The organism is Rhodococcus sp. NPDC058505 (assembly GCF_042720095.1).
Lineage (GTDB): Bacteria > Actinomycetota > Actinomycetes > Mycobacteriales > Mycobacteriaceae > Rhodococcus_G.
In genome coordinates this window covers 225818-273537 of the sequence record NZ_JBHXNB010000003.1, presented here as the reverse complement: position 1 = coordinate 273537, position 47720 = coordinate 225818, and the positions used below count along the sequence as shown (strand labels likewise).

The window sequence follows — 47720 nt, the reverse complement described above, 5'->3', positions numbered from 1 at the left end:
GAGGCCGTCGAAATCAGCTAGCATTCAGCATGACTCGTTGATCACTACGCGATCTCGCGCCTGATCCGAAGTCCACCACTTCACGGGGCTCTGTCACATACCTCACCAAGGAAGCTGGAACGACAGTGAGAGCGAGACGTTCTCGGTTCCACCGGCTCGCGCCCTCTGTGAGGTCACCGGTCACAAGCTGTGACCGGCCTGAGCTTCACCGAAAACCGCCCGATCTTCTCGAACTGGACATACGTGTCATGGTCACGTTCCGGTTGCGGTTTGTACCTCTCAGTAAGGAACCCGGTGGTCGGCGTCGACTGCATACAAGGCCTCGGCGGCGGGTGACGCCATTTGGTAGTGGTGGACGGCGGCGGTCCCGCGGATCAACCAACGGTGAAATCCCGCCGGTAACCGAACCTGCACCCTCAGCCATGTTTCACAGGCCCGGGATGCCGAGCCACAGGTTGATCGCCGCGATACAGATCGTGGCGGTGTAACGGACGGCGAGCTTGTCGTATCTCGTTGCCACACCACGGTTCTGCTTGAGCAGATTGATACCGCACTCGACCGCATGACGCTGCTTGTAGTGCTCGGTGTCGAACACCGGGGGCCGGCCACCAGCCGAACCCTTGCGCTTTCGGTTCGCGGCCTGATCCGACTTGACCGGGATCGTCGCCCGGATACCCCGCTTGCGGAGATACTCGCGATTGGCGACACTGCTGTACGCCTTGTCCGCCAACACCGACCGCGGGCGGCACCGCGGCCTGCCCGGCCCGATCCGCGGCACCCGAATCCCCTCGAGCACGGTGACGAACTGCGGACTGTCACCGCACTGGCCTGCGGTAACGACGATCGACAGCGGTTTACGGCCCTGCTCGCACGCCAGATGGGTCTTCGTGGTCCAGCCACCGCGGGAGCGCCCCAACACGTGGTCGACGGGTTCAGTCTCTACGCCGCCGGGCGGCTCGACCTGCCCGCCGCCGTCCTTGCGGGCACCGGCCGCGTGCTGGTGCGCTCGGGCGATGGTCGAGTCGACGCTGACATCCCACACGATCTGGCCGGCGGCGTCGGCGAGGGCCTGCAACCGGGTGAGGATCGACGCCCACACCCCGGCGCGTTGCCAGCGGCGGAACAGTCCGTAGATCGTCTGCCACGGCCCGTACTGGGCCGGGACGTCCCGCCACGGGGCACCGGTGCGGATCCGCCACCGGATCCCGTCGATGAGCTGGCGTTTCGTCCACTTCGGCGGTCGGCCCGCCTTCTTCCCTCGAGGCAGCATCGGACCCAGCAACGCCCACTGTGCGTCGGTCAGGTCCGCTCGCCCCGGCACCGCTACGCTGGGCACGAGGTCTCCGGTATTCAGGTTCTTCTTGGTCGAACAACCCTCTACCGGAGACCTCGCTCATTCAGTTGCCACGACACGCCTGCCTGAGTGTGATTCCCGCCGGTGCACCCACTTTCGAAACACTGCCTAGGGCGGCCGGACGCACCCCGCGGACAACGCGAGGCCCGGCGGAACACTGGGTTCCGCCGGGCCCCGGCAGGTTTCGGGTGTGCCCGAACGATTACGGTCCGACGGCAAGCAGGTTCGCCAGGTCGGTCGCGGGCTTCTCACCGACGTAGGGCACGAGCGCATCGAAAATAAGGGTCGACATGTCGGGACTCCGTTCGTTTGGTGCAGACGCCGGTTCCGTCCGGCACCGGTCACAGTAGCGGGCCGGCGACGAGTTCGCCACGACTCACCCCCGATCAGGGCGTATCCCGGTCCCGACCCGCGCCGAGGCGGCGCACCGCGTACCTGAGCAGATCGACGTACCCGTCGAGGTCGGGCAGTACCGCGGGTGAGGTGACGACCGAGATCGTGACCCGACCCCCCATCCCGTGCACGCCGTGCGTGAGGCCCATGAACTGCGACAGCGCAGGGAATCCCGCGGTGAACCGCACCCGGCCGCCGCCGAGGGTGAGGTCGTCGGGGCCGCGGTCCACGCTGGAGACCACGGTGTTGCCGGTGACCTCGTCCGGCACCGCGGTGAAGTCGAAATGCTCGACGCCGTGGCGCAGCAGCGGCGCGGGCACGGCGGCCAGCACCCGGTCCTCCGCCGCACCGGACGGGTGGTCGGCGCGCAGCCGCCTGCGCCGGAGCGACTCGGCGATCGCGGCCGCCCGCTCCGCCGGATCCTCGATCCGTGGGTGCAGGTCCACCGCCACGTTGCGGAAGTGGTTGCGGGACACCGGCCGCCCCGGCTTCGCGACGGTGACCTCGGCGGCGAGGCAGGCGGCCGGGTCGGCGCCCCGCCCGCGCAGGTACCGGGTCAGTGCCATCGAGATCGCGGTCATCGCGCCGACCGTGACGGTGCTCCCCGCGCCGCGCAGGGTGTCCGCATCGACGACCACCGTCGCGATGGCGCGGCGGCCGTCCGGCGCGGCGTTCGTGAGCAGCTTCGGCAGGCTCGGCGGGGCCGCGGGGATCACCCCCGCCGCGGTGTCCCGGACCAGCCGCTGATGCCCGAGATAGGCGGGGCGGGCCCGCACCAGCATCTGCCCGACCTGGATCGGGAGCCGGACCGCGGCGGCGGCGACGGCCTGCGCGGGTCGCCAGGGCGCGGCGGCGGCGGGTGGGGCGGGCGGGACGGGCGCGAACAGGTCGCGGGCGATCGCCGAGGCCCGGCGCCCGTCCCCGAGTGCGTGCGCGACCTGCAGCACCGCGACCACCGCGTCCCCGGAGCCGCATTCCGGCGCCCCCGCCACGGGGCCGAAAAGGTGGAGCCGCCAAGGCGATTGGGTCGCGTCGAGCCGGTCGGTGAGCAGCGCCGCGACGGCCTCCCGGCAGCCGCCCCACGACATCGGTCCGGCGTGCAGCCGGATCGGGGCGGCGGCGGGGTCCATCGGCACCCAGTGCGGCAGGTCCATCCCGCCCGGCACCTCCCGCACCCGGATCCGCAGGTCCGCGACCGCGCACGCGCGGACCCGCAGCTGCTCGCCGATCACCGCGAGCGGGTGCGGGGTCGCGGCGAAGCAGTAGAGCAGGAACTGATCGGTGGGTATCCGCCGGGAAATCCAATACGACTGCGCATCCTGGGCGCTCATCCGCGGCACCGGCCGACGATAGCAGCGGCGGCCGGCCCGAATCGGACCGACCGCCGCGGCGCGGAAACCGGCGTCAGACCGTGGCGGCCAACCGGTTCGCGAGCAGGGTGGTGAACCGGGCCGGGTCGGCGAGTTCGCCGCCCTCGGCCAGCAGCGCCATGCCGTAGAGCAGTTCCGCGGTCTCCGCTGCCGCGGAATCTTCGGGCCGCTCGGCGCGGGCGGTCCGCAGCGCCTGCACCAGCGGATGATCCGGGTTGAGCTCGAGGATCCGCTTGGTCGCCGGGACGGGCTGGCCGGACGCCCGGTACATCCGCTCCAGCGCTGGGGACATGGAGAAGTCGTCGCCGACGATGCAGGCCGGGGAGGTGGTCAGGCGAGTCGACAACCGCACCGACTTGACGTGGTCGCCGAGGGTGTCGGTGAGCCAGGTCAGCAGGTCCGCGAAGTCCTTCTCGCGCTCCTCCCGCGCGGAGTCGTCCGCACCATCAGCCTCGGCGTCGAGATCGACCTCGCCCTTGGCGACGGACTGGAAGGTCAGGCCCTCGAACTCCGGCACCTGCGAGGCCCACACCTCGTCCACCGGATCGGTGAGCAGCAGCACCTCGAGGCCCTTCGCCTTGAAGGCCTCCAGGTGCGGCGAGTTCTCCAGCAGCTGACGCGACTCGCCTGCCGCGAAGTAGATCTGCTTCTGCCCGTCCTTCATCCGCCCGACGTACTCCGCGAGCGTGGTCTGCGCGTCCTCGCACGCGGTCGACGCGAACGACGAGATCTGCAGCAGCACATCACGATTGTCCGCGTCGGCGACCAGGCCCTCCTTCAGCGCCCTGCCGAACTCCGACCACAGGGTGCGGTAGTCGTCGGGCCGGGTTGCCTGGATCTCCCGGATCGTGGTGAGTACCTTCTTGGTGAGGCGCCGTCGGATCGCCCGAATCTGCCTGTCCTGCTGCAGGATCTCCCGCGAGACGTTGAGCGAGAGATCCTGCGCGTCGACGACACCCTTGACGAATCGCAGATACTCGGGAAGCAGTTCGTCGGCGTCGTCCATGATGAACACCCGCTTGACGTACAGCTGCACGCCGGTCTTGCCGTCCCGCATGAACAGGTCGAACGGCGCGTGCTTCGGGATGAACAGCAGCGCCTGGTACTCGAAGGTGCCCTCCGCCTTCATCGGAATCGTCTCGAGCGGGTCGTCCCAGGCGTGCGCGATGTGCCGGTAGAACTCGGTGTACTCCTCGTCGGACACCTCGTCCTTCGACTTCGCCCACAGCGCCTTCTGCGAGTTCAGCGTCTGGGTCTCGATCTCGACCCGCTCCGGCTCACCACCCTCGGCGGGGGTGCGGCGTTCGACGTCCATCCGGATCGGCCAGGCGATGAAGTCGGAGTACCGCTTGACCAGTTCCTTGATCTTCCACTCCGCGGTGTAGTCGTGGAGCTGATCCTCGGTATCGGCGGGCTTGAGGTGCAGGATCACCGAGGTTCCCTGCTGCGCGTCGTCGACGGCCTCGATCGTGTAGGTCGCCTCGCCGCTCGACTCCCAGCGGGTGCCCGTCGCCTCGCCCGCCTTGCGGGTCAGCAGGGCCACCCGGTCGGCGACCATGAACGTCGAGTAGAAGCCGATGCCGAACTGGCCGATCAGCTCTTCGCTGGCGGCCGCGTCCTTCGCCTCCTTCAGCTTCCGCCGCAGCTCGGCGGTGCCGGAGCGGGCGAGGGTGCCGATCAGGTCGACCACCTCGTCGCGGGACATGCCGATGCCGTTGTCCCGGATCGTCAGGATGCGCGCATCCGTGTCGACGGCGATCTCGATGTGCAGGTCGGCGGTGTCGGCGTCCAGGTCCTTGTCCTGGAACGCCGCCAGCCGCAGCTTGTCCAACGCATCCGACGCGTTGGACACGAGCTCCCGCAGGAAGGAGTCCTTGTTCGAGTAGATGGAGTGGACCATCAGGTCCAGCAGCTGGCGGGTCTCCGCCTGAAACTCCAGTTGTTCACGTTCCCCGGTGTGCGCGTTCAATCCGATTCCCTTCGACAGCGGACGGGCACAAGTCGACCGAATTTTACGCCTGCGACCAGCGCGGCAGACCTACCGGCCGGTAGTGCAATCGGCGCGGCGGGGCCATTGCCTCGCGCCGGGCCACGGAGGAAGGTGAAGAACGGAGACACGAGCAGTCCCGGGGGGGTGGGGAATCAGGGGAGCCGGTGGCGCCGCCGGGGTGCCGCCTCGACCGGAAGGGGTAGGCCGTGTACGCACGTTCCACCACGATTCAGGCGCACCCGTCGTTCATCGACGCGGGCATCAAACACATGAGTGACACGGTCATGCCCGCTCTCGCGGACTACGAGGGGTGCGCGGGCCTGTCCCTGCTCGTCGACCGCGAGTCCGGCCGGTGCATCGCGACCAGCTCCTGGATGGACGAGGACGCCCTCCGCGGCAGTGAAGGTCCGGTCCGGGAGCTGCGGGACCGCGCGACCGAGATGTTCCACGGCACCGCGACCGTCGAGCGCTGGGACATCGCGGCACTGCACCGCGACCACCACTCGGACCGCGGATCCTGCGTCCGCGTGACCTGGCTCAAGCTGGAGCCGGGGCACATGTCGCGGGCCGTCGACGTGTTCCGGCTGACCGCCCTGCCGCGCATGGAGGAACTCGACGGGTTCTGCAGCGCCAGCATGATGGTCGACCACGCCGCAGGCCGCGCGGTGGTGTCGGTGACCTGGGACAGCCGCGCAACGTTCGAGCGCAATCAGGAGACCGCGGACGAGATGCGCGCCGCCGTGACCCGGGAGATGGGTGCCACGGTGCTCGACACGTGCATGTTCGACCTCGCGATCGCGCACCTGCATGTTCCCGAGATGGTCTGATCAGAGCGCCCGCCGCATCAGGTCGGCGGTGTCCCGGTCATAGGCGACGAGGACGATCCGTTCGACCGCCGTCCCGGCGGCGGTGACCGCGGCGATCGCCTGGCGGACGGCGTCCTCGCGCGGCCACCCGTACGCGCCAGCGGAGATCAGCGGAAACGCGACGCTGCGTGCGCCGAGGCCGTCCGCGACGGCGAGGCTCCGGGTGTAGGCGGATCGCAGCACCGCCGAGCGGTCCTCACTCCCGGAGTACACGGGCCCGACCGTGTGGATCACGTGCTCGGCGGGCAGGTCGCCCGCCGTCGTCGCGACGGCCGCGCCTGCGGCCAACCCGTCGGGCAGCGTGGTCGCCCGCAGGTGCCGGCAGGCGTCCAGGATCCGCGGGCCCCCGGCCCGGTGGATCGCGCCGTCCACGCCGCCCCCACCGAGCAGCGACGAGTTCGCGGCGTTGACGATCGCGTCCACCCGGACCGCGGTGATGTCGCCCTGCCGCACCTCAATCACCGGCCGCCGATCGCCGCCGGAGCGGCCGCTGGCGGTCGCGCCCGCGGCCATCCGGACCAGGTCGGCCGCGGTGTGACCGGGCCAGCCGTGCAGGATCCGGCGCCACCGGTCCGGGATCGCCGACGCACCCCAGCGCGCCCCGAGCAGGCCGCCCGCGATCGCGGCGGTGGTGTCGGTGTCACCGCCGGCCCGCACCGCCGCCTCCAGTGCGCGCGGCAGGTGACCGGGGTCGGAGGCGTCGGTGCTGCGGATCGCCCACCAGGCGGTCTGCAGCGCGTGCACCACCCAGCCGTTGTTGGAAAAGTCTGCGGGCGAACCGGTTTCGGCCTCGTCGAGCAGCGGCGTCCAATACCCGGCGACCTCGGCGTCGGCGGTGGCGAGGTAGCCGCGGACACCGTCGAAGCTGCCGTGCAGGACGGCGTGCCGGATCGCGTGCGTCCACATCCGGCACGCCGCGGTCGCCTGCGGGTCGTCGTGGGTGAGCGCCCCGACCGCCGCCGCCGCGTCGGCGCAGGCGCGCTCGTCGTCGAGGTAGCCGAGCGCCACCGGTGCGGTGCGCATCAGCGAACCGTTGCCCGCCTTACGGCCGGGAATGGCGCCTGCCCTGGCGAGCATCGCCGCAGCGGTGGCGGGGCGGGCGGAGAGCACCGCGCGGGTCTGGTTGCCGATGTCCGGCGGGGAGGAGTCGTACCATCCGACGAACCGCGCGGCCACCGCGTCGAGTCCCGCGCCCGCACGCACGTCCGCGCCGGTCGCGACGACCTCGGCGATCGCCACCGCCATCGAGGTGTCGTCCGTCCACTCCCCCGGCGCCCAGTCGAAGGTGCCGCCACCGATCATGTCGATCGGCACGTCGGCGCCCGGATGCGTGAACTCGTATCCGGCGCCGAGCGCGTCACCCGCGGCCGTTCCGAGCAGGACCCCGGCCGCCCGGTCCGCCTGCGCTGTGCTCAGTTCCACCTTCACTCCCGTCGTCGACGCCGACTGCGGTCCCCACTGTCGCACCCCGCACCGACACCCGACGGCACCACCCACCGATCGCCGGTGGTCAGTGCTCAAGGGCGAGCCCGCGGCGTTCCGGCAGCGTCAGTGCCGCGGCGGCCGCAAGCACGAATGCCGCAGCGAAGACCGCGAAGACCAGCCCGTTGCCGCCGCCGTCCAGCAACACCGGCACCATCAACGGGGACGCGATCGACGCGATCCGGCCGAACGCGGCGGCGGCGCCGGTCCCCGACCCGCGCACCACCGTCGGATACAGCTCCGGCCCGATCGCGTACAGGGCACCCCAGGCGCCGAGGTTGAAGAACGACAACGCCATCCCCGCGGCGATGATCTGCGCCGGGGTGTCCGCGAGTCCGAACAGGCCAGCGGACACCGCGGACCCGGCGAGGAACGTCGCCAGGGTGCTGCGCCTGCCCCACACCTCAATCGACCATGCGGCGACGGCATACCCGGGCAGCTGCGCGAGCGTGATGACGAGCGTGTACTGAAACGAGGTGACCAGGTCGAATCCCTGGCGGACGAGCAGGCTCGGCAACCAGATGAACGCGCCGTAGTAGGACAGGTTGACGCAGAACCAGACCACCCACAGGGCGCCGGTGCGGCGCCGCAGCCGGGTCGACCAGATCGATTCCCGCACCGGTGTTTCCGCTGCCGGCCGGACCCGTTCCCGGCCACCGCCCCACGCCGGTGGTGCGACCCCGGCTGCCGCCTCGAACTGCCGGACCGCGACCTCCGCCTCGGCGTCCCTGCCGCGGCTCTCGAGGAACCGGACCGATTCGGGCAGACCGAAGCGGATCACCGCCGCGTACACCGTCGGCACCAGCCCGACGGCCAGCGCCCACCGCCAGCCGTCGTCGCCGAGCGGCACCACGAGGTAGCCGATCAGCGCGGCCAGCACCCAGCCGACCGCCCAGAACGCCTCGAGGGCGACCACCATGCGGCCCCGCAGGGTTCGCGGCGCGTACTCGCTGACCAGGGTGGACGCGACGGGGAGTTCGGCGCCGAGACCGAGGCCGACGACGAACCGCAACAGCATCAGCACCGCAACCGAACCGGCCAGCGCGGCCGCGCCGGTGGCCAGGCCGTAGACGAGCAGGGTCGCCGCGAACACCTGCCGCCGTCCGAGGCGGTCGGCGAGGAGTCCGCCGATGCTCGCCCCGATCGCCATGCCGACGAAACCGATCGAGCCGATCCACGACAGCTGCGTGGTGGTCAGGCCCCACTGCACGGCGAGGGCCGCCATCACGAAGGAGATCAGGCCGACGTCCATCGCGTCGAGCGCCCACCCGATCCCGGACCCGACCAGCAGCCGGCCGTGACGACGAGTGAATGGCAGCTCGTCGAGCCGTTCGCTGCGGGTCATCGGGCGTTCGACCATGCCCGTCAGCGTACGATCGCGGGCTACCCGCGGCGGTCCGGGTCCGTTCCGAACACCGAGAAGGTCGTGTAGTACCGGTCGGGGTCCGCCTCCGGTTTCGCGGGCGGCGCCGCGGCGATCCGGCCGAGCGCGCGGGCGACGCGCGGGTCGGTGAGTAGCCCGGCCCGCAGCGGGTCGGCGCTGGCCTCGGCGTCCTCCCGCGCGGCGGCGTGCAGATCGGTGATCGTCCTTGCCAGCCGGTCCGCGCCGAGCCGCAGCGCGTCGGGGTGCAGGTCCAGCACCGTCATCCGGCCGTCCACCCCGACCTCGATCCGGACCCGGCCGTCCGGGGTCTGTGCGCGGCCGCGCACCCGGTCCAGGTCCAGCTGCAGCCTGCGCGCGGTGACGGCCAGCTCGGCGAGGTCCTGCTCAGCCGGACACTCCTCGGCGGACTCGGCCGAATGCCCGTCCGCGGCCGACGATGTCGGCATCACGAAATCCCCCACGATCCCCCCGGCTCGTTCGCGGCGGCTGGTTCGCTGCCGCGCCCGCAGGGTAGCAACTCGCCGGGCGGGCCGCCCGACAATCTGCGCCGGAGTGGACCCGGCGCGGTATGCGGGAGAGGATGGGATGACGCCCGGCCGGTTCGCCCCGCCACCGAGGAGGTCATCGTGATGAATCCCGTTCGCGGACTGGCCATGTGCGCGGCCGTTGCCGCCGCATTCCTGACCACGACGGGGGTGGCATCGGCCGCGGCTGCCGTTCCCTTCCAGGTCGCACCCGCGCCGTTCGGCAACCCGAACGGCAGCTTCGATGTCCCGGCGATCCGCTGCGCGACGGTGGTCGGCGAGCGGCCCGGCGACCTGACGATCACCGGTTCGATGCCCGGCCGGTGGGGCTGCCTGATCAACGCCGAGGCGCGCTGGCTGAACCTGTCGACCGGGGCGTCCGGCACGGCCCGACTCTCGGACGGGCTGCACGGGTATCCGCCGGAGGCGACCGTGCACACCGGCGCCGGGCAGGTCGCCGTCGTCCTGATCCCGCTCCCCGGCTCGGTCACTCCGGGCGTCGCCGCGGTCGCCGTGCCGTGAACCGTGGGCGCCGCCACCGAACGGGCGGTTACCGGGCCGCGCACTCGGCGGATGGTCCGGTAACCACCCGTTCGACGAGGTTCCGCCGATGAGAGGATGGCGGGCGTGCCGATGCCCCCACCGCTGCCCGTCCGGAACGGGGTCGGGCCGACCCGACTGCGGGTCCCGGCGGCCGGGCCGTGGGCGACGATCGCCGAGTACATCGTCACCCGATTCGACCACCTCGACGCGGACGACCTGTACCGACGCGTCGACGCCGGCGAGATTGTCGGGGCCTGCGGCGACCCGATCGGACGCGGCACGGAGCTGGGTGCGCACCGCTTCGTCTGGTACTACCGCGACCTGCCCGCCGAGGATCCGATTCCGTTCCGCGAGGAGATCCTGCACCACGACGACGATCTCGTGGTGATCGACAAACCCCATTTCCTGCCGACCACGCCGGGTGGGCGCTATCTGCGGGAGTCGGCGCTGGTCCGGCTGCGGACCCGACTCGACAATCCGGACCTGACGCCGATCCATCGTCTGGACCGCGCGACCGCGGGACTGGTGATGTTCTCGGCCCGGCCCGCGACCCGCGGCGCCTACCAGTCGCTGTTCGAGCAGCGGCAGGTCGGGAAGGTGTACGAGGCGGTGTCGCGGCAACCGGCCGGCTGGGACCCTGCCGCTCCTACCCTGGCGGGGCGCCCGCTTCCGGTCGTCTACCGGAATCACCTGACCGTGCGCCGCGGCGAGTTGCGGGTCGTCGTCGACGACGACCGCGAGCCCAACGCCGAGACGGTGGTGGAGGTGCGCGGCCGCGGTGTGAGCCGGTCCGGGCTGGACGTGCTGCACACGGTGCTGCGCCCGCGCACCGGGCGGATGCACCAGCTGCGGGCGCATCTCGCGGCGCTCGGCGTCCCGATCCTGGGTGACAGGTGGTATCCCGACCTGCTGCCGGAGGCGCCGGACGATCACCGCCTGCCGCTGCAACTGCTCGCGCGGGAGTTGATGTTCACCGATCCGCTGTCGGGGGCGCCGCGGCGGTTCGTCACCCGCCGGACGCTGGCCGAGGCGCCGGTGACGGACGGCTGACCACCTCGACGAACGCCCGCGCGGCCCGCGACGGGTTGAAGTCGCTCCACGCCAGGTATTCGACGCGACGCGGCCCGTCCCGCACGGTGACCGCGCGCAGGTCATCGCCCTCGGGCATCACCCCCGGCGGCAGCAGTGCGACGGCGAGACCGTTGCGGACCAGCCCGAGCATCAGGCCGGTGCTCATCACCTCGAAGGCGATGTCGCGACCGAGCCCCGCCTCACGGAAGGCGAGATCGCTCTGCGCCCGCCCGCCCGACCCCTCGGGAAAGTCCACGAAAACCTCGTCCGCAAGGTCCGCGAGCCGCACGCTGCGGCGGTCGGCGAGCGGATGCCCGACCGGAACGACCGCCACGTGCCGGGCACTCGCGAGCACCCTCGCGCCGACACCCGTCCGTGCCAGCGCACCGGGCAGGCCGAGCACCGCCACGTCCATCGAGCCGTCCGCGATCGCCTCGACGAACACGTCGCTGGCCCCTTCCCGCACGGTGACCCGCACCCCCGGATGTGCGCGGCGAAACTCGCCGAGCGCGGCCGGGATGTCGACGGCGGTGACGGTGGGGATGAGGCCGATGGTCAGCGTGCCCCGGAGCTGCCCGGCGGCCGCGGCGGCGTCGGCGGCCGCGCGCTCCGCGGATCGCAGGCACGCACGGGCCGCGGCAAGGAACGCCTCGCCCGCGTCGGTCGTCTCGACCCGGCGGCTGTTCCTGGCGAACAGCGCGACGCCGAGCTCGCGCTCGAGGGCCTTGATCTGGTGACTGAGCGCGGACTGCACGACGTGACAGCGGGCGGCGGCGCGGGTGAAGCTGCGCTCCTCCGCGACCGCGAGGACGTACCGCATCTGCTGAAGCTCCACCGCAACATGATGACCGTTCATTGTTCCTATGACAACAATGTGTTGGATTCATGGTTCGGACGGGCAGACGATGACTCCATGACCACGACGATCACAGCACCCGCCCCGCGGACCACCGCACCGTTCCCGGTGTCCCTGACCCTGCTGACCGCCCTCGCGCCGGTCCTGTGGGGCACGACCTACATCGTCACCACGCACCTGCTGCCCGCCGGCCACCCGCTGTTCGCGGCGTTGATGCGCTCGCTGCCCGCGGGGGTGATCGCGCTGCTGATTGCCCGCCGCCTGCCGCACGGATCGTGGTGGTGGAAGAGCCTGGTGCTGGGCACCCTGAACATGGGCGCGTTCTTCCCGCTGCTCTTCCTCGCCGCGCAGCGCCTCCCCGGCGGCGTCGCCGCGACCCTGGCCGCCGCGCAGCCGATCGTCGTCGCCCTGCTCGCCGTTGCGGTCCTGCACGAACGGCTGTCCGGGTGGCGGGTGGCCTGGGGCGTGATGGGCATGGTCGGCGTCGCCCTCGTGGTCCTCGGCCCCGCGGCGGGCCTCGACCTGATCGGCATCCTCGCCGGTCTCGGCGGCGCCGTCTCCATGGGCACCGGTGTCGTGCTCACCAAGAAGTGGGGCCGCCCCGACGGCGTCTCCGCGGTCGGGCTCGCCGGCTGGCAGTTGACCGCGGCAGGCCTGGTCCTGCTCGTTCCGGCCCTGGCGATCGACGGCATCCCCGAGGGCATCGACGGTCCGGCCGTCGCGGGCTACCTGTGGCTCGGGCTGGTCGGCGCGCTCGCCGCCTACAGCCTGTGGTTCGCGGGCATCCGCCGACTTCCCGTCACCGCGACCGCGCTGCTCGGGTTGCTCTCGCCGCTCGTCGCGGCGCTCCTCGGCGCCGTCGTCGCGGACGAGTCACTCCGCCCCGTGCAGCTGCTCGGCTTCGCCGTCGCGTTGACCGCGATGCTCGCCGGCCAGGTGTCCCGCGCCACCCGGTCCGGAAAACAGGTAGTCGCGTAGGTAGTTCGACGCATGACACCGGCGTCGCCGGACCCGAGGATGTGACGGACCGCACATCCGGATCGTGCGGACCCTCCCCGAACGGCCTCGAGAAAGGCGCCGCACCCCGATGAACCCCCACCTGCGCACGTGCAACGACTACCTGGCCGCGACCCTCTCCCACGACTTCGTCGCGGACGGCGTCGACGCGGACGCCGTCGAACGAATCCACCGCGGCGAGGTCGGTGACTGGGTACACGCGTTGGCCCGGTCGGGCCTGTTCGCCAACCTGGTCGTCGCGAACGCCGCGCACGCGTGGCGGTACGACCCGCGCTCGCTCCTCGACGCCCTCATTGCCGAGGCCGACGAGGTGACCGCCAAGCGCTACGACTCGGCGTGGCGGGCGATGGATGCCCGCCGAACGGGCGGTTACCGGGACACCCACTCGGCGTTCGCCCCGGCAACCGCCCGGTCGGAGACGAGCTGAGCTGTGTCGTTACCAGCCAGGCTCATCGCCTGGTGATGCAATGCCCACATGAGCGAGCACACCACCGCTGCGTCAGCCGCGGGCCGATCGGCGATACCCGAGCCGTTCCCACCGTTCGAGGGCACCGTCGGCACGACCTACAAGGAGTCGACAGCCGCGTGGCCGCAAATCCCGACACCGGCGGAGGGCGCACCGAACATCGTCGTGATCATGCTCGACGACGTCGGGTTCGGTCAGACTTCCACGTTCGGCGGGCTGATCCCGACACCGAACCTCGACAAACTCGCCTCCGAGGGGCTGCGGTACAACCGCTTCCACACGACCGCGGTGTGCGGGCCGTCGCGCGCTGCCCTATTGACCGGACGCAACCACCATGACGCGGGCAACGGCTACCTCATGGAGTGGTCGACCGGATTCCCGAGCTACACCACGATGATCCCGCGCACCACGGCCACGGTCGCGGAGGTGCTGCGCGGCAACGGCTACTCCACCTGGTGGTACGGCAAGAACCACAACACCCCCGACTGGGAGACCAGCGTCGCAGGACCGTTCGACCGGTGGCCGACCGGGATGGGGTTTGACTACTTCTACGGTTTCAACGCCGGTGAGACGCACCAGTTCTACCCGGTCCTGTTCGAGAACACGACCCCGGTCGAACCGGACAAGGGTCCCGAGGACGGCTACCACCTGATGACGGACATGACCGACCGGGCAATCACGCGGATGCGGTACGCCAAGTCGGTCGCACCGGACAAGCCGTTCTTCATGTACTTCGCTCCCGGCGCGATGCACGCCCCGCACCACGTCACCAAGGAATGGCGCGACCGATTCGCGGGCGCCTTCGACATGGGCTGGGAGAAGTACCGGGAGATCGTGTTCGAGAACCAGAAGAAGATGGGCATCATCCCGCCGGACACCGAACTGACCCCGCGCCCGGAGTGGGTGCAGGAATGGGACACGCTCAGCGATCAGCAGAAGCAGGTGTACTGCGCTCTGTTCGAGAACTACGCCGGATATTTCGCGTTCACCGACCACGAGGTCGGCCGCCTGCTCGATGCGATCAAGGATCTCCCTGACGCCGAGAACACCCTGGTCCTGTACATCGTCGGTGATAACGGCGCTTCCTCCGAGGGCGGCCCCGACGGCACCCTCGACGAGATCAAGAACCTCGGCGGGATCATGCCCACGATCGAGGAGATCATTGCCGACCTCGACAAGCTGGGTGGCCCGGAGACCGAACCGCACTACCCGCTGGGCTGGGCGTGGGCCGGCAACACCCCGTTCCAGTGGGTCAAGGCCGTGGCCTCGCACCTCGGCGGGTCCCGCAACCCGATGGTGGTCAGCTGGCCCGGGAGGATCACGCACGACGACGCCCCCCGCGATCCGTTCCTGCACCTCGTCGACATCGCCCCGACGATCTACGCGGCCGCGGGAGTGACGATGCCCGACACCGTCAACGGGATCGAGCAGCTGCCGCTGGCCGGGAAGTCGTTCCTGGACAGCTTCACCGACCCGACGTTCCAGGGCCGAACAGAGCAGTACTTCGAGATCATCAGCAACCGCTCAATCTACGAGGACGGCTGGAAGGCGAACGCGCAGCACACCCTGCCGTGGCGGCAGGACCTCGCCCCCGGCGACTGGGAGAACGACAGGTGGGAGCTCTACCACCTCGACGATGACTTCTCCGAGGCCCGCGACTTGGCCGACACAATGCCCGACAAGCTCGAACAGATGAAGGCCGCGTTCGATGAGGCCGCCGAGAAGTACCACGTGTACCCGCTCGACGACCGCGGCGTCGCGCGGGCGATCCTGCCGAAGCCGACGCCGCCCGGCTCGGACCCGAAGGCGACCTCGTTCACGTTCTACGAGGGTGCGACCCGGCTCCCGGAGAGCGCGGCGCCGTCGATGAAGAACCGCAGCTGGACACTCGCTGCACACATCCGCACCGATGGCGCGGCGACGAACGGCGTCGTCATCGCCATCGGTGGTGTCGCCGGCGGCATGTCGCTGTACCTGAAGGACGGGGTGCCGACCTTCGACTACAACTACTATGGCGACCACTGCACGGTCCGGGCCGCAGGAACGCTGACCGCGGGCGATGCCGTGATCGGTATCGAGTTCGACTACGACGGTGGCGGTATCGGCAAGGGCGCGAATCTCATCCTGACCGTCGACGGCACCCGGGTCTGCGACGGCCGACTGGAGGCCACCGTGTTCGCCCGCTTCGGTGTCGACACCTTCGGTATCGGCGAGGACACCGGCCAGCCCGTCACCGCCGACTACCGTCCACCGTTCCGGTTCACCGGCAGCATCGACCGGGTCCGGATCGACCTGGGCCCGCTGGACCTGAGCCCAGAGGATCAGCACCGGGTGCACCACACCGAGATCAAGGCCGCACAGCGCAGGGAGTGACAGCGCACCGTCCGGGCACCGTCGAACGGGCGGTTACCGGGACACCCACTTGGCGTTCGTCCCGGCAACCGCCCGTTCGGTGGGTGCTACACGTTGAAGCGGAACTCGACGACGTCGCCGTCCTGCATGACGTAGTCCTTGCCCTCCATCCGCACCTTGCCCGCGGCCTTGGCCGCGTTCATCGAACCCGCCGCGGCGAGGTCCTCGAAGGAGACGATCTCGGCCTTGATGAAGCCGCGCTCGAAGTCGGTGTGGATGACGCCGGCGGCCTGCGGGGCGGTGTCGCCCTTGCGAATCGTCCAGGCGCGCGACTCCTTCGGCCCCGCCGTCAGGTAGGTCTGCAGGCCGAGGGTATGGAAGCCGGTGCGGGCGAGGGCGTGCAGGCCGGGCTCGGTCTGGCCGATGGACTCGAGCATCTCCTGCCGGTCCTCCTCGTCCAGTTCGAGAAGTTCCTGCTCGACCTTCGCGTCGAGGAACACCGCGTCGGCGGGCGCGACGGAGGCGCGCAGCTCGGCGACCTTCGCGTCGTCGGTGAGGATCGCCTCGTCGGCGTTGAAGACGTACAGGAACGGCTTGGTGGTGAGCAGGTGCAGCTCGCGCAGCAGGCCGAAGTCGAGGGTGTCCTTGACGGAGAATAGGGTCTTGCCCTCCTCGAGGACGGCCTGCGCCTTGACGGCCTCCTCGTGCTGCGGCTTGAGCTCCTTGTTCTTCTTCGCTTCCTTCTCGAGGCGCGGCACCGCCTTCTCGAGGGTCTGCATGTCGGCGAGGACGAGTTCGGTCTCGATGATCTCGATGTCCGACGCCGGGTCGACGCGGCCGTCGACGTGCACGACGTCGTCGTCGGCGAACACCCGGACCACCTGGCAGATGGCGTCGGCCTCGCGGATATTGGCGAGGAACTTGTTGCCGAGGCCCGCGCCCTCGGAGGCGCCCTTGACGATGCCCGCGATGTCCACGAACGACACCGTCGCCGGGAGGATGCGCTCGGAGCCGAAGATCTCGGCGAGCGTCACCAGCCGCTCATCGGGCAGCTCGACCAGGCCGACGTTCGGCTCGATCGTCGCGAACGGGTAGTTCGCCGCGAGCACGTCGTTCTTGGTCAGGGCGTTGAAAAGGGTCGACTTGCCGACGTTCGGGAGGCCGACGATTCCGAGGGTAAGGCTCACGGATTCCACAGTCTACGGTGGTCGCCCCCGGTTCCGACACCCACCGCCCACAACTCGGCCGCCCCTCGACAGGCGCTGGCCGCTGCGCTCACCATGGGAGGGCACGATCCGAGCGCGCCGACCGGACGCTCCCCGCGGTGCGTCACCACCCTTCGGGCAGGAGGAACCCCATGTCCAGGACCTCGCTCCGCGCGGCGGTCGCCGCCGCGGCCGCAGGCGCGGCGATCGTCGTCGCCCCCGCCGCCGCGGCGGCTACCCCGGTGCCCGTCGTCTACAACCCGCAGCAGGGCCCGCTCACGGCCGCGGTCACCTGCGCGCCGAACCTGCTCATCCCGTTCTTCGGCGGCATCGCGTTCGACATCTGCTGGGCCTGAGCTAGGGCCTGCGCGCCACCGTCACCGCCCAGCCGGCGTCCGGGTGCCACGGACGCAGATCCCAGGTCGAGAAGCGGTGCTCGCGGGCCAGGCCTGCCGCGGCCAGGTCGGCGTCGAAGGCGTCCACCGTGTACCGGTGGTCGGTGGCGAACCCGGCGACCAGCAGCCCGCCCGGCGTCAGGTGCGCGGCGAGCCTGCGGCATACCTGCGCCTCACTGCCCGGCGCAAGGAAGATCATCACGTTGCCCGCGACGACGACCGCGTCGAACGGCTCCCCCGGCAGGTCCAGCTCCGCCAGATCGGCCTGCACCACCTCGAGCAGGCCGGTGCCGCGGGCAGCGGCGAGCAGCACCGGGTCGAGGTCGACCGCGGTGACGGCGTGGCCGCGGCGCGCGAGTTCGGCGCCGACCCGTCCGGTCCCGCAGCCCGCGTCGAGGATCCGCGACCCGCGGCCGACCATCGCGTCCACGGCCCGCGCCTCGCCGTGCAGGTCGGCGCCCGATTCGGCCAGCTCCTCGAAGCGGCGCACGTAGTCGCGGGAGCCGTCCGGGCCTCGTTCGTCCTGCCATCTGGTCATGCGCACACCCTAGGACGGTTCTCCCGACACCCGCGGCGTGGCGTCGACGCCCGGACCGGCCGGACGGTGCCACCATCGGTGTCACCAATGACGTGCACGCGTGGGAGGAACGTGGATGACGAGGAGCCTGATCGTCGCCGGACTGTGGGTGGCCGGGATCGCGCTGGCGGCGGCCGCCGTCGCCGCCGGGTGGGGGTGGTGGATCCCGGCGGCCGTCCTGCTTGCCCTCGCGCTGGTCGGGACGTGGGACCTGCTGCAACCGCGGCACAGCATTCTGCGGAACTATCCGGTGCTTGGGCATGCCCGCTTCCTGATGGAGAAGATCCGCCCGGAGATCCAGCAGTACTTCATCGAATCCGCCACGGACGGCAAGCCGTTCGACCGGGAGACCAGGGACCTGGTGTACGAGCGGGCGAAGGGAACCAAGGACGACGAACCGTTCGGCACCGAACGGGACGTGCACGCACCGGGCTACGAGTTCATGACCCATTCGCTGCGCGCCCGGCACGCCACCGAACTCGCGCCGACGGTCCGGATCGGCGGGCCGCACTGCACCCGGCCCTACGACATTGCGCTGCTGAATGTTTCGGCGATGAGCTTTGGGTCGCTGTCCGGGAACGCGGTCGAGGCGATGAATGCGGGCGCGGCCCGCGGCGGCTTCGCGCACGACACCGGGGAGGGCGGGATCAGCACCCACCACCGCAAGCACGGCGGCGACCTGATCTGGGAGATCGGGTCCGGCTACTTCGGCTGCCGCACCCCCGACGGCGACTTCGACCCGGAGGCGTTCGCCGCGAAGGCGGTCGACCCGCAGGTCAAGGCGATCTCGATCAAGTTGTCGCAGGGCGCGAAACCCGGCCTCGGCGGCGTCCTTCCCGGCGCGAAGGTGTCCGCGGAGATCGCGGAGGCCCGCGGTGTCCCGATCGGCCGCACGGTCGTCTCGCCGCCCGCGCACACCGCGTTCGGCACCCCGACCGAACTGGTCGACTTCATCACCACCCTGCGCACCCTGTCCGGCGGCAAACCGGTCGGGTTCAAGCTGTGCGTCGGGGCCCGCACCGAGTTCCTGTCGATCTGCAAGGCGATGCTCGACCGCGACATCGCCCCGGACTTCATCATCGTGGACGGGTCGGAGGGCGGAACGGGCGCGGCGCCGGTCGAATTCGAGGACCACATGGGCATGCCGCTGACCGAGGGCCTGATGCTGGTGCACAACGCGCTGGTCGGCACCGGGCTGCGGGACCGCATCCGGATCGGCGCGTCCGGGAAGGTCGCCAGCGGCAGCGACATCGTCAAGCGGATCATCCAGGGCGCCGACTTCACGATGGCGGCCCGCGCGATGATGTTCGCGGTCGGCTGCATCCAGGCACAGGCCTGCCACACCAACCACTGCCCGGTCGGTGTCACCACGCAGGATCCGGCGCGGGTCCGGGCGTTGGTGGTGGCGGACAAGGCGACCCGGGTGCGCAACTTCCAGCGGTCGACGGTGGCCAGCGCGGCGCAGATGGTGGCGTCGATGGGCCTGGACGGGTTCCACGAGCTGCGGCCGTCGATGCTGAACCGGCGGGTCGACGCGCACACCACGAAGACGTACGCCGAACTGTACGAATGGCTGCAGGACGGGGAGCTGCTCGACGATCCCCCGCAGAGCTGGCGCACCGACTGGATCGACGCGGGCCCCGACCGATTCTGAGGTCCCGCGGTCGGTTTCTCCACCGGGCGGCGGCGGCACCCGACCCCTAATGTGAGGCGGGACACATCCGCTCCCGGAGGGAGGCCCGCCATGACGACGGCAACGAGTCCCGGCACCCCGAGCGCCGACCCGAACGTCGAGTACCTGTACACCGACCCGGCGCTTCCGCCGGTCGGCGTCGTCGACCGGACCCCGATCACCCCGGCGAAGAAGCTGATCTTCGCCGCGATCGGCGTGCTCGGCGCGGTCGCCTGGTCGATGATCGCGATCGTCCGCGGCGAGTCGGTGAACTCGGTGTGGTTCGTGATCGCCGCGGTGTGCACGTACCTGATCGCGTACCGGTTCTATGCCCGGCTGATCGAGAACCGGATCGTCAAGCCCCGCGACGACCGCGCGACGACGGCGGAGGTGCTCGAGAACGGCAAGGACTACATGCCGACGGACCGTCGGGTGCTGTTCGGCCACCACTTCGCCGCGATCGCCGGGGCGGGTCCGCTCGTCGGTCCGGTGCTTGCCGCGCAGATGGGGTACCTGCCCGGCACCATGTGGATCATCATCGGTGTCGTTTTCGCTGGCGCGGTGCAGGACTTCCTCGTGCTGTGGATCTCGTCGCGCCGCCGCGGCCGCAGCCTCGGTCAGATGGCCCGCGAGGAACTCGGCGTGGTCGGCGGCGTCGCCGCCCTGATCGGCGTCTTCGTCATCATGATCATCATCATCGCGGTGCTGGCACTGGTGGTGGTCAATGCGCTCGCCGAGAGCCCGTGGGGCGTGTTCTCGATCGCGATGACCATCCCGATCGCCCTGTTCATGGGCGTCTACCTCCGCTACCTGCGCCCGGGGAAGGTGTCCGAGGTGTCGCTGATCGGGGTGGTCCTGCTGCTGCTGGCCATCATCGGCGGCGGCTGGGTCGCCGACACCGAGTGGGGAACGGACTGGTTCACCCTGTCCAAGGTCACCATCGCCTGGTTGATGATCGCCTACGGCTTCGCCGCCTCGGTGCTGCCCGTGTGGCTGCTGCTCGCCCCCCGCGACTACCTGTCGACGTTCATGAAGATCGGCACCATCGCGCTGCTCGCCGCCGGAATCCTGGTGGCGCAGCCCGCGATCCAGATGCCGGCGATGACCGAGTTCGCGAAGAACGGCGAGGGGCCTGCGTTCGCGGGATCGCTGTTCCCGTTCCTGTTCATCACGATCGCCTGCGGCGCACTGTCCGGGTTCCATGCCCTGATCTCGTCCGGCACCACCCCGAAGCTGCTGGAGAAGGAGCGGCAGACCCGGATGATCGGGTACGGCGGCATGCTCACCGAGTCGTTCGTTGCGATCATGGCGCTGGTCACCGCCTGCATCCTCGACCAGCACCTGTACTTCGCGCTGAACGCCCCCGCCGCCCTCACCGGCGGCACCGCCGAGTCCGCACCCGACTACCTCAACGGCCTCGGGCTCCCCGGCAACGACATCACCGCGGCGCAGCTGAACGCGGCAGCCGAGGCCGTCGGCGAGGAGTCGATCGTTTCCCGCACCGGCGGCGCCCCCACCCTCGCGTTCGGCATGTCCGAGGTGATGCACCAGGTGATCGGCGGCGAATCGTTGAAGTCGTTCTGGTACCACTTCGCGATCATGTTCGAGGCGCTGTTCATCCTCACCACCGTCGACGCGGGCACCCGCGTCGCCCGGTTCATGCTCTCCGACTCGCTCGGTAACTTCGGCGGCGCGGCGCGGCGGTTCAAGGACCCGTCCTGGCGTCCCGGCGCCTGGCTGTGCTCGGCGATCGTCGTCGGCCTGTGGGGCGGGGTGCTGCTGATGGGCGTGACCGACCCGCTCGGCGGCATCAACACCCTGTTCCCGCTCTTCGGCATCGCGAACCAGTTGCTCGCCGCGATCGCGTTGACCGTCGTCCTTGTCGTGGTGATGAAGAAGGGCCTGTTCCGGTGGGCGTGGATCCCGGCGATACCGCTGGTGTGGGACCTGGTGGTCACGATGACCGCGTCCTGGCAGAAGATCTTCTCCGACGTCCCCGCGATCGGGTACTGGGCGCAGTACAACGCGTTCCGGGAGGCACGGGACGCGGGCCAGACCTCCTTCGGTACCGCGAAGTCCCCGGAGGCGATCGACGCCGTCATCCGCAACACCTTCATCCAGGGCACGCTGTCGATCGTGTTCGCGGTGCTGGTGCTGATCGTCGCGGTCGTCGGACTGCTCGTGTGCATCAGGGCGTATCGGGCGGGCGGACTGCCCGACACCGAGGCGCCCGCGGTGCCGTCGACGATCTTCGGTCCTGCCGGCTTCGTCCCGACCAGGGCCGAGCGGCAGATCCAGCAGGAGTGGGACACGCTCATCGCGGAGGGCAAGGTCCGAGCCCCCGGCGCGGCGCACACGACGGGACACCACTGATGCGCGGGCTGGGGCGCGGCGTGCTGTGGTGGATCACGTCGCTGATGGGCGACCACGACTACCAGCGGTTCGTCGCGCACCGGCGGCGCGCGCATCCGGGCGCACCGGTCCCCACCGAGCGCGAGTACTGGCGCGAGCGGCACGCCGCCGCCGACCGGAACCCGGGCGCCCGCTGCTGCTGACGCCAGCCGTGACGGCCGATTTCCGCTAGCGCGGGGGCGGGTCGGACTGCCACGCTGGAGCCATGAACCTCGACTTCGACCGGTGCTACCGGGCCGTCTCGTCGCGGGACCCGCGCTTCGACGGACAGTTCTACACCGCCGTCCGCACCACCGGGATCTACTGCAGGCCGTCCTGCCCGGCGATCACCCCGAAGCGGGCGAACGTCACCTTCCTGCCCACCGCCGCAGCCGCCCAGCAGGCCGGGTACCGCGCGTGCCGCCGCTGCAGGCCCGACGCCGCCCCCGGCTCACCGCAGTGGAACGTCCGCTCCGACCTCGCCGCCCGCGCGATGCGACTGATCGGCGACGGCGCCGTCGAACGGGACGGCGTCACCGGACTGTCCGCCGCCCTCGGGTACTCGTCCCGCCAGCTCACCCGGACCCTGACCGCCGAACTCGGCGCGGGCCCGCTCGCGCTGGCGCGGGCCCACCGCGCCCACACCGCGCGCCTGCTGATCGAGACCACCGCGATCCCGATGTCCGACATCGCGTTTGCGGCGGGCTTCGCCAGCATCCGGCAGTTCAACGACACCATCCGGGAGGTATTCGCCGCGACCCCGACCAGGATGCGGGCGGACGCCGCCCGCCGCGGATCGGCACCGGCACCGGCGGGCAGCGTGTCGCTGCGGTTGCCGTACCGCCCGCCGCTCGACCGACACTGGATGGCCTGGTTCCTGTCCGGGCACGCGGCGGCGGGCCTGGAGTCGTGGTCCGGCGGCAAGTACCGACGGGTGCTGCGACTGCCGCACGACGTGGGGGTGGCCGCGGTGCGGTTCCGCGACGGCCACGTCCGCGCCGACCTGACGCTGCGCGACATGCGCGACCTCGCCCCCGCCGTCGCCCGGCTCCGGCACCTGCTCGACCTGGACGCGGACCCGCGGGCCGTCGACGACGCCCTCGGCGGCGACCCCGGGCTCGCCGGGGCGGTCGCCGCCGCACCGGGGATCCGGGTGCCCGGCTGCATCGACCCGGGAGAACTGCTGCTGCGCACCATGATCGGGCAGCAGATCTCGGTCGCGGCCGCGGCGACCCACACCGCAAGGCTGGTGACCGAACTCGGCGAGCCGATCACCGACCCGCACCTGACGCACGCCTGGCCCACCGCGGCCGCGGTCGCCGAACGGGGACGCGAGATACTCACCGGGCCCGCCTCCCGGGTCGACGCGATCGTCGCGGTGGCTGGCGCGCTCGCGGACGGATCACTGTCATTGCACGGCGGTCGCACCGCGGCCGACCTGCGCGCGGACCTGCTCTCCCACCGGGGCATCGGGCCGTGGACCGCCGACTACGTCACCATGCGCACCCTCGCCGACCCCGACGTGCTGCTCGACACCGACCTCGTCGTCCGCCGCGGCGCTGCGGCCCTCGGCATTCCGCTCACCGTGCCGGACCGGTGGGCGCCGTGGCGCTCGTACGCGTCGATGCACCTGTGGCGCACCGCGCTCACGGCCCGCGGCAGCATCCCGACCACCCCGACCCTCGACCCGAAGGACCCCCGATGACCGCCGCACACAGCACCGTGACCACCCCGGCCGGACCGTTCACCGCCATCGTCGACGGGGACGGCGCGGTCCTCGCCTCCGGGTGGACCGACGACGCGGACACCCTCCTTGCCCTGATCCACCCGGCGCTGCGCCCACCCGGCACCGCAGCCCGCCCCGACCTCGGGCCGGTCACCCGAGCCGTTGCCGACTACCACGCGGGCGACCTGACCGCGATCGACCCGATCCCCGTCGCGCAGCGGTCGGGCGAGTTCCTCGAGTCGGCGTGGCGGGTGCTGCGGAAGGTGCCCGCCGGCGATCCGGTGACCTACACCGAGTTCGCCGCGCTCGCAGGCCGACCGGCCGCCGTCCGCGGCGCGGCGTCCGCGTGCGCCCGCAACGCCGCAGCCCTGTTCGTGCCCTGCCACCGGGTGATCCGGGTCGGCGGCGGGCTCGGCGGCTTCCGCTGGGGATTGCCGACGAAGCGCTGGCTCCTCTCCCACGAGCGGACCGCGGGGTAGATTCGGCCGCGTGCCCCAGGACGAACCGACCGTCAGCGAGACGCCCATCACCACCGGCCCGACGCCGCGGCGGCACCGGTTCCGCGACCGCGGTGAGGTGATCGGCGCTGGCGGCCTGTGGCTTGCCAAGTGGTCGCTGTGCCTGGTCGCGATCGCCGCGGGCGCGTGGGTGGTGTGGGCGGTGCTCGGCCAGCTGTGGGTGGTGGTGCTGCCGGTGCTGATGGCGATCGTGGTGTCCACGGTGCTGTGGCCCCCGACCCGGGGGATGGTGCGCCGCGGCATCCCGCCCGCCGCCGCGGCCGGGATCACCCTCGCCGGGTTCATCGCCGTCTTCGCGGGCATCGTCGCGTTGATCGTGCCGTCCGTCGTCGACCAGGCCCCGGAACTGGCGAACAAGGCCAGCGACGGGCTGCGGCAGGTGCAGGAGTGGGTCAAGGGCCCGCCGTTCAACCTGGGCGACGACCAGATCGACTCCGCGGTGCAGGCGGTCATCACGAAGATCCAGGAGAGCGCCCAGTCCATCGCGACCGGCGTGTTCAGCGGCGTCAGCGCGACCGCGTCGATGCTGATCGCCCTGTTCCTGGTGCTGGTGCTGACGTTCTTCTTCATCAAGGACGGGCCCCGGTTCCTGCCGTGGCTGCACTCGGTGAGCGGCGGCCGCGCGGGCAGGCACTTCGAGGCGGTCGCGGTGCGGGTGTGGGACACCCTCGGCGGCTTCATCCGGACGCAGGCGCTGGTCAGCTTCGTCGACGCGTTCTTCATCGGCCTCGGGTTGGTGGTCCTCGGGGTCCCGCTGGCACCGGTGCTCGCGGTGCTGACCTTCCTCGGCGGCTTCATCCCGATCGTCGGCGCGTTCGTCGCCGGCGCGCTGGCCGTGCTCGTCGCGCTGGTCGCGAAGGGCTGGACCACCGCCCTGATCGTCCTGCTCATCGTGCTCGCGGTGCAGCAGCTGGAGGGCAACGTCCTGCAACCGGTGCTGCAGTCCCGCAGCATGAACCTGCACGCCGCGATCGTGCTGCTCGCGGTGACCGGGGGCAGCTCCCTGTACGGCATCGTCGGCGCGTTCCTCGCGGTCCCGGTCGCCGCGTGCGTCGCGGTGGTGATCCGCTACATCGGTGAACAGGTCGACCGGAAGCTCGACGACGGTGACCCCGCGCCCGATCGCCCCGCCGCGCCGCGGGATGCGGAGGGCGACGAACCGGGTCCGGCGGGCGACCCGCGCCCGGTGGTGGCGGATCCGCGGTAGCGGCTATCCCGACGGCGATGCGCGCGGGCCGCGCTACGCGACGACCTCCAGGGTGGATCCGGCCCGGCCGCGCAGCACGTGCAGCCGGCTCGGGATCCGCTGCCGCATCTCGTCGACGTGGCTGACGATCCCGACGACCCGGCCACCCTCACGCAGTTCGTCGAGCACCCCCATCACCGCCTCGAGGGTGTCCGCGTCGAGGGTGCCGAACCCCTCGTCGATGAACATGGTGTCCAGGACGAGGCCCCCGGATTCGGCGGCGACGACGTCCGCCAGGCCGAGCGCCAATGCCAGTGACGCCAGGAACGACTCGCCGCCGGAGAGGGTCTTCGCGGAGCGCACCACGCCGGTGTAGTCGTCCCGGATGTCGAGGCCGAGACCGCCCCGCTTGCCGCGCGGGCCCGCGCCGTCCTCGTGCACGAACTCGTAACGGCCACCGGACATTCGGCGCAGTCGCACCGACGCCGACAGCGCGACCTCCTCGAGCCGGGCGGCGAGGACGTACGAGCGCAGCGACATCTTGCGCGCGTTCTGCCCGCGGCCGGCGATGACCTCGGCCAGCGCGGCCAGTTCCTCGTACCGGCGCAGCGCGGGGCCGAGCGCGGCGACCTCGTCGGTCAGGGCCAGCGCATAGTGTTCGACCTTCGCGGCGCGGGCGTCCGCGGTGGTCGCCGCCGCGGCTGCCGCGTCCCTGCCCTCCCTGGCTGCCGCGTCCGCGGCCTCCGCGGCGGGCACATCCGCGGGACCGAGGCGGACCGCCTCAACCACCGCCGGATCGGCGAGGACTGCCTCGGACAGCAGCCGTTCCTCGGCCGCGGCGGCGAGAATTGCGTCGATCTCCGCGATCCGCTCCCCGGTCCGCGCCGCCGACCGGGCGTCGGGCAGGTCCACGAACCCCGCGTCGGAGGACGCCCGTGCGGCCCGATCCGCCGCGTCCGCCGCCGCGACCGCGGCGCTCGCCGCGGCGGCACGCTGGTCTCGCAGTGCGGTGGCCGCGTCGGCGAGTGCCCCGAGGCGGTCGTGCCTGGCCTGCAGGTCGGACTCGCCGCCGATCGCGTCCTCGACGGCCCGGTCCAGCTCGGCGAGCCGCGCCGCACCGTCCGCGATCCGCTGTTCCAGTGCCGCGAGATCGGCGGACAGCCGCTGCGCCCGGGCCGCCAGGTCCTCGCTCTCCGCGCGCAGCCGCGCCACCGCCGCCTCCGCCGTCGCCAGGGTGGCCGCCGTTGCCTCGGCCGCGGACCGCGCCGCGTCCGCCGCGGTCGCTGCGGCGGCCAGCGCGTCCGCGTCGGCGTCCCCGACCCGGTCGGCGAGCACCCCCGCCGTGCGATCCAGGTCGGCCAGCGCGGCGGTCGCGGCCTCGAGTTCCCCGGCGCGGGTCTGCTCGACCACGCGGGCGTCGTCCTCGTCGGACTTGGACACGGCATCCGCGGCCGGACGGGCGGGTGTCGGATGCTCGTCGGAGCCGCACACCGGGCAGGGCGCCGCGGTCGCGAGTCCGGCCGCCAGTTCCGCGGCCATCCCCGCGATCCGCTGCTCGCGCACCGTCGCCAGCACCTCACGCGCATCCAGGTGGGTGTCGCGGGCCCGCCGATGCCGGTCGGCGGCCGCGGCGCGCCGGGCCCGCACCCGGCCGAGTTCCCGTGCCGCGGTGAGGCGTTCCCGGGTCGCCTCGCACTGCGTCGTGAGGGCGGGCAGCGACGCCGCGGCGGCACGGGCCCGCATCAGCTCCGCGTCGGCCCGCTCCACCTCGGCGGGAATCTCGGCTCGCCTCGACTCGAGAGTGGCTGTGGCCGTGATCAGTTCGTCGCGTCGGACGTGTGCGGCGTCCTGGTCCCGCCGCGCCGATCGGCGCTGTTCGTCCCGTCGGATCAGCTCACCGAGCCGTGCGACCTCGGCACTCCAGCCCCGCACCGCCGCGGCCAACACCTGCGCGTCGTCCGGCGCCGCAGGCCAACTGACCCGCTCGAGCAGCGCCGCGCCCTCCGGCTCCCGCCGCACGACGCTGGCGAGGTCCTCGGTGCGGGCCCGTTCCCGACCCGCGACGCCCGCGGCAGCCACCGCGAGCTCCTCCGCGGTCGCCACCGGCACCGCGCGGACCGCCCGGTCCCGTTCCGCGGCGAGCAGCTCCCGCGCCGACTGCCCGGTAGCGAGCTCGGCGAGCCGGGCCTTGGCCCGGGCCGCGCGGTCCTGCGACTGCCGCACCTCCCTGGCGCGGCCAAGGGCGTGCTCGGTTCGCTCCGCCGTCGCCCGCGCGGTCGCCAACACGGTGGAGGCGGCGTCCGCGGCCTCCCGCGACTCGTCGACCAGCCTGCCCGCCCACGCCACCGGATCGGCGTCGGCTCCCGCCTCGATGCCCGCCGCCGCCGACACCTGCGCCGCGATCCGGTCGACCGTCGTCTTGGTGCCGGACACCGCCGCCTCCGCCTCGCGTCTGCGCTCCGCGAACCACTCCTCGACGGTGGCGAACCGGCCCGTGTCGAACAGCCGTTCCAGGAGCACTCCCCGCTCCTCGGTGTCCGCCCGCAGGAACCGCGCGAAGTCGCCCTGTGGGAGCAGGACGACCTGGAAGAACTGGTCCGCGCTCATCCCGAGCAGCCGGCCGACCGCGTCACCGATCTCGTCGAGACGGGTCAGGTTCTCACCGCGCCCGTCGAGCCACTCGAGGGTGGCCTTGGCGTTCTCCTTGGTGGTGCCGGTGCCGCGCAGCTTCGGGCGCTGGTATTCGGGGCTGCGGGTGATCCGCAGTCGCCTGCCGCCGATCGTGGCCTCGAGCACCACCCGCGGCGGCGTGCCCGGTGCCGCGTGATCGGACAGCAGTCGCTTGCCCTCCTGCCTGGCTCCGGGCACCCGCCCGTACAGGGCGAACGCGACCGCGTCGAGGATCGTGGTCTTGCCGGCGCCGGTCTGCCCGTGCAGCAGGAACAGCCCGTCCGCGCCGAGTTCGTCGAAGTCGACGGTCACGGTGTCCCCGAACGGCCCGAATGCGGTCACCTCGAGGTCGTGCAGCCTCACGCGACGGACTCCGCGTCGCGGTCGTGGCCGCCGGAGGACCGGCCGTCGACCTCCCGGTCCGCGGCACCGAGCGCCCGCTCCACCCAGCGCAGCTCGCCGGGCGTCGGCTCGGCGCGCACGTCGGTCAGGAAGCTGGCAACGATCTCCCGATCGGTCCGTCCGCGCACCTTGTCCCGGTACTTGAGGTCCGAATCATCCTGCGGTCTCACCCATTCCAGGTGGACCAGGTGCGGGAACCGTCCCCGCAGGACCCGCATCGCATCGACCGGTCGCACCCGGTCGGTGAGCACGGCGGAGACGTAGTCGTCGGTCGCCGCCGCGAACGCGTCGTCGGTGAGCAGGTCCTCGACGGTGCCGGTCACCTGACTCAGGCCGCGCACCACCGGAAGATCGTGCCGCTCGACCGCGGCGAGCCCGTCGGCGTCGAGGTCGACGATCCACACCGCCTTCCGGTGCGACCGTTCCCCGAACGAGTACGGCAGCGGCGAGCCGGAGTAGCGCACCCGGTCCGTCAACGTCTGCGGCGAGTGCAGGTGCCCCAACGCGACGTAGTCGACCCCGTCGAACGCGGATGCGGACACCGTCTCCACCCCGCCGACCGAGATCGACCGCTCCGATCCCGTCGCCTCCGCGCCGACCACGAACGCGTGCGCGAGCACCACCGACCGGGCCGCGGCACCGGTCGCGGCGCGGGCAGCGAGATCCGCGCGGACGCGGGCCATCGCCGCGTCCAGGATGTCGGCGTGCGTCCGCGCCGCCGGGACCCCGAGCTCCGCGCGGGTGGTCTCCGGTTCCAGGTAGGGGATGCCGTAGAACGCGACGGGCCCGTGCTCGTCGCTCAGCAGGACCGGCGCCGCCACGTCGGCGACCCGCGTCAGCAGGTGCAAACCCCCGGCCGCCGCGAACGCCGCGCCAGCACCGAGCCGCGCGGGCGAGTCGTGGTTCCCCGACGTCGCGACGATCACCGCACCGGCGGCGCGGATTGCCTCGAATCCCCGGTTGCACACCGTGACGGCGTCCGCGCTGGGGACGGCCCGGTCATAGACGTCCCCGGGCACCACCACCACCTCCACCCGGTGCTCGGCAACCAGCCCCGCGATCGCGGCGAGCGCCGCGGCCTGGTCCGCCAGCAGGTCCACACCGTGGAAGGTGCGGCCGACGTGCCAGTCGGAGGTGTGCAGGATTCGCATGAGGCGACCGTAGACGAGGGCACCGACATCGACGCCCGGCCGGGGTCGCGGCGGAGATCGTTCCCACACGCGGTCCCACCGACGCCGGGTTCGGACCACGAGCCGCTAGTGTCTAGGCGTGTCTGCAACCCAACGCGCTCGATCCGGGGTGCCGCTCGCGCAGCGATCGGCGTTGCCCACCCTCCCGGGCGTGCCGGCCTGGGGCGCCGTCCTGATCGCGGCCGCGTCCGCCCTGCTCGGGATCGTCATCGACGCCGTCCGCGGCAGCGAACTGACCGCGACCTTCTCCGTGTTCTTCTTCCTCGGCTGCCTGGCCGCCGTCCTCGCCGTCCGCAACCGCGGCCTGTTCACCGCGATGATCCAGCCCCCGCTGATCCTCGTGGTCGCGGTGCCGCTCGCGTACCAGCAGTTCACCCCCGGCGGGGGCGGCATCAAGGATCTGCTGTTCAACGTCGCGATCCCGCTGGTCAACCGGTTCCCGCTGATGCTGACGACCACGCTCGTCGTGCTCGCGGTCGGGGCGGGCCGGATGTACATCCGGCACCAGGCGGCCGGCGTCGTCGCCCGGCCTGCGCGACGCACCGGCGAGCGCCGGACCGAGCCGAAGCGGACGGCACCGGACCGCCGCCCCGCCGCCGACGTGGACGACGACCGTCAACCCGACGAGCACCGCGCCGAGGACCAGCGGTCCCGCCCGACACGGGATCGACGGCCGGGTCGCGGCACCGATCGGCCCGCGGATCCGGTCCGCCCGGCCCATGCGACGGGCAGCTTCCCGACCGGCCGCTACCCGGCCCGCGGCGGGCACGACGAGGCCTCGGAGGAACGAACCGAGTCCTTCGACCGCCCGCAGCCATACGCGGGCCCCCGGGACCGGGTGCCACCCCACGACCAGGACCGGCACGTCAGGCCGGACCGGGCACCCGGATACCGGCACGACACCGCCCCGGCGACCGCGTCGTTCCCGGGACCGCGCCCGGCACCGCACGCCGAGCGCCGCGCCCAACGACCCGATCCGGACGTCCCCGTGCACCCGGTCCCGCAGGTGCGGTACCGGGACCGGGACGACGCCAGGCAGGACCCCCCGTACCGCTACCGCTGAGCGGGCTTGCGCAGCTCGCGGGGCAGGGAGAACACCAGCGTCTCGTTCGCCGTGGTCACCGTCTGCACGTCACCGAATCCGTGCTCGGCGAGCAGGTCGAGCACGCCGCTGACCAGGATTTCCGGCACCGACGCGCCGGAGGTGACGCCGACCGTGCGCACCCCGTCCAACCAGGTCGGGTCGATCTCGCGGGCGTAGTCGACCAGGTACGACGCCGTCGCCCCCGCACCGAGCGCCACCTCGACGAGGCGCACCGAGTTCGACGAGTTCCGGGACCCGACGACGATGACGAGGTCGCATTCCGGGGCCATCGCCTTGACCGCGACCTGCCGGTTCTGGGTGGCGTAGCAGATGTCGTCGCTCGGCGGGTCCTGCAGCTTCGGGAACTTCTCCCGCAGTCGGGCCACCGTCGCCATCGTCTCGTCGACGCTCAGCGTCGTCTGGGACAGCCAGATGACCTTGTTCTCGTCCCGGACCGTGACGGCGTCCACGGACTCGGGGCCGTCCACCAACTGCACGTGGTCGGGCGCCTCACCGGCGGTGCCCTCGACCTCCTCGTGCCCCTCGTGACCGATCAGCAGGATGTCGAAGTCGTCGCGGGCGAACCGCTTCGCCTCCTGATGGACCTTGGTCACCAGCGGGCAGGTCGCGTCGATGGTGTGCAGGCTGCGGGCCTCCGCCGCCTCGTGCACGGCCGGGGAGACACCGTGCGCGGAGAACACCAGCACCGACCCCTCCGGCACCTCGTCGGTCTCGTCGACGAACACCACGCCGCGCTCGGAGAGGGTGTCGACGACGTGCCGGTTGTGCACGATCTCCTTGCGCACGTAGATCGGCGCGCCGTGCTTCTCCAGCGACCGCTCCACCGTTTCCACCGCGCGATCGACGCCCGCGCAGTAGCCGCGCGGCTCGGCGAGCAGGACCCGCTTGCCACTCACCGTGGACGACGTGCCGGTGCCGGCGATTCCCAGATTCAGGGGGACAGCAGATGACATGCCTCCAGGGTACGGGTGGCGGCCCGCCGCGACCCGCCCAGCCGGGCGGGGCGTGCCCGGCTACCAATTGCCGCGTCGGTAGGGCACCCTGGGACCATGTTCCGTCCCCCATTCGCGGCCCGGGTGGCTGCCGGCATCGCGGTCACCCTCGTCGAAGAGGTGCAGAAGCTTCCGACCACCGCGGTCACCCTGCCGATGACCGCGATCTCCTCGATGCTGCAGACGGGCATGCAGGTGCAGCAGACCGTCACCGCCCTCGCCATCAAGGGGGACGAGGCGCTGGCCGGGTTGTTCCCGCAGTCCGAGGAGCAGCCCACCTGGGCGACGTTCGACGAGGACGCCGCACCGGCCGCTGCGTCCGACGGCGCCGGGCGGCCCGCACCGTCCGCGCCTGCGAATCAGGGCCGGTTCGAGCTGTATTCGATGTCGCCCGCGGAGCCGGCCCCCGCGCCAGCGGCCGATGCGGCGCCCGGCGGCGCCGCGTCGGCGGCCGCGGACGGCGACCGCGCCGAGATCGTCGACTACCTGGACTACGACAACCTCACCCTCGCCCAGCTGCGGGCCCGGCTGCGGACCCTGTCCGTGGAGGAACTGACCGCGCTGCTCGACCACGAGAACGGCACCCGGAGCCGGGCCCCGTTCCAGACGATGCTCGGCAACCGGATCACCTCCGCCACCGCCAAGTGACCGCGGCCAGCCCCACCCCGTCGACCGCCCGGCCGTCCGCGCAGACGTCGAACTCGGCGGAGAATCCATGGCCGGTCCGATCGGTGTCGACCAAGGTCGCGGCCTGGATCGACCGGCTCGGCAGCATCTGGGTCGAGGGCCAGATCACCCAGATCAACGTCCGGCCCGGCACCAGGACCGCGTTCCTGGTGCTCCGCGACCCGTCCGCGGACATGTCCCTGTCGGTGACCTGCTCCCCGAACCTGATCCGGGACAGCCCGATCCCGTTGACCGAGGGCACCCGCGTGGTGATGTTCGGGAAACTGTCGTTCTACACCGGGCGCGGCACCGTCTCGCTGCGGGTGACCGAGATCCGGCCCGTCGGGATCGGGGAGCTGCTCGCCCGGATCGAACGGCTCCGCGGCCTGCTCGCCGCGGAGGGCCTGTTCGATCCGCGGCTCAAGCGCCCGCTGCCGTTCCTGCCCCGCACGATCGGGCTGATCACCGGCCGGGCGAGCGCCGCCGAGCGGGATGTGCTCAGCGTCGCGGGGGCCCGCTGGCCCGCGGTGAACTTCGCCGTCCGCAACACCGCCGTCCAGGGTCCGACCGCGACCGCGCAGATCGTCGCCGCGCTCGCCGAACTGGACGCCGACCCCGACGTCGAGGTGATCGTCCTCGCGCGCGGCGGCGGCAGCGTCGAGGACCTGCTGCCGTTCTCCGACGAAACGCTGTGCCGGGCGATCGCCGCAGCGACCACACCGGTGGTCAGCGCGATCGGACACGAGCCGGACAGCCCGCTCTGCGATCTGGTCGCGGACGTGCGCGCGGCGACACCGACCGACGCGGCGAAGCGGGTGGTTCCCGACGCGGCCGCCGAGCAGGCCCTGGTCGCGGAGTTCCGGGCCAGGGGCGCGGCCGCGCTGCGGAACTGGGTGGCGAGGGAGGCCCGCGCCCTCGCCGACCTGCGCAGCAGGCCGGTGCTGGCCGACCCGCTGGCCGCCGTGGATCGGCGGGCCGAGGAGGTGACCCGGCTCCGGGATGCGGCGCGTCGGGACATCCGGTGGCTCGTTGACGGGCAGGGCACCATCCTCGGGCACATGGCGGCGCGGTTGACCACCCTCGGCCCGGCCGCCACCCTCGCCCGCGGCTACGCGGTGGTGCAGCGGGTGGTGCCGGGATCGGATCCGGAGGTGCTCAGGTCGGTCGAGGACGCACCGCCGGGGACGCAGCTGCGGGTGCGGGTCGCGGACGGCGCGGTGATCGCGGCAACGATGGGCAGGGACAAGGCAGGAGAGCAGAAGTGAACGAACCGGTGTCCGAACTCGGCTATGAGGCCGCCCGCGACCAGCTCGCGGAGGTGGTCAAGCTGCTCGAGCAGGGTGGGCTCGACCTCGACCACTCGCTGGCACTGTGGGAGCGCGGCGAGGCGCTCGCCACCCGGTGCGAGGAGCACCTCGCGGGCGCGCGGGCCCGGGTGGAGAAGGCCCTCGCGCACACCGAGGATTCCTAGGGATCGATCGGCTGGGCCTGGCCGACCGCGGTCGCCAGGTCACCGAACTCCTCCGCGGTGCCGCTGCCGGTGATCAGGACCCGGGCATCGGCGAGGTCGGCCACCCAGATCGGTTCGCTGCCCTCCTCGGCGAACTGCACCCAGGAGGTACCCGCGAAGGTCTCGGCGCCTGCCGCGGCCCGTGGTGCGCCCGCGACCCACTCCACCAGGGCCTGCTCCGCGGCATTCGACTGGCTGAGCTGCACGTAGCGGCCCGCGTCGGTGATGTAGCCGACGGTGCTGACGTCGCCGCCCGCGTCACCGCTGACCGTGCCGCGGCTGCCGGAGTTCGGCTGCCAGGAGTCGGGCACCGCGGGGTTGCGGACCGGGAAGCCCAGTTCGGCGGCGTCGAACGTCAACGCGGTGTCGATGTCGAACTGCGGAACCGGCCCGGCGGTCGGGCCGCCAGGGCTGAACGAACACGATTGTGCGACCGCCGCGATCACGATCGCGAACAGGGCGAGGGGAATCAGCGACCAGATGATGTCGCGATTGTCCTGCAGATACCGGGGTTTCTTGCCAGCCACGTGGTCGAGTATCCCAGCACAGCGCGCGGTGGCGGCGATCGGGACCACCGACGAAACCCTTACGCAAAGTTACATACATGTGATTGGTTATCCGACCATGAGCCTTCGCAGACGACTCCCCCGGCCGCATCGTCTGGTGCTGGCGTGCGCCGGCCTGGCGCTCGCCGCCGCCGCGACCGCGCTGCCCGCCGCCGCGGCCCCGCGCGCTGCGGTCGACCTCGGCTACCACGACCTGCTCGATCTGGTCCCGGCCAACGCCGACGCCGAGTTGCCGGGCGGGCTGGATCCGAGACTGCCCACGGACTCCCGAACCCTCGATGCCGCGGTCGACGCGGCCCGAGCCGACGGCCTTCCGCCCGCCCGCTACGCGGCCCTGCTCCACCAGTACTGGCTGGCCAGGGGTGCCGAGGCCGCCGGCATCGACCTCGGCGCCTGGGATCCCGGCACCGGGTTCCTGGCGAACGCGGACCTGGTGAACCGCGTGTACGCGAACTACGGCAGGTACCAGCGGGAGCGCGACGAACTGAACTGGGCGGGCATGGCCGGGATGGCAGGCGCCTCGTTCACCGCCGGTTTCCTGGACATCGACACGGGCCGGGTCGTGCTGTCGGTCGAGGCGGTGCACCGGATCGGCGAGGCGGTCGCTGCTGCGGTCGGCGCGCTGCCGGTCGGCGTCGCCGCCGGCCTGCCCGCGGACGTGCGGGCGCTCGCCACCGTCGCGCCCACCCTCACCGCCGACGACCTGGACTGGTACCAGCGGCGGCTGCTGGTGATGCAGAAGCACATCTACTTCGACATGGTGCCGATGCACGAGGCGTACCTGAACGGGGGATTCCCCGCGATCGAGGAGATGCGGGCGGCCGGGCTGTTCGACGACAACACCGCGGCCGCCTGGGACGCGATCCGGACCGGCACCCCCGCGGGGCGCGCGGACGCGGTGCTGCGGATGGCGGACCGTGAACAGAACACGATCGTCGCCGACCAGTGGGACGCGACCGCGCGCGGGCGGGACGGCGCAGGCCGGGTGCTCGCGTACCTGACCACCGTCGCCGCGCAGCCGTCGATTCCCGGCACCCGAGCACCGGGCGTCTTCGCACCGCTCACCGCGCACGCGACGGTGGCCGACGGGTCAGGCGTCCGGGTGCAGGCCCCGCTGCCCGACTTCAACTGGGCCGACCGGGGCCCGCGGTGGCGGTACATCGCCGACGACACCGCGCCCGCCTACCAGCGCCTGGCCGAGCAGCGACCCGAGCAGGTTGACGCGCTGCTGGGGCAACCGTTCGCGGAGTTCGCCGACCGGCAGCGGATGGTGTCCCGCGCACCCGCCCTGGTTCGGGACCTGACCTCGGGATGGTCGGTGGTCCGGGAGCCGTAGACCGGAGCGGGGCGATCCGGGCGCGGGATGAGATAATTGCGCGGCGCGATCTGCTTCGCGCCACAGCCGGAACACCAGGGCGGCCCCCGCGTCGCCAGCAAGGAGACACCGCCGATGACGGCCAACACGAGTCACCGCGAGGCACCGGACCGCAACCTCGCCCTCGAGTTGGTGCGGGTGACCGAGGCGGCGGCCATGGCCGCGGGCCGCTGGGTCGGGCGGGGCGACAAGGAGGGCGGCGACGGTGCCGCCGTCGACGCGATGCGCCACATGGTCAGCTCGGTCTCGATGCAGGGTGTCGTCGTCATCGGTGAGGGCGAGAAGGACGAGGCCCCGATGCTGTACAACGGCGAGGAGGTCGGCAACGGCGACGGCCCGCTGTGCGACGTCGCGGTCGACCCGATCGACGGCACCACGCTGATGAGCAAGGGCGCGCCCGGCTCGATCGCGGTGCTCGCGGTCTCCGAGCGCGGTGCCATGTTCGACCCGTCGGCCGTGTTCTACATGGACAAGATCGCGGTCGGCCCCGAGGCCGCCGACGTGATCGACCTGGCGGCGGGCGTCGCGGAGAACATTCGTCGGGTCGCGAAGGCGAAGAACCGCGCCGTCTCCGACACCACCGTGACGATCCTCGACCGTCCCCGGCACGCCGACATCATCCGCGAGATCCGGGACACCGGTGCCCGGATCCGACTGATCTCCGACGGCGACGTCGCGGGCGCGATCGCAACGGCCCGCCCGGATTCCGGGGTCGACATGCTGCTCGGCATCGGCGGCACCCCCGAGGGCATCATCGCCGCAGCGGCAATGCGCTGCATGGGCGGCGCGCTGCAGGGCAGGCTGGCCCCGAAGGACGACGAGGAGCGCGCGAAGGCGATCGCCGCGGGCCACGACCTGGACCGGGTGCTGCGCACCGAGGAACTGGTCACCGGCGAGAACATCTTCTTCTGCGCGACCGGCGTCACCGACGGCGAACTGGTCAAGGGTGTCCGCTACTACGGCGGCGGCGCGACGACGCAGTCGATCGTGATGCGGTCGAAGTCCGGCACGGTCCGGATGATCGAGGCCTACCACCGCCTCGAGAAGCTGCACGAGTTCTCGTCGATCAACTTCGACGGCGTCGACGGCGCCAACCCGCCCCTCCCCTGATGTAGGCGCTGCGCGCCTGTGAGTCCTTTTGGCCCCTACCGGGGCCAAAAGGACTCACAGGCGGCGGAGCCGCTTGGGTGGCAAGCTTGGCGGCATGGCTGAGAACAGCGAACCGCGGTTCCGTATCGAGCACGACACGATGGGCGAGGTCCGGGTTCCGGTCGACGCCCTCTGGCGTGCCCAGACCCAGCGCGCGGTGGAGAACTTCCCGATCTCGGGGCGCGGTCTCGAGCGGGCGCAGATCCGGGCGCTCGGCCTGCTCAAGGCGGCCTGCGCGCAGGTAAACCACGACCTCGGGCTCCTCGACGGCGGCCGGGCCGCCGCGATCGTCGCCGCCGCGACCGAGATCGCCGACGGCCGCCACGACGACCAGTTCCCGATCGACGTGTTCCAGACCGGGTCCGGGACGAGCTCCAACATGAACGCGAACGAGGTGATCGCGTCCATCGCCCTGGCGAACGGTGTGGACGTCCACCCGAACGATCACGTCAACATGTCGCAGTCATCGAACGACACCTTCCCGACCGCAACCCACCTTGCCGCGACCGAGGCGGCGGTCCGGGAGCTGATCCCGGCGCTCGACCATCTCCGGCTGGCGCTGGTGGACAAGGCGACCGAGTGGCGGACCGTGGTGAAGTCGGGGCGCACCCATCTGATGGACGCGGTCCCGGTGACCCTCGGTCAGGAGTTCGGCGGGTATGCCCACCAGGTCGAGGCGGGCATCGAGCGGGTCGTTGCGGCTCTCCCCCGGCTCGGCGAGCTGCCGATCGGCGGCACCGCCGTCGGCACCGGGCTCAATGCCCCGGACGGCTTCGGCCCGAAGGTCGTTGCACAGCTGGTGACCTCGACCGGGATCGACGCCCTGTCCCCGGCCCGGAACAGCTTCGAGGCGCAGGCGGCGCGGGACGGCCTCGTCGAGGCGTCCGGTGCGCTGCGCACGATCGCGGTGTCGCTGACGAAGATCGCCAACGACATCCGCTGGATGGGCTCGGGTCCGCTGACCGGTCTCGGCGAACTCCACCTGCCGGATCTACAGCCCGGCAGCTCGATCATGCCGGGCAAGGTGAATCCGGTTCTGCCGGAGGCGGTCACCCAGGTCGCGGCGCAGGTCGTCGGCAACGATGCGACCGTCGCCTGGTGCGGCGCCGCCGGCGCCTTCGAGCTCAACGTGTACATCCCGGTGATGGCCCGCAACATTCTGGAGTCGATCCGGTTGCTGGCCAACGTGTCCCGACTGTTCGCCGACCGGTGCGTCGCGGGGCTGGTCGCGAACACCGAGCACCTGCGTAGGCTCGCGGAGTCGTCCCCGTCGATCGTGACGCCGCTGAACTCGGCGATCGGCTATGAGGAGGCCGCCGCGGTCGCGAAGGAGGCGCTGCGGGAGCGGAAGACGATCCGGCAGACGGTCATCGACCGCGGACTGGTCGGCGACGGACTGTCCGAGGAGGAACTGGACCGCAGGCTCGACGTGCTCGCGATGGCGAAGGTCCCGCCGCAGCGGTAGCACCCCGGCAGCCCACCCGCTCCGGTCAGGCGGCCGGGTCGTACGCCCACACCGACACCCAGTCGACGAGCAGGTTGCCGTTGCTGGTGCCGTTGCCGTTGGTCTCGGTCTGCAACTGCCAGCGCATCGGCGTCGACGGCACCCAGGCCGTGCTGTCGAGGACCACCCGGTCGTCGAGCAGGTAGCGGATCCGGCCGGGCGACCATTCGATCGTGTACGTGTGCCAGTCGGTGAACCGGGCGCCGATGTCCGCGGCGACGTCCTGACACCCGCCGACGCACGACCCGGCGCCGGAGTAGTGGTGGAAGCCGCCGACGGTGCCGGCAAGGCCACCCTCGGGGAAATCGAATTCGCCGTCGGCCGGCCACCGCTCGGACTGCGGCCACAGCAGCCAGGCGACGTAATACTCGTTCAGGTTCGGATTATCGACCTTGAATCGCGCGGAATAGCGGCCGTAGGTTTGATATTGGCTCGCCCCGTCGATCAGCGGGGACGGATTCGCACCGGCCGGAACCCCGTTCACCGGGCGCAGATGAAAATTCATCACACCGTTCCCGACGCTGAGCACCTGGTCCGGTCGATAGGGCCGCTTCTGATAGGTGTCCAGATAGCAGCTGGGATAGGTGCGCCACTTCTGGCCCTCGGCCCCGGTGTAGACGATGCGGTCCGGCTCGCAGGCGTTCGCCCAGCTTCCGACCGCGGCGTCCCTGGTGAAGTCGTCGACGAAAATCTGCCGCCAGCCAGGGCGATTACCGCGGGGTGCGGCAACACCCGACGGCGCGGTCGGTGCGGGGGTCGCGACGTCGGTTCCGGGCGACGGCGAGGCAACGGACCCGGGGAAGGCCCCCGCCTGCGGCACGCCGACGGCCGCGCCTGCCGCCGCGGCGACGGCGAGGGACAGCAGGCACCGGGTCACCCGGCCCGATGTCGACGCCCGCGCACGGGTACGGGTGACCTCTCGAATGGATCCGGTTTCGCGCACACGACTTCGAACCATGTGGTTCCCCATTCACGACAAAGAGCGATGAGCGGGTGGTTCGCATGCGATGCCCGAGAAATGTTCTCGAATCCGACGCTAGCACGGTGCATTACGAATTTCCGGGCAGGCGCGACCAGACATGCGGGGAGCGGCCGCGCAGTCGGGTGACCCTGGCGCCCCCACGGTCGCCGCGGTGCGCCTAGACTCCCGAGCGACATCGGAGAAGTAAGGGAAGGCAAACCTGTGCGAGTGGTGGTCACCGGCGGTGCCGGGTTCATCGGGTCGACGCTGGTCGACCGGCTACGCGGTGACGGCCACCGGGTACTCGTCGTCGACAACCTGAGCCGCGGCCGGGAGCACAACCTCGCCGCCGCACTCGCCGCCGACGGCGTCGACCTCGAACTCCTCGACGTCCGGCACGACGACATCGACCGCATCTTCGGGACGTTCGCGCCCGAGGTGGTCTTCCACCTCGCCGCACAGATCGACGTCCGGCGCAGCGTCGCCGACCCGGTCGCGGACGCCGAAACCAACGTCATCGGCACGCTCCGCGTCGCCGCGGCGGCCGTGCGCGCGGGGGTCCGCAAGATCGTCTTCACCTCGTCGGGCGGATCGATCTACGGAGCCCCCGCGACACTCCCGGTCTCCGAACAGGTTCCGGTGCGGCCCGCCTCGCCGTACGCGGCGGGCAAGGTCGGCGGCGAATACTACCTCGACAGCTTCCGCGTCCTGCACGGCCTGGACTGCTCCCACATCGCCCCCGCCAACGTCTACGGCCCGCGTCAGGATCCGTACGGCGAGGCGGGAGTGGTGGCAATCTTCGCGCGCGAGATGCTCGCCGGCCGGCCGACCACCCTGTTCGGCGATGGCGGCAACACCCGCGACTACGTGTACGTCGACGACGTCGTCTCGGCGATGGTCGCCGCGTCCGGGTCCGCCGGGTCGGGTCTGCGGTTCAACATCGGCACCGGCGTGGAGACGAGCGATCTGGAACTCAACCGCCTCGTCGCCCGCGCCACCGGCACCACGGTGGACCCCCTGTGGAAACCCGCGCGTCCCGGCGACGTCCGGCGGTCCGCGCTCGACGCGGGCCAGGCGTGCCGCATCCTCGGCTGGCACCCCACGGTCGGGCTCGCCGAGGGCATCGCCCGCACGGTCGCCCATTTCCGCGAGTTGGGCGTGAGCCGACCGGTCGCCGTCTGAGGTGTCCGTGACCGACCGTTCCACCGTCCGGGTCGGCCACCTGGACGTGATGCACAGCCGCACCCGGATCACCGCGATCATCGGGCCCGTCGAGCTGCCCCCGGTCGACGTCGTCGCCGACCGCCTCGCCGCGATGGCCGCGGTCGGTCCCAACGCCCGGCTGGGTCTGCACCCGTCGCCGGTGTCGAACCGGTGGACGTTCGACCCCGCCGCACACCGGCCCACGGTCCGGCGCGTCGCGCCCCCGCGCTCACCGATGGACCTGTACGACCCCGAGCCCGACGCCGCCGCGCCCGCACCCGAACCCGACGACCATCGCCCGCGTCCGACGAGCATCATCCTCGCCGGCGACTACCTGCGCACCGATCACAGTCACGGCCTCGGCGAGGTTGCCCTCGCGCTCGCGATGCACGGCGTGATCCTGGGGACGATCGACCCGACCGACCCGAACGTGTGGCGTCCGTCGGGTCGCCGCGGCAGCGGAATCGCGGCGGCAGCGGCGCGGACCTACGGGACCGACCCGCGACGGCTCTTTGCGTTGCGCAGTGCACTGCACCGGCGCCCGGAATCGGCACCGCCCGAGACGATTCCGTGGATCCCCGCCCGCTCGGGGGCCGCGGCGACGATGCCGCCCGAGACGGTGGCGCGGCTGCGCGCCTGGCGGGACGGCAACGACCCGAGCGTGTCGATGTTCGCGGTGATCGCGGCGGCGCTGCACCGCGGGCTGGCCGCGTCGGGCATCGAGATCGACGACGTCGTGACCGTGACCCTCGACGCCCGCCGCTACCTACCGAAGGGCCGTGTCCCGCTCGGCAACTTCGTGTCCGGGCTGGAGTTTGACCTCGGCCGCGCACCGACCCCGCGCCGGATCCACCGGGCCAGCGCGGGCGCGACGGCGTCGGGTCGCCCGGTGGCGAACCTGGCACTGAACGCGGCCCGGACCCGCGTCGGCCTGCGCACCGGACGGCAGGCCGACACGCGGTGGGACCGCCCGCGCCACCCCCGAGCCCGGCTGCTGTTCTCCAGCCTTGGCGTCGTCCCCCGCACCGGACGCGTTCCGTGGCGGGACACCGCGGCGCCGTTCTACGCGGCGCACAACGATCCGACCGGACCCGACGGCATCACCGTCACCTGGGCGATCGTCGAGGGCGCGGTCATCGCGTCGGCCTCGTTCCACGGCAACGTCTTCCCGCGCGCGCAGGTCCAGGAAGGCCTGACACGGGCGGTCACCGATCCACTCGCCCTGCTCACCTGACCCGATTCCGCGACCGCAACCCCGTTCCGTAAGATAGGCAAGCCTTCCCTACGATGGGTGGCCGCGCCCCATGACGATCCCGGAGATTCGCCTTGGCCTCGACAACCCGTCCCGACCCCGGGCTCGCCATCCTCATCAGCTGCTTCACCACCGCCCGGCTCGACCTGCTGCTCGCGGGCATCGAGCGGGCGCGCGCCCAACTGCGGGACGGTGACGAGGTGATCGTCGTCGTCGACCACAACCCCGAATTGCTCTCGATCCTCCGGCAGCGCTGCCCGTCCGACGTCACCCTCACCCCGAACCGGCACCGCCGCGGGCTGTCCGGGGCACGCAACACCGGTCTGGAGTTCGCCGCCGCCGAGATCGTTGTCTTCCTCGACGACGACGCCTCGGTCCGTCCGCACGCCCTCGACGCCGTGCGAACCGCGTTCACCGACCCCGCCGTTGTCGCGATCGGCGGTGCGGTGCACGCGAACTGGGAATCCGGCCACCCGCCTGGCTGGTTCCCCGACGAGTTCGGATGGGTGGTCGGCTGCGACTACCGCGGCCTGCCCGCGGACGGCGCCGAGATCCGCAATCCGATCGGTGCCGCAATGGCGGCCCGCCGCGCCGAACTGCAGAAGATCGGCGGCTTCTCCGACCGGCTCGGCCGGGTCGGCGCCGTGCCGGCAGGGTGCGAGGAAACCCTGATGGGAATCGAGCTGCGACAGCAGTTTCCGGGCACCCGGATCGTCCGGGTCACCGGTTTCGCCGTGGACCACGCCGTGCCGGACCACCGGGCGACGGTGCGCTACTTCGTCTCCCGCTGCAGGCACGAGGGCCGCTCGAAGGCGGTGCTCACCGGCATGGTGGGGGCCGACGCCGGACTGTCCGCGGAACGCAGCTTCGTGGTGCGCACCCTCGGCACCGGGGTGCTGCGGTACCTGCGGCGGACGGTGGCCGGTCGGGACCGGTCCGCACTGACCCGCATCCTGACGCTGACCCTCGGCCTGGCCGTGACCGTGGCCGGCACCGCCGAGGGCATGCTGCGCCGGGGGACTGCCGGGTCCGACCGCGCTGCCGCTGCGCTTCCCCTGGCCGCCGGGGATCCCGCGGTCGACGAGGACGAACTCGTGACGATCGTGATCCCGACCGTCGGGCGTGGCTCCCTGCGCACCACCGTGCGGGCCGTGCTCGCGCAGCAGCACCACACCATCGAGCTGATCGTCGTCGACAACCGGCCACACCGCGGCGCCGTTGCGCGCGCGCTGGACGGGATCGACGATCCGCGCCTGCGCATCGTCGACCAGCCGGTGCCGGGGGTGTCGGCCGCCCGGAACCTGGGGCACCACCACGCGAGCGGCCGGATCGTCGCCTTCACCGACGACGACGCCCTGCCCGACCCCGGCTGGATCACCGGCATCGTCGCGAGCTTCCGGGCCGATCGCGGCGGTGCGGTCGGCGCGGTGACCGGGCGCGTTCTCGGCACCGAGGCAACCAACCGCATGCAGGAATGGTTCGAGGAGGCGAAGGTCTTCGACAAGGGCGAGTCCGCGACCGTGTGGGCGCTACGCACCCACGAAACGGACCCGGCGCTCGGCGACTTCGGCGCCCACGGGCCCTTCTTCCCCTACACCGCGGGCGAGTGCGGGTCGGGCAACAACATGGCCTTCCGGTCGAGCGCGCTGACGTCCATCGGGGGATTCGATGAGCGCCTCGGCACCGGAACCCCCACCCGCGGCGGCGAGGACCTCGACGCGTTCCGCGCCACCCTGCTGCGGGGCTGGTCGATCGCCTACAACCCGGACGCCGTCGTCCGGCACTACCACCGCGACAACATGGCCGACCTGCGCACGCAGAGCTACGGATACGGCACCGGGATGGCGGCGTCGCTGACGAAATTCGTCGGCACCGGGCAGCTGTGGCCGATCCTGTCGCGTGTCCCGCGGGGACTCCACATGCTGCTGTCCCCCGCCTCCGCGAAGAACGCCGACGTCCCGTCCGACTGGCCGCTGCACCTGCGGGCCCTCGAGGCGTGGGGCTACCTGACCGGACCGGTGCTGTTCGTCCGCAGTCACCTAGGGGCCCGGCGGACCGGAGCGACCCGATGACCGCGACGGACCTGCCCACCGACCACCTCACCGCCGCCAGGCGAACCGAGGTCCGGTACGGCTGGCGGCCGCGGCCTGCGCTGCTCCTCGGCGCCGTCGTCGCGGCGCTCATGCTCGCGTTGAACCTGCTGGTCGCCACCGGGTCCGCGGACCTCGTTCCCACCCCGATCCGGATCCTGGTCGTGCTTGCCGGCGCCACCCTGGTCCCCGGCCTCCCCGTGGTGGTGGCCCTGCGGATCCCCGGGCGGGCGCTGTTCGCGTCTCTGGTCGTGTCGGTCTCGCTGGCAACGACGATCCTCGCCGCCCAGTTCACGATGGTCCCGCAGTGGTGGAATCCGGCGACCGTGCAGACCCTGCTCGCGGCCGGATCCCTGCTTGCCTGTGTGCTGGTGCGCCGCACCGTTCCCGCCGACATCGCCTGCCCGCGCAGCGAACTGCACTACCTGCGGTCCTGGAGTCGGGCCCGCACGACCAGCCTGGTCGCGCTCACCGCATCGATCGTCCTGTTCGCGGTCGCGGCGGCGACCCTGGACTATCTCGACGCCGGGCGCTACGGGATCATCACGCAGATCGGGGTCGTGTACGCGCTCGGGCTCGTCGTCCTGTGCGGCACCATCGTGGCCGGGCTCACCCGCCCGCGTATCGACCCGGTCGTGATGTCCGCGGCGACGCTGGTGCTGATCGGCTACACGACGATGCTCGTCCCGGCCGCCAGCGGCCAGACGACGGTGCCCACCGCGTTCGTGCACCGCGGCTTCATCGCGGCCCTTGCCCAGGGTGAGCGGCTCCCCGACGCGATCGACGCCCGGTTCAGCTGGGCCGGGTTCTTCTCCGCCGGAGCGCATCTGGTGACGGTCGCCGACCTTCCCGACGCGACCGCGCTGCTGGCATGGGCGCCGCTGTTCATGGGCGCCCTGCTCGCCTTCCCGCTGTACGCGATCGCGATCGCAATCACCGGCCGGGCCCGTCTGGCCTGGCTGGCGGTGATCCTCTACCAGCTGTTCAACTGGTATCAGCAGGACTACTTCGCTCCGCAGGCGGTCGCGATGGTGTTCTACGCGACCGTCATCGCAACCCTGCTCTGGCAGCTGCGCCGGGCCCCGCTTCCCGGCATCGGTCCCGGGGTCGGACGGTTCCTGATCGACGCGCCGCGGCGCACCCCGGGGCTGGTCCCCGGTTTCGGATCGGTTCGCACCCTGGCACTCGGCGCCGTGCTGCTGCTGGTGCTCGTGGCGAACACGGTCACCCACCAGATCACGCCGATCCTGGCGATCATCGCGCTCGCCTTCTTCTCGCTGTTCGGCCTCACCCGGTACCGGACACTGTGGCTCGCCGCGGGTCTCGTCTTCGCCGCCTGGTTCAGCTACGGCGCCACCGACTTCTGGACCGGTCACCTGCAGTCGATCTTCGACGAGCTCGGCCAGATCGGTAACTCCGTGAACCGCGGTGTCGGCGACCGCATCTCCGGCGATCCCGACTATCAGCAGATGCAGTACCTGCGGATGGCGGCCTCCGGCCTGTTCGCCTGCGTCGCGTTCGTCGGATGGCTGCTCGCCCGGGGCCGCCGGGCCTGGCTGGTTGCGGGCGCGCTGTGCGCTGCCCCGTTCACCCTGGTGCTGCTGCAGAGTTACGGCGGCGAGATGATCATCCGCTGCTTCGTCTACGCGTCGCCGGTCCTCGCGCCGTTCGCGGCAATCGCCGTTGCCCGCGGTATTACCCTGATCCGCCGCCGATCGGCGGTGCGCGCCAGGGGCGCCCGCCCGGTGGCGCTGGTCGCGGGAACCGTCATCCTCGTGGTGCTCGGCGTGCTGCTGACCACCAACCGCGGCCTGAACACGGCGTTCGAAGCGTCGACGACCGAACAGGTCGCGATCACCGACGAGTTCATCGCCGCCGTCCCCCCGGACACCACGATCATGTCGTGGTCGCACGCCCCGCACAGCAGCGGTGTCCGCCGCACCCTGGACCCGCGTGGCCCGCGGATGATGTTCATCGACAGCTACCCGTGCCTCGACGACCTCGCCAACTGCGCGAGGACCCGGGACCCGTCATACCTGTACCTCACGACTCAGGGCACCGGCATGCTGCGGTTGCAGTACGGCATGTCGCAGCGGTATCTCGACGACCAGGTGCGGGCCATCCTCTCCGGGGGTCGGTACCTGCCGATGCTCGAGCGCGAGAGCATCACCATCCTGCGCCGCGTCGACTCCCCCGTCATCGAATTCGAGACCTCATGAACCTGACCGTCCTGTTCTTCCTGCTCGCCGCCGCCCTGCTGGTGGCGGGGGTGCTGCTGCGCGAACGTGAGGTGCCGGACACCGGTGGCATCGGCAGACGCCCACCCGCCCAGGTGATCTCGCTGCTGCTCGCGTCCTGCGTGGTGACGGCGGCGGTGCTGACGTTCGCCCGGCTGATCGCGATGGCCGTATGACCCGTCGCCCCCTCCGGGTGGTCGCGGCGGCACTGGCCGTTGCCACCTGCGCCGCCTGCACGATCCCGACCGACGACCCGACGACCGTGCAAGCCCCGACGCCGGACGGCCCGGGGAGCGCCGCGGTCGCCGAGGTCGACTGCGGGCAGGGCCAGATCCCCGGCGGCACACCGGTCCCGGTCGGCGACCTGCCCGGCTGGAAGCAGATCTTCACCGACGAGTTCGACCGCTGCGAACTCGGCAGGCAGTGGAGCACCTACAGCGGCCAACCCGGCGGCAATCCGCACGGCTGGTGGGACGGAAAGATGGTGCAGGTCTACGGCGGTGCACTGAACCTGCTGTCGGAGCGCAGCGGCGACGGGTGGGTCAGCGGCGGCGTCTCGAACTTCCCGGTGACCCAGCAGTACGGCCGCTGGGAGATCCGGATGCGGGCCGACCGCAGCGACGACATCTCGTACCACATGCTGTTGTGGCCACAGCGCGAGCAGTGGCCCCCGGAGATCGATTTCGCCGAGTCCGCCAGCGGCGAGCGGACCCAGCTGGACGCCTTCCTGCACTGGGTCGGCGACGACGGGAACCGGAAGTCCCACGCGATCGTCACCGGCGACTTCTCCGAGTGGCACACGGTCGGTGTGGAATGGGGGCCCGGCATCATCCGCTACCTGCTCGACGGAAAGGTCTGGGCGGAGGCGCATTCGGAGACGATGGTGCCGGACGAACCGATGTGGCTGGGGCTGCAGGCGGAGGCGGGCGCCTGCGAGCGGAGGGCCGACTGGGGCATCGAACCGTGCTCGGAGACCGATCCCCTTCGCCCGGACCGGGTTGCGGTGCAGGTGGACTGGGTGACGGTGTACGAGCCGGTGATGTCCGATCTGGAGTGGATGCAGGAGCGCGGCGCGTTCGATCCCGACCCGGACGTGGTTCAGATGTCCGAGGACGGCTGAGCACCGACGGCATCCCGGTCCAGTGACCGCAGCGCCCGCAGCAGGGGCACCGCGAGTACCGCGGCCGACGCGGATTCGGCGACGAGGTACGCCAGCCCCATCGCGGCAAGCCCGTGGTCGCCGATCAGCGCGACGCTCAGCCCGAGGATCAGGGCCGCGTTGCCAATCTGGACCATGATGGCCAGGGTCAGCCTGCGCCGGACCCTGGCGATCGCGGTGTACGCGAACGCGATCGACGCGGGCAGCACCGCAACGGCGGCGAGCCGCAGCAGCGGTGTTCCGGTCTCGGCGTACTCGGCTCCGACGACGTCGAGGAGGACCGGGCCGAGGATCGCGAACAGTACCACCGCTCCGGCCGTCACCGCGGCGAGCACCAGGAGGAATCGGCGG

Annotated in this window: 41 protein-coding genes and 1 pseudogene (1 of these 42 cut by a window edge); 26 read left to right on the top strand and 16 right to left on the bottom strand. The window is 71.6% G+C overall.

Annotated elements, in window-relative coordinates:
• Nucleotides 1–427: 427 nt before the first annotated feature.
• From ACFWPA_RS04225 to htpG, 3 genes are all read right to left on the bottom strand, one after another.
• Complete coding sequence (locus ACFWPA_RS04225; RefSeq protein WP_378506040.1) at nucleotides 428–1321, bottom strand: IS5 family transposase; 894 nt, start codon at nucleotides 1319–1321, stop codon at nucleotides 428–430.
• Between the two features lie 419 nt (nucleotides 1322–1740).
• On the bottom strand, nucleotides 1741–3078 hold the full coding sequence (locus tag ACFWPA_RS04220; protein WP_378505793.1) for a WS/DGAT domain-containing protein: 1338 nt from the start codon (nucleotides 3076–3078) through the stop codon (nucleotides 1741–1743).
• Nucleotides 3079–3151: 73 nt separating this feature from the next.
• Nucleotides 3152–5086, bottom strand: a complete 1935-nt coding sequence (gene htpG, locus ACFWPA_RS04215) for a molecular chaperone HtpG (protein ID WP_378505792.1) — start codon at nucleotides 5084–5086, stop codon at nucleotides 3152–3154.
• A gap of 227 nt (nucleotides 5087–5313) precedes the next feature.
• On the opposite strand from htpG, the gene ACFWPA_RS04210 reads away from it, so the two are divergent.
• The gene (locus tag ACFWPA_RS04210; RefSeq protein WP_378505791.1) at nucleotides 5314–5934 is read left to right on the top strand and encodes a hypothetical protein; all 621 of its coding nucleotides are present in this window, start codon (nucleotides 5314–5316) and stop codon (nucleotides 5932–5934) included.
• Here the strand turns inward: ACFWPA_RS04210 and ACFWPA_RS04205 are convergent, their stop codons facing one another.
• The 4 genes and pseudogenes from ACFWPA_RS04205 to ACFWPA_RS04190 all read right to left on the bottom strand — a co-directional run bounded on the left by ACFWPA_RS04205 (nucleotide 5935) and on the right by ACFWPA_RS04190 (nucleotide 9285).
• Nucleotides 5935–6486, bottom strand: a complete 552-nt coding sequence (locus tag ACFWPA_RS04205) for an O-acetyl-ADP-ribose deacetylase (RefSeq protein WP_378506039.1) — start codon at nucleotides 6484–6486, stop codon at nucleotides 5935–5937. It abuts the gene before it with no gap.
• Between the two features lie 66 nt (nucleotides 6487–6552).
• A pseudogene (locus ACFWPA_RS04200) lies at nucleotides 6553–7395 on the bottom strand (ADP-ribosylglycohydrolase family protein); the annotation flags it as partial.
• A gap of 88 nt (nucleotides 7396–7483) precedes the next feature.
• Nucleotides 7484–8815: an MFS transporter gene (locus ACFWPA_RS04195; RefSeq protein ID WP_378505790.1), complete on the bottom strand. Its 1332-nt coding sequence runs from the start codon at nucleotides 8813–8815 to the stop codon at nucleotides 7484–7486.
• A 23-nt stretch (nucleotides 8816–8838) separates the two neighbouring features.
• Nucleotides 8839–9285, bottom strand: a complete 447-nt coding sequence (locus ACFWPA_RS04190; RefSeq protein WP_378505789.1) for a hypothetical protein — start codon at nucleotides 9283–9285, stop codon at nucleotides 8839–8841.
• 183 nt (nucleotides 9286–9468) lie between these two features.
• Here ACFWPA_RS04190 and ACFWPA_RS04185 point away from each other — a divergent pair, with 183 nt between their 5' ends.
• Nucleotides 9469–9885 (top strand): hypothetical protein, encoded by a 417-nt coding sequence (locus tag ACFWPA_RS04185; protein WP_378506038.1) that lies wholly within the window; start codon nucleotides 9469–9471, stop codon nucleotides 9883–9885.
• 96 nt (nucleotides 9886–9981) lie between these two features.
• Complete coding sequence (locus ACFWPA_RS04180) at nucleotides 9982–10956, top strand: pseudouridine synthase (protein ID WP_378505788.1); 975 nt, start codon at nucleotides 9982–9984, stop codon at nucleotides 10954–10956.
• On the opposite strand, the gene ACFWPA_RS04175 is transcribed toward ACFWPA_RS04180, so the two are convergent.
• Nucleotides 10913–11812 carry a LysR family transcriptional regulator gene (locus ACFWPA_RS04175; RefSeq protein WP_378505787.1) on the bottom strand — a complete coding sequence of 300 codons (900 nt, stop codon included), beginning with the start codon at nucleotides 11810–11812 and terminating at the stop codon, nucleotides 10913–10915. The genes ACFWPA_RS04180 and ACFWPA_RS04175 overlap by 44 nt on opposite strands.
• A 78-nt stretch (nucleotides 11813–11890) precedes the next feature.
• On the opposite strand from ACFWPA_RS04175, the gene ACFWPA_RS04170 reads away from it, so the two are divergent.
• From ACFWPA_RS04170 to ACFWPA_RS04160, 3 genes are all read left to right on the top strand, one after another.
• On the top strand, nucleotides 11891–12811 hold the full coding sequence (locus tag ACFWPA_RS04170) for an EamA family transporter (protein WP_378505786.1): 921 nt from the start codon (nucleotides 11891–11893) through the stop codon (nucleotides 12809–12811).
• A 109-nt stretch (nucleotides 12812–12920) separates the two neighbouring features.
• Complete coding sequence (locus ACFWPA_RS04165) at nucleotides 12921–13277, top strand: hypothetical protein (protein WP_378505785.1); 357 nt, start codon at nucleotides 12921–12923, stop codon at nucleotides 13275–13277.
• A 48-nt stretch (nucleotides 13278–13325) separates the two neighbouring features.
• Nucleotides 13326–15689, top strand: coding sequence for a sulfatase-like hydrolase/transferase (locus ACFWPA_RS04160; protein WP_378505784.1), 2364 nt, complete (start codon nucleotides 13326–13328; stop codon nucleotides 15687–15689).
• A gap of 86 nt (nucleotides 15690–15775) precedes the next feature.
• Here ACFWPA_RS04160 and ychF read toward each other — a convergent pair whose 3' ends face one another.
• Nucleotides 15776–16855, bottom strand: a complete 1080-nt coding sequence (gene ychF / locus ACFWPA_RS04155; RefSeq protein ID WP_378505783.1) for a redox-regulated ATPase YchF — start codon at nucleotides 16853–16855, stop codon at nucleotides 15776–15778.
• 170 nt (nucleotides 16856–17025) lie between these two features.
• Here ychF and ACFWPA_RS04150 point away from each other — a divergent pair, with 170 nt between their 5' ends.
• A complete protein-coding gene (locus ACFWPA_RS04150; protein WP_378505782.1) occupies nucleotides 17026–17229 on the top strand; it encodes a hypothetical protein in 204 nt (67 codons plus the stop codon).
• Between the two features lies 1 nt (nucleotide 17230).
• On the opposite strand, the gene ACFWPA_RS04145 is transcribed toward ACFWPA_RS04150, so the two are convergent.
• Nucleotides 17231–17806 (bottom strand): class I SAM-dependent methyltransferase, encoded by a 576-nt coding sequence (locus tag ACFWPA_RS04145; RefSeq protein WP_378505781.1) that lies wholly within the window; start codon nucleotides 17804–17806, stop codon nucleotides 17231–17233.
• Between the two features lie 115 nt (nucleotides 17807–17921).
• On the opposite strand from ACFWPA_RS04145, the gene ACFWPA_RS04140 reads away from it, so the two are divergent.
• The 6 genes from ACFWPA_RS04140 (at nucleotide 17922) to ACFWPA_RS04115 (ending at nucleotide 25359) form a co-directional block, all read left to right on the top strand.
• On the top strand, nucleotides 17922–19499 hold the full coding sequence (locus ACFWPA_RS04140; protein ID WP_378505780.1) for an FMN-binding glutamate synthase family protein: 1578 nt from the start codon (nucleotides 17922–17924) through the stop codon (nucleotides 19497–19499).
• 90 nt (nucleotides 19500–19589) lie between these two features.
• Complete coding sequence (locus ACFWPA_RS04135) at nucleotides 19590–21890, top strand: carbon starvation CstA family protein (protein WP_378505779.1); 2301 nt, start codon at nucleotides 19590–19592, stop codon at nucleotides 21888–21890.
• Complete coding sequence (locus ACFWPA_RS04130) at nucleotides 21890–22072, top strand: YbdD/YjiX family protein (protein ID WP_378505778.1); 183 nt, start codon at nucleotides 21890–21892, stop codon at nucleotides 22070–22072. The genes ACFWPA_RS04135 and ACFWPA_RS04130 overlap by 1 nt, the downstream gene beginning before the upstream one ends.
• A 62-nt stretch (nucleotides 22073–22134) precedes the next feature.
• Complete coding sequence (locus tag ACFWPA_RS04125) at nucleotides 22135–23613, top strand: DNA-3-methyladenine glycosylase 2 family protein (RefSeq protein ID WP_378505777.1); 1479 nt, start codon at nucleotides 22135–22137, stop codon at nucleotides 23611–23613.
• A complete protein-coding gene (locus ACFWPA_RS04120) occupies nucleotides 23610–24113 on the top strand; it encodes a methylated-DNA--[protein]-cysteine S-methyltransferase (RefSeq protein ID WP_378505776.1) in 504 nt (167 codons plus the stop codon). The genes ACFWPA_RS04125 and ACFWPA_RS04120 overlap by 4 nt, the downstream gene beginning before the upstream one ends.
• 46 nt (nucleotides 24114–24159) lie before the next feature.
• The gene (locus ACFWPA_RS04115; protein WP_378506037.1) at nucleotides 24160–25359 is read left to right on the top strand and encodes an AI-2E family transporter; all 1200 of its coding nucleotides are present in this window, start codon (nucleotides 24160–24162) and stop codon (nucleotides 25357–25359) included.
• A gap of 33 nt (nucleotides 25360–25392) precedes the next feature.
• Here the strand turns inward: ACFWPA_RS04115 and ACFWPA_RS04110 are convergent, their stop codons facing one another.
• Both ACFWPA_RS04110 and ACFWPA_RS04105 read right to left on the bottom strand, forming a co-directional pair.
• On the bottom strand, nucleotides 25393–28371 hold the full coding sequence (locus tag ACFWPA_RS04110; RefSeq protein ID WP_378505775.1) for an AAA family ATPase: 2979 nt from the start codon (nucleotides 28369–28371) through the stop codon (nucleotides 25393–25395).
• A complete protein-coding gene (locus tag ACFWPA_RS04105) occupies nucleotides 28368–29561 on the bottom strand; it encodes an exonuclease SbcCD subunit D (RefSeq protein WP_378505774.1) in 1194 nt (397 codons plus the stop codon). The genes ACFWPA_RS04110 and ACFWPA_RS04105 overlap by 4 nt, the downstream gene beginning before the upstream one ends.
• Nucleotides 29562–29679: 118 nt before the next feature.
• Between ACFWPA_RS04105 and ACFWPA_RS04100 the strand changes: the two genes are divergently transcribed.
• Complete coding sequence (locus ACFWPA_RS04100; protein WP_378505773.1) at nucleotides 29680–30663, top strand: DUF6542 domain-containing protein; 984 nt, start codon at nucleotides 29680–29682, stop codon at nucleotides 30661–30663.
• Here ACFWPA_RS04100 and ACFWPA_RS04095 read toward each other — a convergent pair.
• Nucleotides 30654–31658, bottom strand: a complete 1005-nt coding sequence (locus tag ACFWPA_RS04095) for a 4-hydroxy-3-methylbut-2-enyl diphosphate reductase (RefSeq protein ID WP_378505772.1) — start codon at nucleotides 31656–31658, stop codon at nucleotides 30654–30656. The genes ACFWPA_RS04100 and ACFWPA_RS04095 overlap by 10 nt on opposite strands.
• 96 nt (nucleotides 31659–31754) lie before the next feature.
• On the opposite strand from ACFWPA_RS04095, the gene ACFWPA_RS04090 reads away from it, so the two are divergent.
• The 3 genes from ACFWPA_RS04090 to ACFWPA_RS04080 are packed head-to-tail and all read left to right on the top strand — an operon-like array spanning nucleotide 31755 to nucleotide 33834.
• Nucleotides 31755–32345, top strand: a complete 591-nt coding sequence (locus ACFWPA_RS04090) for a lipid droplet-associated protein (protein WP_378505771.1) — start codon at nucleotides 31755–31757, stop codon at nucleotides 32343–32345.
• A complete protein-coding gene (gene xseA, locus ACFWPA_RS04085; RefSeq protein WP_378505770.1) occupies nucleotides 32342–33628 on the top strand; it encodes an exodeoxyribonuclease VII large subunit in 1287 nt (428 codons plus the stop codon). The genes ACFWPA_RS04090 and xseA overlap by 4 nt, the downstream gene beginning before the upstream one ends.
• The gene (locus ACFWPA_RS04080; protein ID WP_378505769.1) at nucleotides 33625–33834 is read left to right on the top strand and encodes an exodeoxyribonuclease VII small subunit; all 210 of its coding nucleotides are present in this window, start codon (nucleotides 33625–33627) and stop codon (nucleotides 33832–33834) included. Before xseA ends, ACFWPA_RS04080 begins: the two co-directional genes overlap by 4 nt.
• Here the strand turns inward: ACFWPA_RS04080 and ACFWPA_RS04075 are convergent.
• Entirely contained in the window at nucleotides 33831–34400 is a 570-nt protein-coding gene (locus ACFWPA_RS04075) for a DUF4245 domain-containing protein (RefSeq protein WP_378505768.1), read from the bottom strand. The two genes, ACFWPA_RS04080 and ACFWPA_RS04075, sit on opposite strands and share 4 nt — an antisense overlap.
• Nucleotides 34401–34497: 97 nt before the next feature.
• Here ACFWPA_RS04075 and ACFWPA_RS04070 point away from each other — a divergent pair, with 97 nt between their 5' ends.
• The 3 genes from ACFWPA_RS04070 to ACFWPA_RS04060 all read left to right on the top strand — a co-directional run bounded on the left by ACFWPA_RS04070 (nucleotide 34498) and on the right by ACFWPA_RS04060 (nucleotide 38428).
• Nucleotides 34498–35775, top strand: a complete 1278-nt coding sequence (locus ACFWPA_RS04070) for a hypothetical protein (protein ID WP_378505767.1) — start codon at nucleotides 34498–34500, stop codon at nucleotides 35773–35775.
• A gap of 114 nt (nucleotides 35776–35889) precedes the next feature.
• Nucleotides 35890–36924 carry a class II fructose-bisphosphatase gene (glpX, locus tag ACFWPA_RS04065; protein WP_378505766.1) on the top strand — a complete coding sequence of 345 codons (1035 nt, stop codon included), beginning with the start codon at nucleotides 35890–35892 and terminating at the stop codon, nucleotides 36922–36924.
• A 94-nt stretch (nucleotides 36925–37018) separates the two neighbouring features.
• The gene (locus ACFWPA_RS04060; RefSeq protein WP_378505765.1) at nucleotides 37019–38428 is read left to right on the top strand and encodes a class II fumarate hydratase; all 1410 of its coding nucleotides are present in this window, start codon (nucleotides 37019–37021) and stop codon (nucleotides 38426–38428) included.
• A gap of 25 nt (nucleotides 38429–38453) precedes the next feature.
• Here the strand turns inward: ACFWPA_RS04060 and ACFWPA_RS04055 are convergent, their stop codons facing one another.
• Nucleotides 38454–39344: a glycoside hydrolase family 16 protein gene (locus ACFWPA_RS04055; RefSeq protein WP_378505764.1), complete on the bottom strand. Its 891-nt coding sequence runs from the start codon at nucleotides 39342–39344 to the stop codon at nucleotides 38454–38456.
• A gap of 306 nt (nucleotides 39345–39650) precedes the next feature.
• Here ACFWPA_RS04055 and ACFWPA_RS04050 point away from each other — a divergent pair, with 306 nt between their 5' ends.
• The 6 genes from ACFWPA_RS04050 (at nucleotide 39651) to ACFWPA_RS04025 (ending at nucleotide 47330) form a co-directional block, all read left to right on the top strand.
• Nucleotides 39651–40610 (top strand): NAD-dependent epimerase/dehydratase family protein, encoded by a 960-nt coding sequence (locus ACFWPA_RS04050; RefSeq protein WP_378505763.1) that lies wholly within the window; start codon nucleotides 39651–39653, stop codon nucleotides 40608–40610.
• Between the two features lie 7 nt (nucleotides 40611–40617).
• Nucleotides 40618–41865 carry a hypothetical protein gene (locus ACFWPA_RS04045; protein ID WP_378505762.1) on the top strand — a complete coding sequence of 416 codons (1248 nt, stop codon included), beginning with the start codon at nucleotides 40618–40620 and terminating at the stop codon, nucleotides 41863–41865.
• A gap of 92 nt (nucleotides 41866–41957) precedes the next feature.
• A complete protein-coding gene (locus ACFWPA_RS04040) occupies nucleotides 41958–43955 on the top strand; it encodes a glycosyltransferase (RefSeq protein ID WP_378505761.1) in 1998 nt (665 codons plus the stop codon).
• A complete protein-coding gene (locus ACFWPA_RS04035) occupies nucleotides 43952–46192 on the top strand; it encodes a hypothetical protein (protein ID WP_378505760.1) in 2241 nt (746 codons plus the stop codon). Before ACFWPA_RS04040 ends, ACFWPA_RS04035 begins: the two co-directional genes overlap by 4 nt.
• A complete protein-coding gene (locus tag ACFWPA_RS04030; protein ID WP_378505759.1) occupies nucleotides 46189–46386 on the top strand; it encodes a hypothetical protein in 198 nt (65 codons plus the stop codon). Before ACFWPA_RS04035 ends, ACFWPA_RS04030 begins: the two co-directional genes overlap by 4 nt.
• On the top strand, nucleotides 46383–47330 hold the full coding sequence (locus ACFWPA_RS04025) for a glycoside hydrolase family 16 protein (RefSeq protein ID WP_378505758.1): 948 nt from the start codon (nucleotides 46383–46385) through the stop codon (nucleotides 47328–47330). The genes ACFWPA_RS04030 and ACFWPA_RS04025 overlap by 4 nt, the downstream gene beginning before the upstream one ends.
• On the opposite strand, the gene ACFWPA_RS04020 is transcribed toward ACFWPA_RS04025, so the two are convergent.
• Nucleotides 47309–47720, bottom strand: the 3' end of a protein-coding gene (locus tag ACFWPA_RS04020; protein ID WP_378505757.1) for a lipopolysaccharide biosynthesis protein. Its footprint extends 923 nt past the window's final position; 412 of the gene's 1335 nt are visible here — the last part of the coding sequence; the start codon falls outside the window, past its right edge; it ends in the stop codon at nucleotides 47309–47311. The two genes, ACFWPA_RS04025 and ACFWPA_RS04020, sit on opposite strands and share 22 nt — an antisense overlap.

Bases quoted from the DNA above. Each gene is read 5' to 3' on its own strand.
- ACFWPA_RS04165 (WP_378505785.1), top strand. From the start codon at position 12,921: ATGAACCCCCACCTGCGCACGTGCAACGACTACCTGGCCGCGACCCTC.
- ACFWPA_RS04145 (WP_378505781.1), bottom strand. From the start codon at position 17,806: ATGACCAGATGGCAGGACGAACGAGGCCCGGACGGCTCCCGCGACTAC.
- ACFWPA_RS04125 (WP_378505777.1), top strand. From the start codon at position 22,135: ATGAACCTCGACTTCGACCGGTGCTACCGGGCCGTCTCGTCGCGGGAC.
- ACFWPA_RS04160 (WP_378505784.1), top strand. From the start codon at position 13,326: ATGAGCGAGCACACCACCGCTGCGTCAGCCGCGGGCCGATCGGCGATA.
- ACFWPA_RS04205 (WP_378506039.1), bottom strand. From the start codon at position 6,486: ATGGCCGCGGGCGCGACCGCCAGCGGCCGCTCCGGCGGCGATCGGCGG.
- ACFWPA_RS04060 (WP_378505765.1), top strand. From the start codon at position 37,019: ATGGCTGAGAACAGCGAACCGCGGTTCCGTATCGAGCACGACACGATG.
- ACFWPA_RS04070 (WP_378505767.1), top strand. From the start codon at position 34,498: ATGAGCCTTCGCAGACGACTCCCCCGGCCGCATCGTCTGGTGCTGGCG.
- ACFWPA_RS04185 (WP_378506038.1), top strand. From the start codon at position 9,469: ATGAATCCCGTTCGCGGACTGGCCATGTGCGCGGCCGTTGCCGCCGCA.
- glpX (WP_378505766.1), top strand. From the start codon at position 35,890: ATGACGGCCAACACGAGTCACCGCGAGGCACCGGACCGCAACCTCGCC.
- ACFWPA_RS04190 (WP_378505789.1), bottom strand. From the start codon at position 9,285: ATGCCGACATCGTCGGCCGCGGACGGGCATTCGGCCGAGTCCGCCGAG.
- ACFWPA_RS04025 (WP_378505758.1), top strand. From the start codon at position 46,383: ATGACCCGTCGCCCCCTCCGGGTGGTCGCGGCGGCACTGGCCGTTGCC.
- ACFWPA_RS04090 (WP_378505771.1), top strand. From the start codon at position 31,755: ATGTTCCGTCCCCCATTCGCGGCCCGGGTGGCTGCCGGCATCGCGGTC.
- ACFWPA_RS04180 (WP_378505788.1), top strand. From the start codon at position 9,982: ATGGCGGGCGTGCCGATGCCCCCACCGCTGCCCGTCCGGAACGGGGTC.
- ACFWPA_RS04030 (WP_378505759.1), top strand. From the start codon at position 46,189: ATGAACCTGACCGTCCTGTTCTTCCTGCTCGCCGCCGCCCTGCTGGTG.
- ACFWPA_RS04195 (WP_378505790.1), bottom strand. From the start codon at position 8,815: ATGGTCGAACGCCCGATGACCCGCAGCGAACGGCTCGACGAGCTGCCA.
- ACFWPA_RS04150 (WP_378505782.1), top strand. From the start codon at position 17,026: ATGTCCAGGACCTCGCTCCGCGCGGCGGTCGCCGCCGCGGCCGCAGGC.
- ACFWPA_RS04140 (WP_378505780.1), top strand. From the start codon at position 17,922: ATGACGAGGAGCCTGATCGTCGCCGGACTGTGGGTGGCCGGGATCGCG.
- ACFWPA_RS04135 (WP_378505779.1), top strand. From the start codon at position 19,590: ATGACGACGGCAACGAGTCCCGGCACCCCGAGCGCCGACCCGAACGTC.
- ACFWPA_RS04095 (WP_378505772.1), bottom strand. From the start codon at position 31,658: ATGTCATCTGCTGTCCCCCTGAATCTGGGAATCGCCGGCACCGGCACG.
- ACFWPA_RS04130 (WP_378505778.1), top strand. From the start codon at position 21,890: ATGCGCGGGCTGGGGCGCGGCGTGCTGTGGTGGATCACGTCGCTGATG.
- ACFWPA_RS04170 (WP_378505786.1), top strand. From the start codon at position 11,891: ATGACCACGACGATCACAGCACCCGCCCCGCGGACCACCGCACCGTTC.
- ACFWPA_RS04035 (WP_378505760.1), top strand. From the start codon at position 43,952: ATGACCGCGACGGACCTGCCCACCGACCACCTCACCGCCGCCAGGCGA.
- ACFWPA_RS04105 (WP_378505774.1), bottom strand. From the start codon at position 29,561: ATGCGAATCCTGCACACCTCCGACTGGCACGTCGGCCGCACCTTCCAC.
- ACFWPA_RS04220 (WP_378505793.1), bottom strand. From the start codon at position 3,078: ATGAGCGCCCAGGATGCGCAGTCGTATTGGATTTCCCGGCGGATACCC.
- ACFWPA_RS04120 (WP_378505776.1), top strand. From the start codon at position 23,610: ATGACCGCCGCACACAGCACCGTGACCACCCCGGCCGGACCGTTCACC.